This window comes from Aeromonas sp. ASNIH4 (assembly GCF_002934425.1).
Lineage (GTDB): Bacteria > Pseudomonadota > Gammaproteobacteria > Enterobacterales > Aeromonadaceae > Aeromonas > Aeromonas hydrophila.
Window position 1 is genome coordinate 3,067,614 of record NZ_CP026217.1, and the last position, 56,827, is coordinate 3,124,440.

The window sequence follows — 56,827 nt, forward strand, 5'->3', positions numbered from 1 at the left end:
CCCCGCTCTGATCCCATCCACAAAACCGGCCTCGCGCCGGTTTTGTTTTAGCGCAGCCAGCCACGGACGACCCGCTGGCAGAGAGTCCCGCCTCAGCGGATTGCGGGCGTCAATTTCATCACACAGGGAGAGCAGCATGAGCCGGATCCTGATCGCCGGAGCCAGCGGCCTCATCGGCCGCGAGCTGGTACGACAACTGCCAGCAGAGCACGAGCTAACCCTGCTCTGTCGCAAGCCCGGGCAGCCGCAACCCGCCCACCACTGGCTGCCGGTCAATTTCGATATGCTGGCCGAGGTGAATCTGCCCGAACCGGTGGATCTCGCCTTCTGCTGCCTTGGCACCACCCGCAAGGAAGCTGGCTCGGCCGAGGCCTTTCGCCGGGTCGATCTAGACTATGTGCTGGCCTTTGCCGAACTGGCCCGCCACCACGGCTGCCAGCGGCTGGTGGTGGTCTCGAGCCTGGGAGCCAACCCGCACTCCCCTGCCCTTTATCCGCGCACCAAGGGGGAGATGGAGCAGGCATTGCTGACCCAATCCTGGCCGCGACTCGCCATCGTGCGCCCCGCCATGTTGCTGGGAGATCGCCAGCCGCCACGCCGCTCGGAGCAGTTTTTCCAAGCCATCTACCCGTTGCTGAAGCCGCTCCTGGTTGGCAGGTTGCGCCGCTGGCGCGCCATCGAGGCCGGCCAGGTGGCCCGCGCCATGATCTCCCTCTCCCGTCAGCCCGCCGGCTGCGAAGTGGTCGAGAACGAGCGACTGCTCCAGCTGTAGCCAAGCGCCTCGACTTGGCAGGTGGATGACGGGATCAAAAAAGGCGCCAAGGCGCCTTTTTTATATGCGGTGTCGTGCCAGTGCTGACACTTTTTATACGAAGTATCCTGCCTGCCAATGCAGGTATTTAGTCAGACTGTTTGCGATTGGCATTGGGACGGCCACCCGTGACCACGTCGGCACGTCCCTCTTCCTTGGCCTTTTCCGCGCGCTTCTTGCGCATCTCCTTGGGATCGGCGATGAGCGGACGGTAGATCTCGATGCGATCGCCATCTTGCAGCAACTCGGAGCCCTTGACCGGTCGGCTGTAGATGCCGAACTTGTTGACCGCCAGATCGATCTCGGGGTGTTTTTGCACTATGCCGGATTGCTCGAGGGCGGCCAGCACCGAGGTTTGTGCAGGCACCCGCAGGCGCAGCACCGTCTGCCGTTCGGGCAGGGCGTAGACCACTTCGATGTTGAGTTGATCAGGCACCGTACACCACCTTGGCGCGGTTGGAGAAAGCGAGCACCATGGAGCTCACCAGATCGCGGAAGATCTGGCCGAAGGCCAGCTCGATGAGTTTGGAGGTGAACTCGAAGTCGAGATCAAACTCCACCTTGCAGGCATCCACGTCCAGCGGCGTGAAGGTCCACCAGCCCGCCAGCTTGCTGAAGGGCCCCTCCACCAGCTCCATCTTGATCTGCCGGTTGGCATCGAGCAGATTGCGGGTGGTAAAGGTCTTGGCAATCCCGGCCTTGGCCACATCGACCGAGGCAGTCATATAGTCATCGCCGGTTTCGTGGACACGGCTGCCGACACAACCGGGCAGGAACTCCGGATAAGCGTGAACATCATTGACCAGCCTGAACATCTGTTCGGCGCTGAACATCACCAGGGCACTGCGAGTAATACGGGGCATGGCTTTTCCTCATCCAATCGCCGCGATTTTATCATCATGTTTCATCTTGTGGAGGTAAAACCTCGGTCAAACTGCTCATAAAGCCATCAGTTGACCCGCTGCGCGTTTTACAGCCGCCCTTGCCCACGTATAATGCCCTCCTCCCAGTCATTGCCGGAAATCGCCCGTCATGAGCAAAAAAAACAGTAAAAACAAAGCCGGGTCCAACACCATTGCACTCAACAGAAGCGCGCGCCACGAATACTTCATCGAAGAGAAGATCGAGGCGGGTCTGTCCCTGCAAGGGTGGGAAGTCAAATCTCTGCGGGCGGGCAAGGCCAACATCAGCGAAGCCTATGTCATCTTCCGCGATGGTGAGGCTTACCTGTTCGGCTCCAGCTTCCTGCCACTGCAAGCAGCCTCCAGCCATGTGGTGTGCGACCCGACCCGGACCCGCAAACTGCTGCTGAGCCGTCGTGAACTCGACAAGCTCGAGAGCCTGATCGCCCGCCAGGGCTACACCGTCGTTCCCCTCGCCCTCTACTGGAAACAGTGCTGGGTCAAGGTCGAGATCGGCCTGGTGAAAGGCAAGAAAGAGCACGACAAGCGTGAAGACACCAAGGCCCGCGAATGGGATCGGGAAAAAGCGCGCATCATGAAGAACAAGCACCGCGGTTAATCCGCTTGATGCTGCAAGGTCCGGGCTCCTGCCCGGACTTTTTCTTTTCCGGCCCGCCGCTTACCCGCCCCCGCCAGGCGAGCGCACAATAAATCGGCAAACGAAGCGGCTCCCTGCGGGAATGACCATCAACGCCTTGCCATGACAGGATTTTTGCGTACAATCGCTCTTAACAACTTGGGGCTGATTCTGGATTCGACAAGATTCACGAAACCCAAGGTGCATGCCGAGGTGCGGTAGGCCTCGTTAATAAACCGCAAAAAAATAGTCGCAAACGACGAAAACTACGCACTCGCAGCTTAATAACCTGCGCTGAGCCCTTCTACCCTAGCTTGCCTGTGTCCTAGGGAATCGGAAGGTCATCCTTCACAGGATCGTGTGGAAGTCCTGCTCGGGGCGGAAGCATTAAAACCAATCGAGCTAGTCAATTCGTGGCGTGTCTCTCCGCAGCGGGTTGGCGAATGTAAAGAGTGACTAAGCATGTAGTGCCAAGGATGTAGTAATTTTGGACGGGGGTTCAAATCCCCCCAGCTCCACCAAATACCGGTCCAACAGTGACCAACGAAGTCCAAGAAACCCGCAGAGCGTAAGGCTTTGCGGGTTTTTTGTTGTCTTACGCTGTCCAATGGGATGCGTTGCCATCCAGCCCTTTTAGGCATATCGTTAGGTATATGGTTCTGTATACCTTCAGGAGCGTATGCCTATGCCTCGTATCACCCGCCCCTTGTCCCCAACCGAGATCAAAGCAGCCAAGCCCAAGGAGAAGGAATACACCCTCTGCGACGGCGCGGGCCTGGAGCTCGTCATCAAGCCCAATGGTTCCAAGTTGTGGCGCCTTCGTTACTACCGCCCTCTCACTAAACAGAGAAACATGATCAGCTTCGGCTCATACCCTACGATGTCATTGGCTGACGCGAGAGAGAAGCGCTCCGAAGCCAAAACGTTGCTGCAACAAAACATCGATCCCCAACACCATCGTGACGAGCAGGTATCCGCTGCGTTATCGCTGAGCGAGCACACCTTTGAAGCCGTCGCCAAGCGCTGGCTTGATGTTAAGCGTCCTTCCGTCACCCCAGCATATGCTGAGGATCTCTGGCGTTCGCTCGAAATGTACCTCTTCCCCGAAATTGGCACTGTGCCCGTGATGGAGATAAAAGCGCAGAGAGCCATCAAGATCATCGAACCCATCGCCGCTGCTGGAAAACTCGAAACTGTGCGTCGTCTCACCCAGCGGGTGAACGAGATCATGACCTTTGCCGTCAACTCTGGTCTGATCGATGCCAACCCTTGCTCGGGGATCAGCAAGGTATTTCAACGTCCAGCCAAACAGCACATGCCCAGCATTAATCCAAACCAGCTGCCGGAACTGATGAATCGGCTATCGAAAGCCAGTATCAATTTGCAGACCCGCTGCCTTATCGAATGGAGCCTGCATACCTTGGCTCGCCCCAGCGAAGCAGCCGGAGCCCGGTGGGCAGAGATCGATATGGAAAAGAAACTCTGGCGGATCCCACCAGAGAGAATGAAGAAGCGCAGAGGTCATGATGTGCCATTAACACCACAGACCCTTGCCTATCTGGAACTCATGCGACCGATCAGCGGCCATCGTGAATTTATCTTCCCTGGTATCCGTAACCCTAAAACGCACACCAACGAGCAAACAGCCAATGCGGCCTTAAAACGAATGGGATATGAAGGGACCTTGGTCGCTCATGGCCTGCGAGCCTTGGGCAGCACAACCCTTAACGAGAGAGGATTTGATCGAGACGTTATCGAGTCCGCCTTGTCACATTCTGACAAGGACGAGGTCCGTAGCGCCTATAACCGCACGGATTATCTGGAACGTCGCAGAGAAATGATGGTCTGGTGGTCAGAGCATATAGATGCCGCATCCAAGATCGGCTCAGCGCTGACATGGATACCACCAACAATGGCTGGTTAAGTTATTTACTGGCCCCAAACTGATTATCAATAAAGCAGAAGACACCAAGACTCCTTTGGGCCCCACAAAAACAAGTATCAGATGATCCTGTTGGATGTGATCACTACTCGTTGAGGTTTGCCTGATACAACATTAGATACAGGGGAGAGCCTTGGCTCTCTCCTGCGACAAGAACCTATAAAGATCCCGCCTCCTGCCTTTTAATGTGACGACCGCAGAAATACTCCGCCTGTGTAGCGTTATCACCGTAAAGCCGGTGCCCACTCATTAGCCATTCGAACACGGTTAGCGCAGTCTCCTCTTGGTCTATACAGTGGTATGCCACACGCCCCAAGCCTGGTTCCATTGGAAGTCGTTCTACTTCTTTGCAGAAACGAAAGCGCCGCAAGATGCACTCACGCCAGTATTCTGCCACTCGATAGGCAAACCACTCAGGCCTTGTCGCTTGTTTACAGTCACTGAATAAGAAGACCATGCGCACCAACGTCATGTCGTGAGAGCGACTCACACGGCAGACCACACATTCCAACTCTTTAAATAAAGCTCGAGTCTCAGTACTCGATGCCAGAGAGGTGGCTAACCACTCTGACGCAATGCAAACATCATTAAAATGCCGGGCACCGAAATAGATTTCCAAACTAACCGCATAACGCGTCGATACAGGGTCAGTCGCCCCCCACCACAATTGCCTTAGAAGCTCCTTCGTCAGGACAGGCTTTAGATCATAATGCGCCGAATAACCACAAACTGTAGGTGTATGCACATACTGTTCACACTCTGGCTGCACGTTTTCGCCTACTACTTCACTCTTGTTAATTTCCGTCATCTTGCTCTCCCTACTTTACAAAGAGTTGACTACAACCAAAATTACGCTGACCTGACACCTTGGTTCGGGTCTTCGCTAAATACGCAACTCGCAATAAGAACTCGCGATACGCTGGGGAATGTACCATCGCAGCACGGCGGTCAAATACGTATGCTGGGTTCGTTGGAAAATGCACTAAAGACGCATAGTCCGGGTAGGTAAGCCCAAGGGCACGACACCAAGCACGCTGTATCCTAAGGGCCATGTTGTCGGCCTCGGCGTTACGGTAATCTCCCAAGTACGCATAAATGTCTTTATTAAAAAGCAGCACCAAGTGGTAATGCGGGTTGGCACTAGAGTCCTGCTCGCGCACCCAGATATATGCAGGGAAGGCTGGTTGTCCTCGCCTTCCCTTACGGGCATGGTCCGCCAGTAATTGGCTTTTCAGTGATGCAAAGAAACGTGTAATTACCGCTGGGTCTTGCCGAGGAAAGCACAGTGGTATGTCAGGCTCCTCCGGCCAATTAGTTTGTGGTAAACGCAAGTCCACACGCACGGCAAACACACGGGGATATATATCCAAGCAGTTTGTAATGACCTGTGTTAACTTGGTTAAGTAATAGGGTGAAACACCCCCATAACGCAGCTCAGCTTCAGCAAGCAGCTTATAAAGCTCCTCTGGGCTAAGCTGGTAGCCCAATGATGAATTCATCTCGCCTCCTTTTGATCAGGCATAGTTGACCCAAATGCATGTGCAATTTATAGATGATTCAGAAGTGGCCGTTGCATTTCACTCATCCAATTAATGGATGGTGTGATATTTAAATTCGTTATGTACCTCTTTGCTTTTTACATAAAAGATGGCAGCTATCTACAATGACAAATTTTAATTATTGGCATGTGTCAATGTGTATAATACATATACCGGACATCAACCACTTCATTACTCTTAGTAAATCATGGGAAATAGTTTCACTGCGACTCGAAAATTACTATACATGCCTCTTAAGACTAAAAACAATTTACTCTAAAGTTATCTAATGTCACTTTTCATGCATTATAGCGAGGCACCATTACCCGCAATATTATGTGGGTCATTAGTATAATTTCGCAGGTAAGTTGTACGCCCATGAATAACAACAAGGCGTCCTTGTCTCGCTAGAGTTTCAACAGCTTGGTCTAATCGAACTTTGCTTCTAGCACAATTAGGACCATATTGACGCACATGGTTTTTTCTTACGCCTGGCATACGAAAAAAATCAAGTCGCTGCTCTAACCATGTATATATGGCGTTTGCATCCTCTTCTTCTTTCGTCACTGCACCACTTGTATTGGTTAGGTTGATAAACTGATACAAATACCATCTGCCAAGCTGTATCGCTGCACTCAACACCTGCTCATTAACCTCCAGAGAATCATGATTAAAAAAAGTGATAACAGCTGATATCCTTAGCATCTGTTCCATCAATTTAGATACAACATCACGATAAGGGTACAGATCCTGCCCTTGGTTTATTCTTTGTTCTAAATTGTTGTATTCTCGAAACCATAACACTTTTGCCTCTGGAGATAATTGAACTACTTGACGTGCTGTATTAGTTCGCCTGCGTGCTAGCGTTGTCTCTAGCAATGTCTGCAATCGATTATCAAAAAATTCCTGTAATGGGCTTCCGCAGTAAGCCTTATAAGGAATACTATTCGCCAAACGCTGTCCCTGAGTAGATTTAGGTTTTGAAAACAAACATCTGGCTAAAAATCCAGAACCTCTGGTTTTTTCACCATGCTTTTCTAAAAAAGCATCAAATAGTTTTGGTTGAACCATCAATGCCAATGTAACTCTCGTATCACTGATCCGTTGGGGTTCAGTCGTCTTTCGTTCTACTAATATATCACTTGCACTCCATAATGAGTTCAAAAATGAGGTGTCTGATAACAGGCTGCTTTTCAGCATACTACCTCCCTCATCTGAAAAAAGCCCTAATGTACCTTGTTCAACTAATCGCGACTTCACTGCAGCAGGAGTTGCATCATTAACAAGCCATTCAATACGAATCGGTTTTACAGGGCGCATTTGCAACAACAATGCAACCTCTGTCTTTCGTTGGGCCGCTTCTGCACCTCCATTTTTCAGGGAAGTCTTCCATAACCCATTTGTAGCCGCATATTCAGTTTCCCAGAGTTGACTCGCTATTTGATAATCAGCCATCTCTTGGTTGTAACTGGCAGATAGCTTTACCTGATAGCGATGTATTGAGGCCATAATAATGCTATCGACTGTACTCTTCCGCTCACCAGAATCAGCAAGTGTCAGCAGATATAAATTGATGGGATGTCGTTTCCCATCAGGTCGAGTGATATCGACGAGATCTTGGCATCCTAAGCTCATTGCACTCAAGACCGAAGCAAAGATCAAACTTACTGGTGCTTGCGTATCTTCGTGTACGGACAGAACCACTTCACGTAGTTGCGCAGGCAATACACCTATTGGAAAGCCATCAGTAAGCGAATATGTCTTTGGAGGCCGCCTCATCATTCCCCCTTAACCTGTTGTTGGCACCAGGAGTAAATCTGGTGTTCAAACCAACCAATACTGTTCTCGCCTAACTGAAGTGGCTTCGGGAAATGCTTGTCATAGCGCCTCGACTTAGGGTTAAGACGATCGTAAATCGTCGAGCGGCTAAGACCGATCAACGCTACCAACTCTTTCATTCGGATTACCCGCCCTGACCAGTTGGCAGGAGGGGTAGGTATGACGCCTTGGATTTTATCCTGCATCTTGTGACCTCTGTCATGTGTGTTGAAGACACAACTAAGGTATAAAAACCACAGCCTGAATTGGTCGGCAAATTTGCGGAGGCAAGACAGCAATGTCAATAAAACAAGCTGAAACTATCGGTCATCACCATGTCCTAAGCCATCTGCTTTGGGCACTAGACCTTTACGATACGAAAGATCGCAGCTCAAGATTGAATGAAATGCGTAGTTACGACCAGAAGCAGAGCATCTACATTGAGACACTCCAAGACAGACTGATCCAAGCCTTATGTGATCAAACACCGGCTGTTTCAGTCTTGGTAAATGGATTACTTGATTTCAGTGAAGCAGCTACCACTGTGGTTCTATCTAAAACTGTTATTTCGCCGATAGCTAAAGAAAAAATATATCATCAATATACCAAGCATATTCTTTGCCCTATTCTTGTTAGCTGCATCGAGCTAATGATGGAGTTCAGAGAACACTCGCCTTTTGTGAGACACCTAGATGACCTATTAAAAAGAACAAATGAACATGGGTTAGCACATGCAGCACGTAGAATGCTGCTTGACATTATCGACATCCCCGAATGCAAAGTATATCTGGGTGAATTGACAAACTTAATAGGAAATATAAAGCCGGGCCGAAACCAACGTAGAGCAACAATCAGGGGATATATACAGAGCGCTACAATAGAGTGCAATTCAATTCGCGATGTGAAAATACGAAACAAATGTTTGAACCAATTGATTATTTTGCAAGATGCATACTCGGCCTGTATCGCAGCAATATACTTCGATAATAAAACTGGGCTAGGTCAGTATCTCGCTCGCCACTATCAAGAAGCATCAGATAAATTCATTCATCTTCTTGATGTCCGGATAAAATCACTCAGCGGTATGATAACGACCTACATTTATGCTAAAAATACATTAGGCTTAGCGCTGTCCCATGAGGCTAAAGAACATATTGAGAAACTGTGGTGTTTCGCAGTTAAGGAATTACCCGCTGTCAAAAACAAATATCATAACCAGAGTATCCAATCATTATTTTACCTACTCAATGAACCTGATTTTAATTCTCTACCGATAAAAACTCAGGAAAAGGCTGAAAAATTTATCAACCAAGCTATGACAGATGCTAAGCTTGGCTATTTGAAACCATACGCGGCAATATTCCATACACTACATTTAATTAAGAACAATGAACTTGAAAAAGCTAGCCAACTATTGGCGGATAATATTACAACCATATATAATGACACCGTAGGTTCATTACCATTTCATGCATCCATGTTACAAATTGCATTAGCAATCAAACTTACACCAAGTGAAATTAAAAATGGGCGGTTCACATCGTTAGTACAAAACATAATCAACTCGCAGTCACTTTATGCTGATGCTCGTATTGATGATAGTTTCCTACTACAGTTGCACTATGAGTCTTTCATCACACATCATTACTCGCATTCAATTCTTCGCAGCATTAGATATTACAATGATTTGGTATGTAAACGCTTATGTATATCAGAAGAACGCCCCCAACAGGCGATCTTAGACACATGGTGCCAGGTAGAATATGCCCTTTCTAAAATCGACAAAAAACTTGATTGTTTGACAGGAGAAAATATAGAACCATCGATTCACAACATCCTAACCAAAGCTGAAAAGGAAAAACCACTTATCACTTACCTGCCTAGCTCTACTTTGTACAATTGCGTAAGGGAGTGCTTGGGGTTGCGAGCTTATTTACATATTTCAGATACCGACCACCCATGCACCTCAAAAATGCTTAGTGATACGCAGTATAGATTAACCTTGCTTAAAACATTAAATCCCACACTGTTCGAAGAGGAGTCTCGTTGTAGAGCATTAAACTAGTGCCTATACGCCAACGCTGCTATTCCTGCTACTAGTAGCAGGAATAGCTATTTTCACAATGCCATTTCGTCATTCTTTCAAATCTATATTACTTCCTGACACACTGGGATATATGTCCATCCAACTCAGGAGATATTAATGGCGCACCTAATTGACACCATGGCCTACACCGGCCAAACCCCTTGGCATGGCCTTGGTAATGTCTTGCCCCCACAACAATCCCTCGATATCTGGCTGCAGGCAGCCGGGATGGATTGGACCATCAAGCAGAGCGACGTGATGTTTAACGTCGCCTCCGATGCGTTGCATATTCGCCCCTACAGCGACAGCAAGGTGCTTTATCGCTCCGATACCCTTGCCCCCCTGTCGGTGGTCTCAAGCCGCTACAACGTAGTACAACCTCACGAGGTGCTGCACTTCTATCAAGACTTGGTGGAAGCCGGTGGCTTTGAGCTGGAAACGGCAGGCTCGCTCAAAGGCGGCCGCAAGCTGTGGGCACTGGCTAAGACAGGCCAGGACCTAAAACTCAAAGGCAATGACTTGGTAAAGTCCTATCTGCTGCTGGCGACCAGTTGCGACGGCACGCTCTGCACCACGGCGCAGTTCACCTCGCTGCGAGTGGTCTGCAACAACACCCTGCAGATGGCACTGCGCGGTGCTTCCGGCGCCATCAAGGTGCCCCACTCCACTCAGTTCGATGCAGCAACAGTCAAAGAGTCGCTTGGGCTCGGGCTCTCTCATTGGGATGAGTTCAAGGCACAGACCAAGGCACTGGCACAGCGGCCAGTCGCCCCTGAAGAGGCGCTGCGCTTTTTCAGCGACTTGCTGGCGCAACCGCTGGATGAGGAGAGCATCATTCTCACCAAGCCGGTACAACGGCTGCATGAGCTCTATCAGGGCGCGGGTATGGGCTCAGAGCTTGCCAGCTCCCGCCATACCGCCTGGGGGCTGGTCAATGCAGTCACCGAATACGTGGATCACCATCGCCGTGCTCGCAGCCAGGACCATCGCCTCGATTCCGCCTGGTTTGGTCAGGGCGCCCAACTCAAAACCCAAGCCCTGAACCAAGCACTCACCCTGCTGCAGTAGTTCCTCTTCCCTCTTCCAACTGCATAACGACCTCACCCGGACTGGCGTAAGCCAATCCGGGCGTAGCCATTTATGCCGTCAACAAGGAATAGTCATGAAAGCAAAAGCCAAATACGGCCAAGCCCTGCGGCTGGCCTCCACTACCCAATTAACCCGCGAGCAGTGGCTCGCTATCCGCAAACTCGGCATTGGCTCCTCCGATGCCGCCGTGGCAGTGGGGCTATCCCCCTACAAATGTCCGCTCAGCCTGTGGCTGGAAAAGACCGGTCGCAAGGAGCCGGAGGATATCTCCCACAAGGAAGCTGTACTGTGGGGCATTGAGCTGGAGCCGGTCTTGGCGCAGGTCTACGCCAAACGCACTGGCTACAAGGTGCGCCGGGTCAATGCGGTGCTGCAACACCCCGTGCATCCCTTCATGCTCGCCAACCTCGATCGAGAGGTAGTCGGCCATCCCGATGGGCCGGGCATTCTGGAGATCAAAACCGCCAGCTATCACAGCGCCCCCCAGTGGGAGGAAGGTGTGCCTGTCGCCTACCAGTGCCAGGTGCTGCATCAACTGGCCGTCACCGGCCATGCCTGGGCCGAAGTGGCAGTGCTGATCGGCGGCCAGGATTTTCGGATTTACCGCATCGAGCGCGATGAGGAGAAGATCCAGGATCTCACCGAGCGGGAAGCGCAGTTCTGGCAGATGGTGCAACAAGATCAGCAGCCTGAACCTGACGGCTCCAGTGATGCTGCCAATGCTCTGAGCTGGCTCTTCCCCCGTGACGATGGCCAGACGGTGGATCTCTCCGATTCTTCCGAGTTCAACCAGCTGTTTGGGGAGCTACTGCGCTTGCGTCAGCAAAAGGAAGCTGTCGAGCAACAAGAGTCTCAACTCAAACAGCGGCTGCAAGCGACCTTGGGTGAAGCGACAGCCGGGCTGTTTGCCGATGGCAAGATCACCTGGAAGCGCAGCAAAGACCGGCTGGCACCGGATCTCGAAAAGCTCGGGCAGGATCATCCCGACTTGCTCACCCGTTACGTCAAACCGGTGCCCGGCGTGCGCCGTTTCACCATTCAACCCTTGAGGCAAACACCATGATCAAAGGACTGGCGATTACTCCGCCCGTGATCGGACGGATCTGTATCGGCAAGCTGGTGCAAAAACAGGATAAGTGGGTGCCGGAGAAGGACGACAGCTTCACCCTCACCACCCAGGTACAACAAAAGGGGGGATGGTTGCTCCATCCCCTGCACCAACACTACTCATCGCAAAAGAGTGGCCAAGGACAGGAGCAGACCAAGATCCGCGCCATTCCGGTGCGGGTGCTGTTCAACGATAGCGACCTGAATCTGCGGGCGGAATACAGCGCGTTTGACCGACAAACCGGCAGGCCGCTCTGTGTCGGGAATGGGGAGGTGGCAAGACGTGTGGGGGGACAAGGCATGGAGGAGGTCAGCTGCTCTGGACCAGAGCGCTGCGCCTTTGCCGGGCAACAGGGCTGCAAGCTGTACGGGCGACTGAACCTGTTTGTGGAGGGGCAAGGGGATGAGCTGGGCAGCTTTATCTTCCGAACCACCGGCTACAACTCGGTGCGCACTCTGTCGGCTCGACTGAAATACCTGGAGGCCGTGAGCGGTGGTCACACCCGTTATTTGCCGCTCACCCTGCGGTTGCGAGCCAAAAGCACCACCCAGTCCTACCGCACACCGGTCTACTACGTGGATTTGACCTTGCGGGAAGAGACCAACCTGACCGAGGCAATCAGACAGGCACACGAGGCCGCCCAGCGTGACCAAGAGGCGGGACTCGCCATCGACCAGATGGAGCAGGCCGCGCGCGAGTTGCTGCGTAACGGCCAGTTTGAGGATATCGATGAAGAGGTGCCGATGCTGCTGGAGGAGTTCTATCCCGAAGCTAACAGCGACGAGACAGCGAATGGTAACGCTGATGCAGTGGCGACTACCTCGCTTAACGCACCGCAAAGCCAAGCAACCAAAACGTCACAGAGGCCGCAACCAAGAAGGAGTCCGCTCACCAACAAATTGGGAAAAGGGACCCCATCCCCTCCTCCAGTAACTGGCGGGTGATCAGCGGGGACGAGCCAACCGATCTACCAACCGCTCCACTGTTTCCAGCAACAGGGTTCGGTCGGCATCATCAAGCCGGGCCAATTGCTGGCTCAGCACAATGCCCTGCTCGGTCGGGCGGTTACTGGTCTCACGCAGAAAGTCGGCTAGCTCACAACCAAACAGTTGAGCGAGCTCCGCCAGCCGCACCACGGTCGGCACCACAATTCCCCGCTCCATTCGAGAGACGGCCTCCATCCCGATATTGAGGTGTTCAGCCACCTGCTCCTGGGTAAACCCGGCCTGGTTACGCTGACGCCCAATAGCCTTGCCCACGTTCTTGGCTAACTGCTCAAAGTTGATATCTGTCATAAGTCCTCCAACCAACCTCTATGGTTGGATATAGACCCATTGACATGAAGAACCCTGAAGGGTGAGGATCAACCGATCAGGTTGACATTGGTGCTTTGGCAGGGAATTTCAGAACGAAAGGAAATCCATCACCCAATACTCCACAACCCTCATTTCCCGCTGTGCAACCACCGCATGACAACGGGAAATGAAAAGTCATTTTTATCCATAAGGAGACATCATGAAACGTTACTTTGCTATCGCGGGCCTGCTTTTTCTGGCCCTGACCATCAACATCGCCTGGACCGGCAAAGCTCCCTGGCTTGGATTTTGGGGGCTGACCGCCACCTTCGTGTTCGGCACGCTTTTTACCGGTGTTGGCATGTGTATCGGGGAGTGGTTTCGCCGCTTTACCCACCCGGACTGGATCTCGACCAGCGGCGCAGTCGAGACCTTCAAGGCCAAAGTGTTTTGGCTTATGGGGCCGCAGGCCATCGGGGCACTGATTGGCTTTTTCGCCTTTCAGGGCTTTATGAACAATATCCTCGGCTATGCCGTGTAAGGAGTGTGGGATGCATCAATGGATAATAGCTCTACTGGGCTTGCTGCTAACGCCCGCCGTGCTGGCGTTTGGAGACCATGGCCGCTGGAACGATGGCTGGGGTCAGGGGGTAACGGAGTACTCAGCAACGGTCGATGACGCGACCTATCTCTATCTATCGTGCCGGATGGGCCAGCTTAGCCGCATCGAACTCAACCAAGCAGGCCAAGCACCGACTGAAACCGTTTGGCTACGCATCGATGGCCATACCTATCCCCCGCTATCCGGCATGGTGGCAGGGAATGACAGTAAGGCGTTCTATGACATGTGGGCCGCGCTGCGCTCAGCCAAGTCGCTGCAAGCCATCACCCAGGATGGCCGCACCGTTGAGCTGCCGGTCGCGGGTGTACAAGAGACGCTAACTGCCGCTACGGACGCGGCCTTTGGTTGTGCCTTTCCGGCTCCAGAGCCTGAGCCAGCCGCCGCCCCCTTGAACTTTGAACTGCGCGCACAACAGGGCGTACTGCAGATTGTGTCTCGTAATGACCCTGTCACGATTAAAGACATCACCATCAACCGTGGCCAGTGTCAGCTGGTTCGGGAAGTGCCGAGTGATGATTGTGTCAGCGGTCGTGTGAAATGGAGCACCTGTCTCGCCAGTAAAGACCGGTTAAAACCAGAGTACATCAAGCAAGTGTTCCCTGTTGCGATGAACTTTGGACAGCAAGCTCGGTTCACCCTCAAGTCAACACCGCTGTGCCGAGTATTGGAGGTGGTTATTCATACCGACCGGGGAGATGCCGGTTACACCTTCGAGTGAGCCCACTCCACTTCGCTATGCCCGGTCTCGTACCGCAATGCTGTTCAGATAAGCACTTTATTGACTGATTATTCATAAATTAGATTTGAGTTGGGGGGACAAGGCTGTGTCCAGTCGCTCTTCCTCCAGCCTTTATCCAGCGAGGCTTGCAATAGAAAGAGGGAGGCATCATGCCTCCCTCGCTTTTTGTCCTGATACTACGTGGACTGGAACTCAAATTCTCTTAAGTGAACAGCATTGGGTCTCGTACCGGGCTTTTTGTTTTCTAAAAGGAGTAGACATGCAACCTGGTGACCATCTGGTCGTAAGCCGATGGGGCTACGACCATCACGGCCTCTACGCGGGCAATAACCAAGTCATCCACTATACCGGTCCTTTCTCGAGTGAAGGCCCAGTGACAGGGCGGATTATTGTCTCATCGTTGGAGATATTTACAGGCAATGGCGACTGTTACCTGCGTGAATACAGCCACCGTTACTACAGCCCCAGCGAAAGTCTGGCGCGAGCGCATCAACGGCTGGGAGAGCGGGCCTACAACCTGCAGTTCAACAACTGCGAGCACTTCGTGACCTGGTGTATCCAGGGTGTGCACCACAGTGAGCAGGTAGACCAGGCGTGGAGTACCGTCTTGCTAGCCATCACGCTTGCACAAACGCCCCTGCCGCCGATCCGCACCACCGTGCCTACGTTCCCCGCACTACTCACACCGCTGACGAACAAGCTGACAACCTGGCTAATACCCTGGCGACTGCGCTAGTCCCAACCCTTTATTCGGAGAACTCCATGACCATTCCCTTTTTCCGGGACGGCTTTGCCCTGCCCGTTGACCAAGCATTGCTGATTCTGCTCAACCAGGAAGTCGCTAAAACCGAGCTCAATATCGAACGCTTAACCCAACTGACCTTCAACTTTCGCAACCCCGGCTACAGTGCCGAGCAAGGCGGCGTGCACCCGGTCGAGATCCGCCTGATCCGTGGGCTCGATGGCTGGCTGTTCGATTACGTCACCGACTTCAGCTACCAGGGGCAGGGCCAAGATGCTGAGCTCTGCAAGGAGCTCGATTTCAACTTCCTCGATGGGGAACACATCATGTTGGGCTGGGGGCCACTGCGACTGGCCGAAGCGCGGGAGTTGTTCGATATCTGGCAAAGCAACTTCATTGCCTACTGTCGGTTGGAATGTTTCAGCATCACGGTCGCAGGGGATTAGGAGGACACGATGAGCCAAGAATTAGCGCTCTCCCACTACTCACGCCAATGGCTGGGACGAGTCGCCACAAGCGCCAAGCTAACCCCCACTCGCAGTGGTCAGCTTTGGCTGCTACACCTGACCCCGGATAGTCCACACATCCGCACAGTCACCCTGCAGGTCCGTTGGTCTGGCGTGCAGTGGCAACTGCTCTCCCTCACCAATGCTGAGGACTGGCACACCATGAGCCAGCCGAGGGATGAGATCTGCATTGACCCCAAGCGCAGTTGTTTCTGGCGTTGCCAAGCAGGGCCAGTCTCACTCACCGATCAGCCTCGCGTGCTTGCAAGCTTCCTGACTGACCTGCAGCGCATCTGCATCCACCGCGGCTATCGGGTAGAGAGTGACCCCATTGAGCAACAGGAGAATAAGGATGATTAATACCATGATCGCTATCGAGCTGGAGGCTTATCTTGAACACGATGGTCAGATTGAAGTGGTGCATGACCAAGGCCAGGCGGTGGACGGTTATGCCCTCTATCTGCGCTATGAAAACGAACGGGGCGATGCACTGGCGCAATGGCTGTGCGATCACCCGGATCGCCGCTGGCTAGCCCACTTAGGCAACCTGATCGCGACCAGTTACCACATTCCACTGCACGACTACACCCCGCACACCTTGGCGGCCTGAACGCCGCCAGCCAATCCTGTTGTTACATCCCATTGAGTAACCTATTAACCAAACACCTCGCCGACCCTGCCGCCTCCAACGCGGTGGGGCGATGGCGTATGGAGCCTAATCATGTTGCATCAAAAACTCACCGCCGGGGAGATCCCCGGCACCTACCGGGTGACTGACCTTGTCACCGACGATGACCTGCTCACCATCGCCCAAGCTGTTGCCCGGCAGAAACTGGCCAAGGGAGAAGCTATTACCGATAAACACTTGGCCCATCAAGCCCTGCAAGGACTGCTGCAAACACGAGATCGCGAAGTGTTTGCTGCACTGTTCCTTGATAACCAGCATCGGATCTTGGCCTATGAAGAGCTGTTCCTTGGCACCCTGTCCGCTGCAACCGTCTACCCCCGCGATGTGGTCAAGCGAGCTTTGCATCACAATGCCGCCGCGCTGATGCTGGTCCACAACCACCCGTCGGGATACCCGGAACCCAGCCGGGCAGATATCGACATCACCCACAGATTGCAGCGCGCGTTGGCGTTAGTCGATATCCGCACCCTGGATCATCTGGTGGTCGGGGCGGAAGGCGTCGTATCACTGGCCGAGCGAGGTCTGCTATGAGCCTTACTCCAGACAAAACACACCTCACCGCCCTCGACATCCTCCTCGAGCTGCGCTGCTGGCTTGAAGATAACGTTCAGATGCAGGCTGAGCCCGCCATCGTGGCTCACCTCCCCAACGGTTATTTGCTCACCCAAGCCGACTGCATCGAGGCCATTGACACACTGCTCCACCAGCTACGCCATTAGTCACGCCAAGAAGGAATAAACGCCATGCGATTACCCAATCCCTATTCCCTTGAGGAAACCCTCGAGAAGCTGCGCCATGGCCTGACAGCCGTCAGCAACGAAGATGCGCTGACGTTGCTGGAGAAGGCCATCGCCAAGGCTAGTGATGACCGGAGTTATGCCAAGCAGTTTGAAGAGACCTTGCAAGGCTCCACCATCGAGATACGCGACTGTCTCAGCTGCTTTGGCGACTACTTCGAACGATCCCGAGACGCACCGCCCTATTACCCGCACCACGATGCCGTTAACGGCATTGATTGTGCGCTCTACGCCATCCTGTTCGATGCCGCTCACCCAGACGCAGCGCAGGCACAGCAATAACATGTATACCGATCGCCGAATAACATGCATGCCGATCACGTTTCCACCCAATAACGCCAGCATCCCCAAACCCGGATCATCAGCGCCAACACCATGATCCGGATATCCCGACTGTCACCGGGGCAACCTGGACTGGCTGGATCATCCGGCATTCAACTGGGTAAACACGATGATAGGAAATGTGAAAAACTCGCTGCGGGGCAGTTGCCATACGCTCGGAGCGAAGCATTTACCAAGGCATCTTGCTGAATACTGCTTCCGGTTTAATCATCGTTTTGACCTCAAGAGTATGTTTGTTGAATTGGGGCATGCAGTCGTGGCAAGCCCGCCGATGCCATATCGGCTCTTGAAGCTGGCTGAGGGTCATGGGTAATCAGGTAGGGTTTTTAGACAGCATGTACTTCGTAACCCAATCCTGAAAATCCTTTGGAGTTGATTTCTCTGTAGATATTGAAGCCCAAGCAAAATGATCAATTGTGATGTGCATGAGAATAATTGCAGGGATGTGATGCCCGTCTTTCCGCAGACAATTAATCGCGTTAGTCATTTTTTCAGCGTATTTCATTATTTCCATCTGGCTCATACATTCCTCTAACGCCTGAATTAAGCCGCGCCGCGAAGCGGCGTCGGCTTGAATGATTGGTTAGGCGCTGATTGTGACACCTACTTCCTGTTGGATCGCTCTTCGATGTTACCGAACGACTCAAACGCGACTGCCCTTGCCCTCGTTCCGTTATTTGATAAACCCAACTCATCGCACAATCTGGCGTATATCTTTGGCGGGAATCCGCCCTTGAAGTTCCAAGTTGTTCCATCAAGCTCCATTTGCAGGATTCCAGAGATGTTTTTATATTTGTAGCCAAGGCGATTGGAGACAATATAATTTGAAACTTGGCTGCTGTGCGTAAATCCAAATTTCATCATTTCAGCTACCAAATTCTGAAATTCGTCCTCTTCGAGCTGCTCTTGTGCTCTCTCTGCATCATGCTGTCGCTGTCTCCTCTCTCGCTCGATTTCTGTTTTCGCCTCAAGTTCTTTGCGTTCTAGTTCACGTTTCTTTTGTTCCTCAGATTCAAGGTGCCTACGCTCTAGGTTAAGCTCATTGGTACGATCTTGACCAAGAAGGTCAGAGGTTACGTCGTCAAGCCATGAAGGCTTTTGGCGTCCCAAATTTCGCCAATAAGATTCAATCCTATCGATAAGATGGCTGGTATCGGAAGCTGCCCCTTGCCTGATTTGTCTAGGCGAAAAAACGGTGCAAATCTGTATTCCCTTTGAGGTTGTTTCCGTATCAAACCAAAAATGGAGTTTTTCGCCAAATAGGTCGCGGGAAAGCGACTCTGCCAATTGCGGATCTGTTTTTTTTATGGTTTTGATGTGGAAGAAGATTTCCGAATTGTTTCCGAGCAGTAAGCCGCGAACAAATCCAAAACCTTTATCCGGAAAATACCTATTAACTACACCATAGTCGACATTAGTCGCTTTCGGTGACGGAGGGCGGTTGTCTACCGTTATATTTTTTTTGACGATTCCCTCTTGGATCGTAATATGAATTTCTTGTTCATAAACGGTGGAAAATCCACCATGCACATATTTAAGAATATCCCCTGCAGGGATTTTAATTGTTCCGGTAAACCAGTTGGCAAAAATCGATGGGCCGTCGCTGAGCTGGTACTTTCCGCTGATTCCCGTAAGGAAAAACTTTCCACCCTTTATTTCCCATGACCCCCGATAGCCGCGCCAACACGCAGTGCTTAATCCTTGATTTCCATTGAGTTCGATTAGTCTTGGGTTGTCTTTAGGCAACGGTGGACAGAACGCCATTGACGTTTTAACCCCATCCAGTATCAACCCCTCATGAACTTGTGCCGTCATGCCATTCACCTGTGCAGCCTAACGCCTGAATTAAGCCGCGCCACGAAGTGGCGTCGGCTTGAATGAATTGTTAGGCCCCCGGCAATTGATGCCAGCGGCCTGCCCAGCCTCGCGCATTCATTTTCCGTATCAAGCTGTGGCGCGCAGTCGGTGGCGAGCCTCCTCGACCCGTCTCACTGTCTCGGTAGGCGAGCTAAAAACAACGTTTGCTGGAATGCGCAAGACCGTGTAGCCCTCAGCGCGAATTACCTCGTCGCGTGCGGCGTCCCTGGCCTTGGCTTCGGGGCTGCCGTGCCAGGTTTCCCCATCGATTTCGACCACGAGTTTCTCGTCGACTAGAAAGTCTCCCCGGAATTGACTCCATGCAGAGCCCCGTCCGATGTGCAGTCTGCCAAGCCCGATCTGGGTACGCAACTTGACACCTTTACCAGCGATGCAACCTGGTCCCGTCGTCATCTTGTACGCTGAGACCATGGTATCGAAGAATGCTTCTTCCGCAGGAGACTCGCAAGTGAAGCGCATGTCTTCAACGGTAACCGGTTCGTTGAGGCGGGCGGCGATTTCCGCCTCCTGCCTCTTTCGTTCCGGCTCATCTCGAATGTCGCTGTAGACCGACCAGGCAATTAGACCGCCCACCACGAGCAGTGGCCAGAAGAAAAAACCAATGACTATCAATACAGCGGCCAAAAGGCCGCGCTGGGAATAAGTCATAAAATCACTCTTGAATCTTTAGAAAAGTCTCACCTATAACTTCAGCGCCGGTAAGCAGGTAAAATAAACCGGAACTCCAATGGTCGCAATGGGTCGAAACAGGACCATATCCACAGGCCGTCTTCGACTTTCGGTCAGTGGAAGATTGCCTCGAAAAGAATTCTGCTATGGCCTAACGTGGAAGTGAGCGGCCTGCGCGGTTTTTGCGCAGGTCCGCTCGACTGAAGGGTTATGCATCATTTTCGTAGCGACTTCACTTCGTTAAGCATTTGGGTTGGTGAAATAGCACCCAACGCCACGAGCATAAGTAGCAAGCCACCAATGACTACAATGCCCGTTGCCCATGCGTGCTTAAAACGTAGCTGAACCACCGTTGCCAACCATACAATGGCCGTGCAGCCGATGAGAAATATGAATGTCTGATGGCCTTGCTTCAGAGACTCCAGCAATGTCAGAGCACCAAGGGACGCGACAACACAAAAAGCTGGAACGACGAGCCATAACGTTCCAATCGGAGCCTCTGGTATTTGGAAATAGTCGCTGGCCTTCAAGCCGTTGTCCTGGAAGAACCCGGTAATTTCTTCCTTTGTACCTTCAATTGGCCCGAGCTTCATTTTTGCCCCCTTCTATGGGGAGCAAGCACTGATGCCACGTCTTTCTCGGCTGCCGTATCGGACCACTCTTGGCTAGAACCTTCCTTGATAAAGATGATGCGATCTTGCTCAAGGATTACGTTCGTACCTCCGAAAGTGAAGCCGTCGAGATTTCCACCAAACGCACGCTGTTCAATCTGAGATAGCGCGCGCCCGAGAGACGGGTATGCCGGATGATACTTGTCGTCGTTTTCGACGTTTGGCCCGATTCGAAAGACCAAGACCGCGCCACCATCAACTGCGGGATAGACGTTGCAATCTAGGCCAATTCCTGGACGAAGAAATGGTGCCAGCCGTCTCCGGAAATTGTTTATGTAAGCCTGAACCTTTGATTGCTCAGTCATTCAGTCCTCGCGTAATTGAGCCAATGATGCATAACGTTTGACATGAGCGGCGCGACCCGGCTTGCCGGGGCACGTCCGCTCGATGGAAGGGTTAGCCGCCACCTGCGGAGAGACGAATGGATGCTGGAGAGAGGACTTGCACAGAGATTGTGTCCATTGCGCTTGCACTCTCTTGAAACCAGTCGCGCAGCGCTGTGCCACCCATAATTCTCGGCGTTCCGTTGCTATTAGCTCTACGGTTTATGGTGCCCAGAACCGGCTGTGCCGCATCTCCCAAGAACAACTCGATCGTTTCTCCATCCGAGGCAATGTGCTTCTGTGAAGATACACCCACATTGAAGAAGCCCGAACGAAAGTATGTCGGCTGCAGCGTGAAGTGAAATCTCTCGGTTGCGGTTGGTGTCAGCTCTGGGAGCGACTCCGCGGACTCAGTCTCGGGCTCAAGAGGCTTTTCAGGCTTTCCGCCGTTCCACGGAGGATTAAGCTTCCGAATGATGTCGTCCTCCAGCGCTGCGGCGAGATTGAGATGGAACATTCCATAGTGAAGGAGGCCGTTGTCGGGCAACGCTAATATCTCGATAGCTGCTCCGCGCGCAAGCAAATCGAGTATGCGGCGGTTGTTATTCACGTTGGTCGTTTGTGTTCTAGTCGGCGTCCTGTAGCCCGACATGCGGACTGCGAGGGTTCGAACCGTTTTCCCCACGTACATGACCTCCGCATCGCAGACGAAAGCATAAAGGATGTTCGTTTGTGTGGCATGCCGCGTGAGGTCGAACTTGAGCTTCCCGTTGACGAGTAGCCAGTGACCGGCGGGTTGGAATCCAATTTGAAGTAGGCGGTTCATGGCTGTCCGTGGAGGCTAACGCCCCAATAAGCCGCCGAAAGGAGCGCAGCGTATTGAGGTCGGTTTAATTGGCTTGTTAGAGTGCTTCTTCAACTTTTATGCCTGCTGCAGAATACAAGGTTTGTATTGTACTTTTCGCCAGTGCTATTAACTCTTGTAGCACTTGAAGTGCTGGTTTTGTTGGGTCTATGTTACCAATTACAATTTCCACGGGCACATCTAATTCCTGCTCAATTATGTTTGACGGCGGCACTTTGGCTTTTCTTCTCTGCGTCCAAGTCATTGGCTGTACTTGCCAAGCAACATCGCGATAATTATTACCAAAGCCACAATTCATTAAACCAGATGGAAAATCAGGAACCAGTTTTTGAATCATTGAGCTACTAATTTTCGTGAAGTTACCTGTTGGGACTAATAACTTGTGTTTATCCATAACATCCAAGTCGTGAATGGCACAAAGAAGCGCATTCCCACCATCTCTATATGGCTTTAAACTCGCTAGTGCGTGAGCAAAATCTGTCGAAACTCTCGAAGGTATACCGGTCAAAACAGAGTCTTTCAGGGCAGTCTCTGTAGAGGTGATTGGAAATTGAATGCTTTTTCTTTCTCCATCAGATTTTGCATGCCTCTCAGTACAATTCCAATATGCATGATCAATAGCAGCTCTAAGATTATGGAGAATATCGCCAATTATTACGGTAGCTTCATTAGCAACATCTTCGTTTCGCTTTGCAAATGTTGCTCTTTCACCAGTTTTGCAATTAGTTTCTAAGAAATAACCGAACGGCTTTTTCTTTTTAAACATTTGTGCAAGTTCCGCATAATGCTTTTCTGCACGTTTCACTTTCAAGTAGGCACTATCCATATTTGCACTCTAACAATTTATTGTACGGAATCTATCCGTGATTTTGGGGTGGATCGGGTCGTCATAGTCTGGTGTGAGACTATGTACCGGAAGCTTGAAAATCCCGGATAAAGCCCGCTTTGGCAATGTTTTTGTACCGCATAGATTATGCAAAAATGCGGAAAGTTTCTTCATAGTCAGCAATGGGACTTGCTCGTGTATATACTGTTTATATATACATGTGGAGGTGACTCATGCGCAAGCCTCATTCGCCGTTTTTGGCAAGCATCTATGAGCAGATGTTGATGCTGCGTTACGCGATGGCAACCGTTGAAGCCTATCTGCACTGGATCAAGGCATTTATCCGTTTTTCCCGGATGAAGCATCCGGTCGAGCTGGGTGAGGCGGAGGTTCAGCAATTTTTGTCCTATCTGGTCACCGAGCGCCATGTGGCTGTCAAGACTCAGGCCCAGGCGTTGAATGCGCTGGTCTTCTTGTATCGCACTGTCTTGTTACGGCCTCTGCAGCTCGAGATGAAATTTACGCGCAGCCAGCGCCCTCCCAAACTGCCAACTGTTTTGACGCAAAGTGAAGTCCGAGCCTTGTTGCTGGCTATGCCAGTTCATCTTCGTCTCTTGGCGCAACTGATGTATGGCAGCGGACTCAGGCTGATGGAGGTGATGCGCCTGCGGGTGCAGGATATCGACTTCAACTACCTCTGCCTGATGGTCTGGAATGGCAAAGGGGGCAAGCACAGGCGTGTGACTCTGGCCTCGGAACTCATTCCGGCCCTGCGGGAGCAAATTGCCTACGTCCAGCGCTTTTATATGACGGACTGCTTAAACGACGCGTATGCCGGGGTGGCCTTGCCGACGGCATTGGCGCGCAAGTATCCGGCCGCCAGCAAAGAGCTGGGTTGGCACTACCTGTTTCCGGCATCCCATCTGAGTCGCGATCCTGTCGATGGGGCCTTGCGTCGACATCATCTGGATCCAACCACCCTGCAAAAAGCGGTTCGTGCCACGGCGCGTCAGTTGCAGCTGGGAAAACCGGTCACCTGTCATACCTTGCGCCATTCCTTTGCCACCCATTTGCTGGCGCGGGGGGCGGATATTCGAACCGTGCAGGAGCAACTGGGCCATTCTGATGTTCGAACCACACAAATTTATACCCATGTGCTGCAAAACGGCGCCAATGGGGTACGTAGCCCTTTGTCTGATCTGTAATGGTTGGGGGGCGGGACGCTCGGTTTTTCAGAACGAGTGGCCTGACGCAGGCACGCTACCGCCCTTAGGTTACAGCTCCTAGAGGCTGACATCCGTTTCAGGTGGTGGCTTGTTACCCGGGCCATTTTCATCCTGATGGCCTGTTCTTTTCGTCAAACTATGCTACGGATTTCAGTTTCATATGGAAATAAATAATCGACGGGATTTGCAAAAATGTGCGATAGACAGGGAAGGTGCGAACAAGTTCCTGATATGAGATCATCATGTTCATCCGGAGCGCATCCCAGAGGGACATCATGAGCCATCAACTCACCTTCGCCGATAGTGAATTCAGCACTAAGCGCCGTCAGACCCGAAAAGAGATTTTCCTCTCCCGCATGGAGCAGATTCTGCCATGGCAGAATATGACCGCTGTCATCGAGCCGTTTTATCCCAAGGCGGGCAATGGCCGACGGCCCTATCCGCTGGAAACCATGCTACGCATTCACTGCATGCAGCATTGGTACAACCTGAGCGATGGCGCGATGGAAGATGCTCTGTACGAAATCGCCTCCATGCGTCTGTTTGCCCAGTTATCCCTGGATAGCGCCTTGCCGGACCGCACCACCATCATGAATTTCCGCCACCTGCTGGAGCAGCATCAACTGGCCCGCCAATTGTTCAAGACCATCAATCGCTGGCTGGCCGAAGCAGGCGTCATGATGACTCAAGGCACCTTGGTCGATGCCACCATCATTGAGGCTCCCAGCTCGACCAAGAACAAAGAGCAGCAACGCGATCCGCAGATGCATCAGACCAAGAAAGGCAATCAGTGGCACTTTGGCATGAAGGCCCACATTGGTGTCGATGCCAAGAGTGGCCTGACCCACAGCCTAGTCACCACCGCGGCCAACGAGCATGACCTCAATCAGCTGGGTAATCTGCTGCATGGAGAGGAGCAATTTGTCTCAGCCGATGCCGGCTACCAAGGGGCGCCACAGCGCGAGGAGCTGGCCGAGGTGGATGTGGACTGGCTGATCGCCGAGCGCCCCAGCAAGGTAAGAACCTTGAAACAGCATCCACGCAAGAACAAAACGGCCATCAACATCGAATACATGAAAGCCAGCATCCGGGCCAAGGTGGAGCACCCGTTTCGCATCATCAAGCGACAGTTCGGCTTCGTGAAAGCCAGATACAAGGGGTTGCTGAAAAACGATAACCAACTGGCGATGTTATTCACCCTGGCCAACCTGTTTCGGGTGAACCAGATGATACGTCAGTGGGAGAGATCTCACTAAAAACTGGGAATAACGCCTTAAATGGCGAAGAAACGGTCTAAATAGGCTGATTCAAGGCATTTACGGGAGAAAAAATCGGCTCAAACATGAAGAAATGAAATGACTGAGTCAGCCGAGAAGAATTTCCCCGCTTATTCGCACCTTCCCTAAAATGAAAGAAGCCAATGCGGTCTTGTTGATGGATAAATTTATCTACTACCTGAAGCAACACCGCTTATATACCCGCACACTTGGAATTATTTGAGTCTCTAAAAATGAGGGGATCTCTGAGCCCGCGATGTGGTCAAGCGGGCACTGCACTACAATGCTGCCGCCCTGATATTGGTGCATAACCACCCGTCGGGATACCCGGAACCCAGCCGGGCAGATATCGAGATCACCCTGCGCCTACAGAATGCCCTGGCACTGGTGGATATCCGGATTTTGGATCATCTGGTCGTCGGTACTGAGGGTGTGGTGTCGCTGGCAGAACGAGGGAATTTGTAACTACCACGCCGGTCAGGGAGCACATGGAGGAAGGCATGGTCAGCAGTGAGCTCTACTACGACTTACCATCATTAGGAGTACACAGAAAATGGGAACCATAGGGAGTTGGGGATTACACACCCAAGTTCAACCACGTTTTGGCGCACGTGCAATTGTCGAACGAAACAGGGTCTCCCTATTTTTGGATCGCTGCGGCGTCTATGGCGATGGCCCACTCCATTACTACAGACCCATGGCACTTGTCATTTCTCTTTCGCTGACGGCTTCGGGGGTGACCACTGCATCTTTCAGCATCAGCTTGCCGCGCAACAGGCGATCCAGATGGACATCGAACGCATCAAATCGCGGGTGAGTCAGGGTCGGCAAGTGGATAAACACTGGTTTTTGCTGGCCGATGCGGTAGACCCGGTCTGAGGCCTGGGCCTCTTTGGCTGGGTTCCAGTGACGCTCCAAGTGGATCACATGGTTGGCACTGACCACGGTCAGACCGACCCCTGCAGCCACAGGGGACATGATTATCACATTGAAACCGGCTTGAGCCTCGAACTGGCTGATCAGCTTCTTGCGCGTCAGATCCTCGACTTTACTGGCCACCGCCTTGGTGTCGCCATTGATGATGGCGATATCCAGGCCGTAGATCTGATCCAGCCAGAGCTTGAGTACTCGCTGCAACCGCTTGGTCATCATAAACAGAATGACTTTTTCGTTCTGGCTACGGATCTGCTCCAGTAGCTGCAGAACAATGGTGAGCTTGCCGGATTCCTGCATGTACTGACGGGCCTGCTTGGCATCCTGACTGTAGAGCGCAGCTTCGTCATCCAGCCTTGGATGCAATGAGATGCTTCTGAGCCGGGAGAGTGCAGCCAGGGCCGCTCCTTGCATGTTTTCGTCACTAGCCCGGCGACTGCGATACTCATCGAGTACGGCATCATAGGCCTGCAACTGTAAGCCGCTCATGACGCGGCTCAATTCGGGGTGATAGCGTTGCAGCTGGCTATCTGCTTGCTGTACGCCACTACATATGGTCTTGCTGGGTAGTCCCTTGAGCTGCTCCTCTTTGACTCGGCGTAACATGAAGGTACCTACGGTGCGGCGTAATTGCTCGCCGATTTGGATACGGATCAGGTCGCGTTCTTGCTCTTCGGCATTCAGAATGGGTTTTATCCAGCTGTCCCGGTAGTGTTGCCAGCTACCGAGCAGCCCGGGTTGGGCGGTATCCAGCAAACACCAAAAATCTCCCAGGCTGTTCTCCACTGGGGTTCCGGTTGCCAGCAGCTTGAAGTCAGCCTTGAGGCCTTTGGCTGCACGGGTCTGTAAGGCATTGGGGTTCTTGATGTTTTGCGCTTCATCGAAGATCACCATACCCCAGTCGATGCGGCAGAGTGAAAACTGGTAGTCCCGCAAGGTTTGATAAGTGGTGAGTACTAGCCGTCTGTCCATGTCCAGCCGATGGATCCCGGCCTCTGGGCCTATGGCCAGGGCATAGCGGATGCTTTGTTCATCTAGCATGCCGCTTTCATCTGCCAGCGAGGCCAACTGTACCGACTCTCTTTCTGCACCTCGGATCCGAAACCTCCCTAGATCACGACCTGCTTGCAACACCACCTGGTCGCGAAACGGCACGCTGTTATAGGTCTTGGCGACCTCATCTTCCCAGTTCTCCAGCAGACTCAGTGGCGCCACCACCAGAATGGGCTTTTCTGCCTGGCCCAGGCTGCGTTGACGATGCAGGTATTCACCGATGGTCACCAAGGTCATATAGGTTTTGCCCAACCCCATGTCATCGGCCAGCAGGCCGCCTTGCAGTCGGTAGAGATCCTCGGGATCTTCATGCAAGGCCACATTCAGCAGTTTTAGCATCCATTCGATGCCTTCTTGCTGGTGAGAGAAGGGCGTGCGCGCATAGCGTGACCAGTCAGGTGAGGCTGGCAGGGTGGCGAAATTGGTCTTGTTCAACAAGGTGGTATGGATGGCATCCGCCTCCTTGAGAATGACGGCAACGCGCTCTTTGACTTTTTCTTCGTCTACTGGTGTCTCAAGTGTGACTGATTCATCTGCTGGTTCATCGTCGAGGCCAGAATGGCCGGCAAGACGTTGCTTGATGGCGGTAACTTGTTTTTCCACTACATCGACGTTGGTGATGTCGATCGTCTGTTCACCAAAAGTCAGAGTGCTGGCGCCTTGGGCTCGTGCCGCTTGCAATAGATCTTCAAAACGTTGCAATTCCTCAGGCGACTGAATAAGTCCGCTGAGTACCTCCGGGGGTGATGGACGGGAGTCAAGAGCAAACCAATTGTTTTGGTTGGTATCCAGCCCGCCAAAGTCCATGTACTGTAGTCGGCCTACACCTGCGACCCTAATGGAGAAACCAACCTCGAGATTAACCAAGGCGGCATCCAAAAAAGCGGTAGGGGTGGCAATAAACTCATTGACCTTGTCGGCAGGAATGCGTGTATTGGCCAGTACGTTGCGGATCCCGGCCAACCGGGGTTCGTCCAGCAGTACTACGCGATTATCTATTCGCAACACGCCGCCATTAGCGCTCATATCTATCTGCGCCCATCGCTTCTGCAATTGATCTGGCGTGGATCCCTCTCCCAGACAGGGGCAAAGCTGCAGGCTACCATCCGGCATGCGGGTGGCTATGATACCTATGTTGTCCGGCACCACTACGTCAAGGCGCTCAAAATGACTAAGGTCGATGCGCATACCACTTCGTGCCGCCGTTTGCAGCTCGGCCATCAGTCGCAGGTTAGCGGTTTCGCCTCGCAGCTCGGCTGTCAGGGTCTCGTGTTGCTCCCAAGCCATCAGTCCCATTAATTCTGCTGGCGTCAGCCAATAGCATTCTTGGCTACCCAAGTACAGAAAGGGCCCTTTGCGGGTAAAGGGGGTTTCCCCTTCAGGCATACTGGCGGTAATGGCTACCCGAAAGCCGCTGTTACCGGTTCGGCCGTGAATCGTGGAGACAAATTGCCCGGGGAAGCGGGGCGGCAGGTCCAGGATCTCGGCTTGTTCGCCATCCATACCAGTGATGTCTTCTGCCTCAATATGAAAACCATTAGCAGTGGTCTCGGCCACACCCTGCTCGGCCAACATGTTGAGGCAGATGAGTTGCACCTTTTGCCGGGTGTTCCCCTGTCCTACTTGCAGTGATTTGAGCTCACTTGCTGGCAGGAAAAAATTCAACCCGCTGGAGTCAGGTTGGCTGTGAAAACCTAACTGGTTGTTGATGGCGCTGTCCGTGTCGCCAATAAAAGATCGCAAGAATTCGACTAAGCGCATTTAGTGGCCTTTATGATGCTCTTCATAAGCGGTTAATTCCGCGGCTGCTACGGATGTGAGGTGCCAGCCATATTGGCTGTTTTGCCAGCAGAGCGTACCAAGGGGCCCATAAAGCTGTTGATTGATCTCTTGAACTGTCATGCCCAAGACGTTGGCGCCATGACGAGCTCTGTCACCGGCATTGCTGGCAAAATATTGCAGTACCTTAAGCTCTAGCGGTTTGAGCTGGCTAACCCGGGGGCAGAGTTCGGAGAGCGAAGGCTCCGCAACAGTGTTAGCGCTGGTTATTTCATCCGAATGGGGTGTTGCTGGAGTGGGTTTGTTCTTGTATTTGAACCTGCCATTCAGCTTTGAAAGCTGCTCAGCTGATAACTTGTTCACTGCACGTGACGCATTCGCTGGGAGCTGCTGGGGTTCTTCATAAAGCTTGGCCTGATGGGATGCCTCCCTGACTTGATCTACTGGTGATGGACTGAGACTAGTTAGAGCTGACTGGTGAGTTATCGTGTCGACAAATGACTTGGCTGTCGGCTGGCTGGGAGTTGGCACCGGTGTCCGTTTGGGATTGACTGCAGGGATGCCAAAGCGGCGAAGCTGGTATTGGTAGTCCTGGCGGCTCAGTAGTTGCTCCATATCCAGACCGATGCCGTTGTCTGCCAAGAAGGTGAAGACCTTGTGCTGCCAAGTGTGTGGTGTGTGGACGATGCTGGCGAGAGGAAGATTGCCATATCGTTTTTGGTAGCCAGCAGGAATGGTGGATGTCAGTGCGGCGTGGCTGAATATCCGTTTCTCATAAGTGGTCAGTATGTCACTTGGGGGCGCCAAATAGACCCAAATTTTGAAACTGTGGGAACCTTCAATCAGGTAGAAATCGCCACAGTCCAGATAGATCACCGCTTTATCGCTCATAGCCCCATCCATGGGAGCGAAGCTGGTTTTTACTTCCTTACCCAAAATCCCTTTAACGATTTGCTGGGCCCGGTTACCGAGTAGCAGACGGGTATTACGGATCAGTTTGAGTTTGAACAAGCCCTCCAGAAACAGCTTTCTGGCGGGAAACATCCGCTGTAATTCGTCGTTATGACTCTGGATCCCATATTGCTCAACGGCCTGCAAAAAGAGGCGAAGATCCTCTTTGGATAGCCAGCCTCTGACCTTTTGAATCCGTGCCTCGCCCAGTGGTTGCCACCATTGACGGTAATTTGTGGCGGCGCTGGATATGCGGGGATCGCCTGCCAGGTTGAGGATGAAGGTTTGCCAGGCATCGCTGGGCTCCTGGCCTGTACGGTCGATCAGGATCTCCAGCGCGGCATGGCCGATACAGCGGTCCCCCTCAAAGGGAGCCTTGCTGACCGAGGGTTTAAGTAGCTCATCCATCACAGGTGACCATTCGTCCAGTGACAAAGTGCGCAAGGTCTCGAGATAGAAGTGAGCCCGACAGATATCGCCATAGCGGCCATCATCTAGGCCTTGCAGGCCTAGTTCGCTAAATGTCGCACCAAGCTCGCGTCCTGCTTGTAGCGTCTGTTCGGCGAGCTGACGTGGGCCGTTCAGTCCAAGGAGTTTGTGCCCTTCTTGTTTTAGGCTAATGAGCGGGTTCGGCCGCAGGGTGGCAATACGAGGTTCTGGCAGTTGCTCCAGTTGTGACAGCAGTGCCTGTTCCAGCAGAGCACGAAAGCCATCATGTTGGTCTAGCAAGTCGAATTGGCGAAAGTAGAGCTGTACCAGTTGCTGAAGTGTTATTCGAGTCAGCCTGGGTTGTTGGGCATGCAACAGCGCGGAGAGGAGTTGGGGGCTGAGCAGCCGTTCGGCATACTGGTCGCCACTAAGCCAAAACCAACTGAGTGCACGAGCAGTGAGTCGGCGCTTCAGCAATCCAGGTAATGCCTCAAACCGGCCTGATATGGCCATGTTGCGCAGCAAGGTCAGCATCTGGCTGAAGGCGTCGTTGTGCCCTGCTGTCCCTTCCATCCTGGAAGCCTTCGTCTGGAGTTCGGTCCAGGCGTTTACCGTGGGTAGGCCCCAAGAGGTTGCCATGGATTTGGCCTCGGGCAACTTCATTGCTGAAGTTCCTCCTGCAGCCGTTCCTTCACTTGTTCGTACTGTGCGCTGTCTGGTCTGCGGATGGTAAAACGAATGTCGATGCGACGATTACGCTTAAAATCTGTCTCCGTCACTTGATTAGACACCGCTGGCCGTGTTTCTCCATAGCCACTGACCGAAAAGAGGGGATGGCCATCTCTATTTTTCAGCCGGGATAGTTGTTCATCACCGATGAGTGATTTTTCCCAAAACTGCCAGAGGGAAATGGCGCGGAAGGTTGACAGCCCCCAGTTACCCTTGCCCATAAAGCCCTGCAGGGGACGGTTGTCGGTATGTCCTTCGATGAAGATGGTATCTAGGAACTCCACTCGATTGTCACGAGAGATTACCATGTTAAGCACTTCGCCTATTTCCCTGGCCCGAGATTGATAGGTCGGACTTATATCAAAGGCGCCAGTTTCAAAGCCGAGCAGTTCGTTGGGAATGCTCAAGACGGTGTGATTCTGGCTGACCTCTACCTTGATGCCGCGCTTGCGCAGGGTCTCTACTGCTTCGTCAAGAATTGTGCGGCGTACTTGCTCGGCTTGTTTTAGCGCGACAATCTCTTCTTCAAACTTGGCTTGTTTATGCTCCAGCTCTTTTTGGATCTCCATCAGCTGCAGGATCAGGATCACCGAGGCCATAATAAAGATGACGAGCAGGGCGGACATGATGTCGGAAAAGGACATCCAGTAGGGATTTTCTTCGTCAACGTTGGTGGTTTGAGCTTTACGAAATTGCATCAGCGTTGCTCCAGCTCATCCAGCACACTGCTCATGGCTTCGGCCGTGTGATACATCTTGGTGGCATATTCCAGAGAAACCTTGTTCCACTGATCCATACGCTCATGAACCTGGGTGCTGACTTCGCTGGCGTATTTTTGCAGCCACTGTTCAGCCTGTTTTTCGATGGCTTCAACTTGGGAACGCAACGTCTCGCCTAAGGCATTGAATTCGGTTCTCACCCCTGTCAGGAATTGTTGCTGCGTTTGCTTCATCTCAACAAAGCCATGGCGAGCCTCACTGGCAGCCTGTTCGAAACGTTCTGCTCCCATCAGCAAGCCATCTTGCAATCTGGCCAGCATTTCGGCTTGTTGCTTGAGTTGATCAGTAAGTGCAGCATTTTGGCTACCGGCTTGCTCAATTTGTTGTGTCACTTGTTCCAAGCGCTGCCCCAGTAGATCGGCGGCAGAACGGACATTGGTGGAGAGCAGGCCTAGCTGATTGGCACTGCTGTCCATATGCTTGCTGCTCTGGGCTGCGGAATCGGTCACTTGCTGCAAGCGAGTCAGCAATTGCTGGTGCTGTTCCGCCATTTGGCGGCTTTGTTGTTGACCGGCTTGCACTGAGTCGGCTAAGGCGGTCAACAACGCTTGCTGCTGTTGTGTTACGTCAGTCAGCTGCTGTTGGAATTTATCCTGACGAATCTGTTCGCGAACATCCGCCTGAGCACCTTGTTGACTTAAGTTATCCAGCAGTTTGCCAACGGCATCCTGCAATGTGTTCTGTTGTTGCTGTACGGCCGAGGTCATAGCCTCGATTTGCTGTTGGCTCGCGGTGCCCAGACTGCCCAGCATTTTTTGTTGCTGCTCCAGTAACGTGGTTTGCTGTTGCTCATGTTGCTGGGCCAAGTCACCCATCATCTTACCAAATCGACTCTCCAACTGGCCTTGTCGTTCGTCTGCCGAATTGGCCAGTTGTTGCAACTGCTCCTGGAAACGTTTGGACTGCTCATCCTGAGCATCCAGGCTGCTAGTCTGTTGAGAGCTTAATTTACTAAACAGCTGTTCAAGACGTTCGCCCATGCTGCTGACGGCGATATTGACATCCGCGGCCACTTTTTCGAGCTGTTCACCCTGTACTCTGCCTGCCGAGCTCATACCCTCCATAAAGCTGCTTACCAGGTTTTCCATCACCTGGCTTGATTGTTGATTAGTGGAATGAACTAGGGTTTGGATGGCCGGCCCCATGATATTATTAAGTGTGTCAGTGAGGGCATTTTGCATAGCTTCGCTCATGCCATTGATGCTTTCTTGCAGTCGGTCTCCGATCCGCTCGTGCAGCTCCTGCAGTGCTTCTTTACTTTCTTTGCTGTACTCGGCGATATGCACCAGAGATTGTTCCGCAGGGAGTCTTGGATAGAGGAAATCAATCCTGTTTTGCAGGTCTTGGATATCGTTCAGCGCTTTGCGTTCAAACAGCTTTTCACACAGATTGAGCAGGAGACTGAAAGCAACCCCCCAGACCGAGGTCATAAATGCAACTGCTGCGCCAGAGATGAGCTTATTGATACCACTCTTGAGGGTCTCGATTTCTGCCGTATTGCCCACTAGCCCCTCTAGACCAATGGTTAATCCAACAAAGGTTCCGAGCACCCCGATCGCCACTAAAAAGCTGGGGGTCGCTGCTAGTAAACGGCTGGCGGTTAGGCCCGTTGCCAAGGTTTTTGCATTGAAAAAATGCTCCGCGTCAATGCTGTTGAAAAGTTGTTTCTTGTCAGAAGATAAGACAAGGCTTTCATCAAATTCCTGCCAGAGATGACCAATATTGTTGGCATTCAGCTTTTGAGCCCTCTGAAGTATTTCACGGCGAGAGTAAGCCAATGTTTCTCTACTTTGCCCATCCAACAAAGATCTCAATGCTTTGTTTCTTTCAATGAAATTGAGGTAGTGCTTAATCAAAAAAAACAGGGATAGTAAAAAGATGAAGCATGTGAATGACCAGAACCACGCACTGATCCCATTGGTAGTGCCATTCAGCATCTGGCTAAAGTCAGGCCATAGGTGTTTAAGTAAATCCCACATGTCTAATCCCAAATGTTCAACTGATTCTTGAAAAAAACCGGCAGTCTTTAACCTAGTGTTTTGACCAGGTCGAGATAACGAATGAACAAAAACAAAGTAATCCGCTCAACAGATGAGCCGCGTCAATCTGGTTTTGCCGGCACCATACCACAAACTTACCTAACTACTTTTCCCTAATACCCCCACCGGTTAAACGCCAGCGGCATCTTGTTGAGCTTCTCGCGATGCTCGCGCCAGTTGGGCAGATGGGTATCCATCAGTGTGATAAATCGCTGGTTATGTTTGCGTTCTAACAGATGCACCAGTTCATGAACCACAATAAATTCCAGGCATTCAGGGGGCTTCTTGACTAGTTCGAGGTTAATCCAGATGCGGGCCGTATCCGTTTTGCAGCTCCCCCACATGGTCTTCATCCGTTTGATACCGACAAACGAAGGGGTGACGTTGAGCAAGGCCTGCCACTTGGCAATCAATATCGGCAACCGCTGGCGCAGCAATTGGCGATACCAGCCCAGTAGCAAGGCTTCTCGCTTCGCGGCGTCATAATGAGCGGGAACCCGCATCCGGATCCACCCCCCTTGTAGCTTGACGCTGTGCGCACCCTCAACCAGGATCACCTCCAATCGATAGCCCCGTCCCCAAAGGTAGTGCGTCTCGCCACTGCACATCTGGCGCTCGCTCTGACGTGGCTGCGCCTGAAAGTGGGCCTGTTGTTGGCGGATCCAGGGCAAGCGTCTGACCACTGCCATTCTGATGGCCGTCTCCGACAGCGACGCCGGGGCCGAGACGCGCACGCGACCATCAGGGGGCAGCACATTGATGTGCAGGTTCTTGATCCCCTTATGCTGCAACTCCAGCGTGAGCTCACCAATGGTGATCAGGGGCATCAGTGGTACTCCTGCTGCGCTTTCACCAGCTCCATCACCTCGGCAACGGTCACATCGTATCCCTTGGTTTCTTCGGCAATGGCAAACGCGATCTCCCGCTCCTTGAAGCGATCGCCATACCAATCGGCCTTCTTGGTATAACGCACGGCGGTATCAATTCTGGCCACCAGCAGCTCATCCTTGCCCAGATTGTCATAGAGTGCCCGTTTGGCTGCCGTGTCTATGCTCTCTGGGTAGGCGCTCTGGCTATGGCTCTGTGGATATTTCACCTGCTTGGCCAGCTCGCGGACCTTTTCCAGATACTCCTGATAGGAGATGGCCTGCTGGCGGCGCAGATCGATCAGCTCATCGAGCAGCACCGACATCCTCTCGTAGTATTTGGGGTTGACCGGGTTCTCATCGACGATGGTCCGGCGCACGTTGTTTTCAATCGCCTCGGCCATCGACTCCTGATTGTCGCGCATCTCCTTGGGCAACCCATCCAGCGCCTCGGGGCCGCGCTGGATAATGAGCTCCAGCAGCCCCAGCTCCTCAAAGTCCATCAGCGTCTCGCTGGGGTCGGCATCCACCCACAGATCCAGCATCTGGCGCATGCCCGGCTCGAACTGCTTCATATCCACCAGATCACCACTGGCCAGCTTGATCTCATCCCGGACCTTGGCGAAGTGTTCGACCTCCTGCTTGATCGAGGCGGCCTGCGAGGCGCTGTAACCCGCCTCCTCCAGCTCACCCGCCAGATTGGTAAAGGCGCGGATCAACTTGGCCACCAACTGATAGAGGGTCAGCCGCAATGCCTCTTTCTCGCTCAACGTCTCTTCATCGGCTCCCGGCTCACAACAGAAATAATGCTGATAATCGAGTTGCGACTTGGGCGCCTTCACCGGCTCACACAAGGCACGGACGGCTTCCAGAGCGTTATCCAGATCCTCTTTGGCCTGGGCCAGTCGATCCTTGAGCAGCCCGGCCACATCCTCCTTGTCATAACCCGCGAAGGCCTCGGCCGTATAGTCGTTGACCGTCTTCTCCAGCGACTTGAACAGGTCTTTGTAATCGATGATGTAGCCGTACTCCTTGTCGTCACCATCCAGCCGATTCACCCGACAGATGGCTTGGAACAGGTTGTGATCAGCCATCTTCTTGTCGATATAGAGGTAGGTGGCAGAGGGGGCATCAAAACCGGTCAGCAGCTTATCCACGACAATGAGCAGCCGCATCTGGCCCGGCTCTTTGATAAAACGCTGCTTGACCAGTTTTTCAAACTCTTCGACCCGCTTAGCCGCCTCATCCTCCGGCTGCTCGAAATAGTCGGCCAGCATCTTGCGATAGATGTTGTACTTGGCCAGCTTCTCCGTCAGCCCCTCGCCCGTCTCCTCGCCCTTGATCTCGCTGGCATTGGGTTGGTAACTGGTGACGATGGCGCACTTGCCAGCAAAACCGGCCTGGCTGAACATCTCGTAACTTTTGCAGGCTTGATAGACGCTGGCGCAGACCAGCATGGCATTGCCACGACCATCGGCCAGCCGGGGCTTGCGCTCGAAGTCGAGCAGAATATCGGCCACTATCTGCTCCAGCCGCGAACGACTGGAGAGCAGCTTCTGCATTGAGGCCCACTTCTGTTTAAGCTGCTGCTTGCCCAGCCGCGAGAGATCCTTGGTCTTGGTATCGAACCACTCATCCACTTTTTTCTGGGATTTGACCCGCTGATCGATGTCCCGCGCCTCGTAGCGCAGATCCAGCACCACGCCGTCACTCACCGCCTCGTTGAACTTGTAGGTGTGAATGTAGGGGCCAAAGACCTCGATGGACTTTTTTTTGTCCTGCTTCATCAGCGGCGTGCCGGTAAAACCGATAAACAGAGCCTCCGGCAACAGGCTCTTCATAGCCCCATGCAACTTGCCAGACTGGGTGCGGTGACACTCATCGACAAACACAAACAGCTGGCCCTTGGGGCTGAAGTCCGAGGGCAAGCTGCGGCGCATATCGGCAATAAAGTCATCCGAGCTGCCATCATCTTCGTCATCCGACTCGCCTTCTGGCGTGCGACCGAACTTATGCACTAGGGAGCAGATCAGCCAGGGATTATGGGCATGCAAACGGGTCACCAGATCGGCACCGCTTTTGGTGCGCAGGATCTCCTCCTCCACCCCGCTGAATACCTTCTCAATCTGCTCATCGAGTTCAGTGCGGTCGGTGATGATGAGCACCCGGCTGTCGGTCACATTTTCGCGGATCCACTTGGCCAGCCAGACCATGGTCAGGCTCTTGCCGCTGCCTTGGGTGTGCCAGATGATGCCGCCATCCCGGCGGCGGATATATGCCTTGGCGGCACGGATGCCGAAATACTGGTTATGGCGGCAGGTTTTCTTGGTGCCCGCATCAAACACGATAAAGTCGTGGATCAGCTCCAGAAAGCGCGCCTTACTGCACAACTGTGCCAGATGCTGGTCCAGCAGATTGGCACTCGGCAGATCGACATGGTCGGAATGGATTGGATCGGCTGGCTCTTTCCACTCCAGATAGTATTTCTCGTGGGTTTCGATAGTGCCGTAGCGCACCCCTTGGGTGTCGTTGCCCGCCATCACCAGCTGCATGGTGGTGAAGAAGTTACGGATAAAATCCTTCTTCTGGTTATCCAGGTTCTGGTGGATACCTTCGGAGACAGAGACGGTAGATCGCTTGAGTTCAATGACGCCAAGGGCAATGCCGTTGACATAGAGCACCAGATCCGGCCGTTTCTTATGCTCGCCCTTGACCGTGACCTCTTCGGCAATGGCAAAGTCGTTGGCCTGCGGATTAGTCCAGTCAACAAGCCAGACGGTCTGGTTTTGCTCGCCTGCCCCTACTTTTTCCTTCACGCCATAACGCAGCAGGCGATAGACCTCCTTGTTGGCGTCATAGAGGATGCGCCCTTCGCCCAGGCTTGCCGCCCGATCCAGTTGCCTTAGCACCTTGGGGATAAGCGCCGCGTCCACACCACGCCCCGCCAGCCAGGCGGTCAGCAGTTCCGGCTCGACATTGCGGTTGTTCTCCCGTGTATGCCAATCCCCCAGATAGCGATAGCCCAGCTCCGCTTGAAATAACTTGATGACGCGGTTCTGGGTTGCCCGCTCCCGTTGGCCGACTGAAATCATGCTCTCTATCCCTGTTATTCTCTCAAGCCGCCGCGACAACCGCGCAGCCGCTCTTATTTGTTACACCCACTTCGTTACACCAATCCCTGCTGCAAACGGGTCAAGGCGATCTGCAGACTACGATCATCAAACAGCCGCGCCTTGCGCTCACCCCACGGGGTTCCCGCTGGCCAGCGATGCAACCCCTCTCGCAGCGCGCTCAGCGTCGGCGCACAGCCCTCTTCGGCTATCAACCAATCGACCGTGGCCAATAACTCCATGCCATAGGGCGACTCAAAACCGTCGATTAACGCGGTCGTCTGCTCCAGTATCGGTAAAAATGCTTTGGCCTCGGTATGGAGATAAACGGCAAGCTCTTGTTTTTTGGCCTCATTAAACCAGATGACATCAAACGGCTTGCTATCCGGGATGCGCTTGTCGGACTGCAGATAACTGCCGTCCATCGCATTGAGCAGATGGGTCAGATTGTTGGCATAAGGGCCATAACGATGGGCCTTAAACTGCAACTGCAACGGATCCCCCAGCGGGTTGCGGCCAATGACCCGCGCCAGAAACCAGGCTAGTTTCTGGATCTCCAGCAAGCTGCACTCCATCCCTAAAAACCAGTAGCGACGTACCAGTTCAGCAATCAGGGCCCGAGCCGGAGTCAGCTCCGCCACCCCGCCCCGCTTGGCCACATTTTGGTATTGGCTACTGGGCTCATAGAGCAGGATATCGATATCCAGATCGCCCAGTGCCGTTTCAATCGCCTGTTTGACCTCTGGCCAAGGCAGACCACCGTTGCCAGCCCCCAGCGGCGGAATGGCAATCGAAGAGACCTGCTGCGCCTGTAACCAGGCCCGCAGATCCTGCAAACCATCCTGGATCCACGCCATCTGTGCCGGATTGCGCCAGTGCTGTTTGGTCGGAAAATTCACGATCCAGCGCGGCCCCAGCAGCTCACCCGTCTGGGTAATAAACATCTTGCCGGTGACGACATCACCCTGTTTGCACGCCTCGGCATAGGCGCGCATATTGGCCGGGAACCGCTCCTTGAACATCAAGGCGATCCCCTTGCCCATGACACCGACGGTGTTGACGGTATTCACCAGCGCTTCAACCGGAGCATCCAGCAGATTGCCTGTTGTATATCGAATCATCTGAAATACCACCCATCACGGACATAGACGGGGCGCGCGACCCCGACCCGATTCATGCACTGTTCCACGCTGTTCTTTATCTCTTCGTTGTAACACACCACGCCCAGCAACGCCTCGATGGGGCAATGTTGATGGATCAAGGCCTCGGCCTGATAGCGTTCCAGCTTGCTCAAATCTTCCGCATCACGCTTGAAATCACGGCGCTGCAACAGTGGCCAGTCAATCCGCCCCAGATCGCCAAGGTCGGCATAGAAATTGGCCCACTGGTAATAGGCATGGCTATCGGTAAACACAAACGGCAACCCCAGTTCAGCCATGCGATGCAGGCTGGAAACCAGGATCAAGATTTCATCATTGTCACGCTGGGGAACACCTCGCCCTGAGTGAATATTGCTGAGCATGGGAGAAAACGGCGTGAAGTAGAAGGGTACATAGTCATTCAACACGCCGTAAGGCACCAGCGGCACCGGATGACGCGCGCGCTTGGCAATCAGCTCCGGCAACCCGATATGCACCCAGTGCGGGCTTTGCTGCAGACCATTCCCCGCCCACAGGCCATGGGTCAGGATCCATTCCAGGTTATCCCGATGCACGATCCGGAATATCAGCGCCTTCTCCGGATTCAGGCTCTGGCTATAGTCATAGGCCATGGGTGGCTAGCTCCTGCGATACCCAACGCTTGATAAACACGCCAACGATGACCCCACTCGCTTTTCGTATGCGGGTGGCCGCTGTGCACGCCATCAAGCAACTCACAATAAAAGTATCTCTTTCTTTTCAGATAGATAAACATCTATCGCGCCAATTAACAACCGCCCCAGTCACGCAACGGTCAAGCAAATCTGCTGCGGGGTGGGCTCGGTGGCCAGGCTCGCGGCAGAGGCTAACTCTTATACACAACTCCCATCCCTTTAATGAGATATCCAGGGAAGCTGAGGCTCCCTCCCCTTTTTTCAAGGGGAGGGTTGGGGTGGGGTTTGCTTTTTAGCTTGTGAAACATCAAAAGCCACCCCCTCCCAACCTCCCCCTTTGCAGGGGGAGGAGCTGTTCGAAGCTTTTCGGCATTTATCTCACCAATCGACCAGAGAGGTGTATAAGAGACAGCGGCAGAGGCGGTCATCTGGCTGGGCTGCACTTATGCCCCCGTCTATGCCCCCGCCGCCAGCGGCAGGCGGGTTTTGCCGGTCAGCAGTTGCTGCATCATGCCTTGCTTCAAGGCGCGGGCCTTCTCCAGCTTCTGGGTCAATGCCTGCAGCTCGTTATCCATATCGGATAAAATAGTGGCAATGGCAGTTTGTTCTTCTATTGATGGCAATACGATTTCCATATTTCGCAATGTCCCCAATGAAACAAACTTTTGAATTCCACCATCCATACAATCCTCTAGATAGTCTTGAAAGTGCTTAGAGTGAATAAGTTGAACGAGAAATTCTCCAATCGCGCGTTTGGGCTTGAATAACGCTACATTCTTTATGCAGAAATCAGGCTCATCATTCAATAAAACCGCACTTCCTACTGTTCCAATCATTGACATTATGATGTCCCCTTTATCCACCTTTGAGCGTTTGTTTATTTCAAACGCATCCTCCGGTGAAATTAGGGAAACATTTGTTAAATCCAAAACATCACCAACGATATTTTTAGATGTTACTAAAGGAATCCCATTGTCCTTATATCTTGGAGAGTCATGAGTGCCATCCCTAACATCACATATTGCAGATAAAGCAGATACCTCCCAATCCTCCGGGATTTCTCCCAGTTCGCTGGGTTTATAGCCTTTTGGGGTACCATCGGGGTGCAGGGCGAAGGTGGGCAGACGGGTGCGGCCAGTCAGCAGTTGCTGCATGGTGGCGCTCTTGATGGCCTGCTTTTTGGCGATCAGCTGCTCCAGCGCACCAATCAGCGCATCACTATCCGACAGCACATTGGCAATGGCGGTTTGTTCGACCTTGGATGGCAATACCATTTTCATATCGGCAATCATTTCTCGACGGACTGAGTCAACAGACGACTTTGCCGTCATAGACATGATTCTTTCGAAAAAGTTATTGCTAAAATATAAATAAAAAAAGTAACCAGAAACCCTTTCACCAAAGTTATACATAAGGTAAACACGCTGATGAAAGTCGAATTTACCATTGACGTAATGGAATATTTTCCCTGTGCCAACACCATCACCGGCAGTTAATACCGCCTCACCATCGAACGAATATGTATTGATCCGTTCAACAGTCTGAGAACGGACAAAAAACGGGTAGCGACCATCATCAACTTTATCTTGTGTATTTCGCGCACCAGTAGTAATTGAAAGCACGCTACCAATTGGAGCAACCTCCCAATCCTCCGGAATAACCCCCACCTCGGTCTGCTTGTAGCCCGCCGGAATAGTCTTGCCTGCTGCCTCTTGCTTCATCTGCTCTGCCATTATGCCCACTCCAGCCCCATGCTCTTCAAATGGGCGGCCACCTTGGCCTCCAGGGTGCTTACCTGTTGGGTCAGTTGCAGCAGGGTGGCGCGGTAGCGCTCCTCCAACTCTTTGACACGATTGGCCAGCTGCTGGGTGATACGCTCAATCTCCGCCTCGATGGCGGCTTGCAAGCTGGCGCGCCACTTATCCTCCACCAGCAGTTGCTTGATCTCACTCTCCGTAAGCTTGGGGTAACGGGCAACCACCGTCCGATCCAGCGCCTCTTGCGCTTCTTTTACCGCCTTTTTAGCCTGACTTTCGGCTTCGAACAGCTTGATGGCGGTTTTTAGTGCCGACTTTTCATCGGCATCGCTGGCCAGCTTTAGCCGCGCCTTCAGGCTGGCGGCGTTGATCTTGCCCGCGTCGTTGGCCGCGTCACTCAGCAGCCCCTCCTCGCCCCCTTGCTCTTCCAGATAGCTTTCCAAGGATTGGCTTGCCTCATCCGCAGCGGCCTGCAGGGCGTCGATGGCGGCCTGCTCATCGCTAAAGAAACGGGCCACCAGCAGCGCCGGTGGCAGCAGCTCGGCCTTGTACTTGCTCTTGCCCAGCACCAGATCCGGCGTTTCTTTAAGCTTTTCGCCCCGCTCGACTTTAAGCTCGCGCAGCACCTTGCCCGCCGCCCAGCCATCCTGGGAGAGCACATAGACATCGTCCTGCATCACGGCGTGCCAGTAGTCCAGCAGCAGCTGGTAGATATCGTAGTTATCCAGCAGTGGCAGCGGCGCATAAGCGGCGAGCAGCGATTCGCTGATCTCGTCGATCAAGGCTTTTGGGGATTCGCCCGGTGTTATCTCGGCCAGATGGCACTCGGTAAACCAGCGCGAGAAGGGTTCAAGCGACGCCGTGGCAAAACGGACAAATTCGGGGTGCGCCAGTATGGTGCCCTTGACCTTGGCGGCCTCCACCAAGCCATGGCTATAACCGGCATGGGCCGGAGCAAACAGATCGGCCCGCAGGGTCGGAAACACCTGCCAGTAAGCGCCCAGGGCGTCGATATCGCGATGGGGAATGCCGCCTTTGAGGTGGGCGGCCAGATCGTGCAGATCTTCGGCCTCGCTGGCATCGATATAGCGCGGAATATTCAGGTTGTAGTCGTTGGCGGCGATCTCGGAGAGCGGCACGGCGCGGCTGTAACGGGGGATAAGCTGCTCGCGGGTAAAGGTATCGACGATCTTGTGGATGTCCTGCTCACGCAGCCGGTTCTTGTTGCCATCTTTGATAAAGCCTTTGCTGGCATCGATCATAAACAGGCTCTGGCTGCTGTAGCCGCTGGTCTGGATGGCGCGCTGGTGTGCCGTCTCTTTGTCGATGACGATGATGCAGGCCGGAATGCCGGTGCCGTAGAAGAGGTTGGCAGGCAGGCCGATAATGCCCTTGATAAAGCCTTGTTTGAGCAGATTCTCGCGAATGCGCGCCTCGGCATTGCCACGAAACAGCACGCCGTGGGGCAGGATCACCGCCCCCTTGCCGCGACTGTTGAGGCTCTTGATGATGTGCAGCAAGAAGGCGTAATCGCCATTTTTCTCCGGCGGTACGCCCCAGACAAAGCGGCCAAACTCATCGTGCTCAGCATCCAGGCCGCTGGTCCAGTTCTTGTTGGAAAAGGGCGGGTTGGCCACGGCAAAGTCGAAGCACTTGAGCTGGTTGTTGCCCTCCTTCCACTGGGGCGCGGCCAGGGTATTGCCCTTCCAGATCTTGGCGGTCGGATTGTCGTGCAGGATCATGTTCATGCGCGCCAAGGCGCTGGTGGCGTTATCCATCTCCTGACCGTAGATGGTGAGCCCCTTGGGTCCCGCCTCGTCACTGGCCTTGAGCAGCAAGGAGCCGGAGCCGCAGGTAGGGTCGTAGACGGTGGCATCTTGCGGCGTCTGGCGGCTGATGCCGATCACCTTGGCCAGAATGCGCGACACCTCGGCCGGGGTATAGAACTGGCCCTTGGACTTGCCCGATTCGGTGGCGAAGTGGCGCATCAGGTATTCGTAGGCATCGCCTAACAGATCATCGCCCTCGGTGCGGTTGGCGGAGAGATCCAGCCCCTCGAAGATGCCGATCAGCTTGGTCAGGCGGTCGATCATCTCCTTGCCCTTGCCTAGCTTGTCTTCATCGTTGAAGTCGGCGATGTCGATCACGCCTTTGAGATCATTGGCTTCGGCCAGCGCCGAGATGGTGAGGTTGATCGCCTCGCCGATATTCTTGTCGCCCTTGAGCGCCACCATGTCGTCAAAGCTGGCCCCTTGCGGCACCTCAATCATGGCGTAGGGGTTGCCCTTGGCCTTGTCGGAAACGTACTTCACAAACAGCAGGGTCAGCACATAGTCCTTGTACTGGGAGGCGTCCATGCCGCCGCGCAGTTCATCGCAACTGGCCCACAGGGAGGAGTAGAGTTCGTTTTTCTTGATAGCCATGGAAAGGGTTCCAATAAGAGTCAGTTTGCGCCAAGGGCGCATGGAAAACGAAAAGAGGCGATTGTTTGCACCCATACGGGTGAGCACGCCAGAGATTGCCAACGAGTTTACCCACTTGACCCCGTGGCAACCATGGTGGATATCACATCAGTGACGGATAGGCAGATCGTTTGCTGCAAAAGCCATCATTTGCCTTCCAGCAAGGCCGGCGGTGTGCTCTCGCCACGGCATTTGAGTTGCCCCAGCGCGTTGGTTCGACAAACGGTGCCATCAGATGCACGCAACTGACCAAGCGCATCTTCACGCCATGTCACCCGTTCACCGGTTTTGGCATTGCTGCCGCGAATATTGCCCAGCGCGTCTTGCCGATAGGTAGTACCATCGCTCCCCTTAAGATTGCCGGGCGCATCCTTACGCCAGGTCGTTCCGGTTCCCGAGTCTTTGATGTTGCCAAGCGCATCCTCACGTAAGGTGCCCTGCTTGCCATCGTCACATTGATAGCGGGTATGGCCCAATGCATCTTTTCGATAGGTGCAGTCGGCTGCAAACACGACTTGCGGCGTTAGGCTCAGCAGCAGTGCGGCCAGCGACCACTGGCGTGTCGCTAGCCAAAAGCCGGGTTGGTGACTCATTGCATCTCTCCTCTGACGTGAACTCGATTGACTATACCGGGCCAGCCGCTCAGCTTCGATACTGAGGTTTTTAACATGTCGTGTTTTCAGGCGGATGCGTGATGGCAAGACGTCCACTGAGGCGCGTTCAGTCCAGCTTGAGATAATTAACCTCGTTTGTATTTACCCACTTGCTCAAGAAAGTAGCTGCCCAGCTCACCCTTATGCTGGCTTGCTTCGCTTTCTGCGCTGGCCAAGTGACCGTTGCGCTCTTTCCATACGGCATATGCGGCAGCCTTCTCGACCTCGACCCGTTCTTGCTGCTCTTTCGGTAGGGCACACAGATTGTGACTCATACTGATCTCTTTGTTATTTGTTGGCGCCATGGTACGCCATCAGTGGCATGCGGGACTTGCGCTGGTTCAAAGGTGGCGCGCTATAATGGCTGTATATAAATACAGGTGTTTTGCCATGAAGCTGTTAACCCCAGACCCATCACCCGCCGAGGTGACCATCCCGCTGTTCTTACACCGCGCCTCTTGCGGCTTTCCCAGCCCAGCCAGCGACTATCTGGAAGGGAAGTTGGACCTTAACACCCACTGCGTGTCGCACCCTGCAGCAACCTTCTATCTGCGTGCCGAGGGGGAGAGCATGACCGGGGTCGGCATCTTTCCCGGTGACTTGCTGGTGGTCGATAAGAGCCTGACCCCGCGCCATGGTGATGTGGTAATTGCACTGCTTGACGGCGGCTTCACGGTAAAGACCTTGCAGCTCAAGCCGAGGTTGCGGCTGCTGCCAGCCAATCCGGCGTTCGCGCCTATCGACCCTTGCATGAGCCTCTCCCTGGAGCTGTTCGGAGTGGTCACCCATGTGATCGGCAATCTGAGGCAGCGTGATGGCTATAGCGCTCGTTGATGTAAACAACTTCTACGCCAGCTGTGAGCGGCTGTTTCGCCCTGAGCTGCGTGGCCGCCCGATCGTTGTGCTCTCCAACAACGATGGATGCGTGGTGTCGCGCAGCCCCGAAGCCAAGGCGATGGGTATCAAGATGGCCGGGCCCTACTTCAAGATCCGCGAGCAGTTCGAGGCGCATGGCGGTGTGGCATTCAGCTCCAACTACGCGCTGTATGGCGATATGTCTGGCAGGGTGATGAGCACGTTGGAGACCATGGCCCCCGAGCTGGAGGTCTACTCCATCGATGAAGCATTCCTGTCACTGTCGGAGTCGTTTGCCGGGGACCTGACAGCCTATGGACAACAGATCCGGCAGCGAGTGTGGCAATGGACCGGCCTAACGGTAGGGGTTGGGATCGGCCCCACCAAAACCCTCGCCAAGCTGGCCAATTATGCAGCCAAGAAGTGGCCTGCCACGGGCGGCGTTGTGGACTTGCGTGACGAGCTGCGCCGTGCCCGGCTGATGGCTATCACCCCGGTGGATGAGGTGTGGGGCATAGGACGGCGCTTGGGGGCCAAGTTGGTGGCACAAGGTATCAATACCGTTGCTGACCTGGTGGCTAGCGACGCCAAAGGGTTACGCGCCCAATACGGCGTGGTAGTCGAGCGGATCGTACAGGAGCTGCGTGGCCTGCCTTGCGCAGAGCTGACCGTTGAACCGGCGGCGAAGCAGCAGATCCTCTCGAGCCGTTCCTTTGGTGAGCGCGTGACTGACCGTGGAGAAATGGCCCAAGCGTTGTCAGGCTTTATGGCTCGCGCAGCCGAGAAGCTGCGGGCCGAGGGGATGTGTTGCCAGCGGGTGCACCTGTTCGTGCGAACCAGCCCCTTTGATGAACGAGCCCCTTACTACAGTGAGCAGGCTGGCGTCCGGCTGGTCTGCCCTAGCGATGATACCCGGTTGCTGCTGCAGCAAGTGAACGTGCTGCTACCGCAGATTTGGCGCGACGGTTACCGTTATCAGAAGGGGGGCGTCATGCTGAGTGAGTTCACCCCCAAGGGGCAACAACAGGCCGATCTGTTTGCCCCGTCATCCGCTCAATCGGATGCGCTGATGGCAGTGATGGACCAGATCAAAGCCAAGGGATTGGGGCGCGTAGGCTTTGCCAGCCAAGGCTCGGGGTCGCCTGAGTGGATGATGCGACAAGAGCACCTGAGCCCCTGTTACACCACCCGCTGGGAGGACCTGCCGCTGGCGAGGTAAAAGCCACAGAAGGTTGAAACAGTCTATTCAAAGCTCGCTGGACAGGTAAATTTTGGACGGGAAATTTTTTTCCAAACGAGGAACTGATACAACAGAGAGCGCCAACTTTCGCAAGAGTCAGTTACCTTTTGAGAAAGGTGAGAGTTAAAATTTCCTCCACGGCCAATTAACCACATATGACCATTCCAGCCCAGATGACACTATGTTATTGCAGAAGTTCTGATGTTAGGCATACGGTTAGGCATACATTAATTTTCTGAATTGGCGATTTTAATTTAAGATCAATTAGTTAGTCATTAGGTTCAACATCCCCCAGCCCAAACGTTTGGAAAGGGCCACCTCGCAAGAGGTGGCCCTTTTTTATTCCTCTATTTTCAACAAACACCCAATCCGCACAATCTCGCCGCCAATCCCGTTACGCCTGGCAACCATCTATCAACGCTGGCATCAGGGTGATGGTCATGGCGATGCTCATGGTGTCACCGCGCTGCAGCAGCCGCAGGCCGGGGTGGCCGGCCATATGGTGAGCATTGGCGGCGTGGCTCTGGGGCTCAAGACAAACAAAACCGCTCGCTTCATCCGGCTGATAGAGCATCAGGAAAGAAGCGTCGCTGACCACCTTCAACCGCTGCCGGCGGGTGGGGTGCACCAGCTCGGCCGTGCCATGCCAGCCACCGTAACAGTGGTTGAGCCACCCTTGCGGGCGCTGCCACTGGCGAAAGTCGAGGTGGGGCGCCAGCCTGCTCGACCAGTCGGTCGGCAGATGATCCGGCCCCTCCTGCCAGACGCCGCTCGCTAGAAAGCGAATCTTTGTCTGCTCGTCGCGCCAGAAGAAGGGATGAAAACCGGCGCCGTAGAGACAGGGCACCTCCCCCAGATGGGTCAGACTGATGCGTGCCAGCAGGCTCACCCCCTGTAGCCGATAGTCAATCTCGGCCAGATAGTGAAAAGGGCCGCATTGGCTGTTGAGCTGCAGCGTCACCGAACTGGCAGAGCCTGCCACCCGCTGCCATGGCAGCAACCAACCATCGCCATGCAGGAAGAAGTCGGGATCAACCAGACTTTCTGGCAAGCGATGCTCCTCCTCCCACAACTCAAAACAATTGCCTGCCACCCGGTTGGCCAGCGGCACCATAGGAAAGAGGGCGCTTTCGCCGGGATAACAAGATGTACTGGGGTCACTATCGCGCAGCAACGGGCGCCCTTTGTCATCCTCAAGACCCTGCAGACAGGCCCCTTGTGTTGAAACCCGCATCCTAAGATGCGGGTTGCTCAATGTGTATACCGTCATGCCGAGGCGCTCGCCTTGGTCGGCGTCAACTCCACCTTGCCCTGGGCCAGCTGGGCTTCCAGCGCCTCCAGCGTCACCCCCTTGGTCTCGGGCACCTTGCGATAGATAAAGATGAGCCCGGCGAAACAGATGATGCCGTAGAGCAGGAAGCTGCCTGCGGCCCCCAGCCCGGCGTTGAGCAGCGGGAAGGTGTAGGTCAGCACGAAGCAGGCGATCCAGAGCGCCAGGGTTCCGGCCGACATCGCCAGCCCACGCACCCGGTTGGGAAAGATTTCGGAGAGCAGCACCCAGGTGACCGGCGCCAGGGTCAGGGCATAGATGGCGATGGCCGCCAGCACCAGCAACAGCACCGGCAAGCCCAGCACGCCGCTGGCATAGGCCGCCGCCATCATGCCGTAGATGATGGTGAGACCGGCCGAGCCAATCAGCATCAGCTTGCGGCGGCCGAGCTTGTCCACCATGGGCAGTGCAATCAGGGTAAACAGCAGGTTGATAAGGCCGGTGGCGACAATGGATTTGAGGGTGCTGTTGATGTCAAACCCGGCGGAGGCAAAGATCTCCTGCGCGTAGTTGAAGATGACGTTGATGCCGCACCACTGCTGGAATACCGCCAACACCATGCCGATGATGAGGATGGGGCGCACCGAGGGCTTGCCCAGCTCCGCCAGCGATACCTTGTGCGCCGACTCCCCCACCAGCGTCTGGCGGATCTCGGCCAGCGTCTGCTTGGCATAGCCATCGCCACCAATCTTGCCGAGCATGCGGGCTGCCTGCTCATACTGGCCATCTTTGGCCAGCCAGCGCGGTGACTCCGGCACGAAGAACATCAGCACCAGAAACGCCAGCGCCGGCACCAGTTCGGCCCCGAACATCCAGCGCCAGCCGGACTGGCCGTTCCAGGTGGCCAGAATATCGGCCTGGGTGGCGTTGCTCGCGACCGGATCGGCGATCATCAGGTTGACCAGCTGGGCCGCCAGCACACCGATGACAATGGTGAGCTGGTTGATGGCAACAAACTTGCCCCGCTTGTCGGCCGGACTGATCTCGGCGATGTACATGGGAGAGAGGGCGGAGGCCAGACCGATGCCGATCCCCCCCACGATGCGATAGATAACGAACAGATCGAAGTTGCTGGCCGCAGCCGTACCCCATGCCGAAATGGTAAACAGAATGGCGGCCAGGATCAGCGGCTTCTTGCGGCCGAAGCGATCCGCCGACCAGCCGGAGATGGCGGCCCCCAGCACACAGCCCACCAGCGCCGAGCTCATTGCCCAGCCGGACTGGGCCGGATCGGTGATGGAAAAATAGGCCTCATAAAAGGGCTTGGCCCCGCCGATGACCACCCAGTCGTAACCAAACAGCAGGCCACCGCAGGCGGCTACCAGGCAGATCATCCAGACGTAGCCCATGTTGAGCCGGTGCGTATCCGAGCGATGTTGAGTGTGTTCCATGACTCATCCTTATTATCTTGTCGATTGTAGGGTGCAGTGGCGCCCCGTACCGTGGCGGGGCGCCCGTTGTTGTTATGGCTGTGATGGATTGAGTGACAGCTCGCGGCAGATCAGGGCGAACAGCTGCCCCTTGTCGTGAGCCGGGTTCAAGATGAGCAGCTCGCGCAGGGTCTGGGCACACGCGTCGCGCTGATCCAGCCCCAGCTGACCGAGGGCCCTCACCAGCAGACAGTGCTGGCGGTGTTTATGCTGCGGGTCGTCATCCAGCACGATGAGATCCGGCAGCGAAACGGCGAAGAAGTCCGCCTCGACCGACTCGCCCATTGCCTGCTCGGCCCAGCCGACCATCCCTTCAAACAGACGCTGCGCCTCGGCAACCCGACCAAGACGCGTCAGCGCCATACCCTGATAGAAGAGGTAATCCACCGGCTGATCGTTGTAGTAGCGGCTGGCCCCCAGCGACCCCTGACCAAGACAAGCCGATTGCAGGCACTGGGCCGCCAGACTCTGGTTGTCACAGGCCAGATGGCAGAGCGCCAGCAGGTAGTGAATGTCGTTGTCGGTTTGTCCTACAAGGCGCCCCTCTCCCAGATTGAGGGGGTAGTGCAGCGCCTGTTGCAGCAACGGAATAGCCTGCTCGTGGCGTCCCTGAGTCATCAACACCAAGGCACGGCGCTGCTGGTTGATGAGGTACTGGCCGGTCACCTTGCCCTCGCCCCCCTCCCAGGGGTGGAATTCGCGCAGCCGCAAGATCTCGGCCGCAGCCTCCAACTGACCGGTGATGTGATAGAGGCTGAGCAGCTCGGCGGTCAGATCGTCACGCTTGAGGGCGACCGCCCGGTGCGACTCCAGCAGGGCCAGCCGCTCTGCGGGGGCCATGGCACAACGCTTGTGCAATTGATCCAGCTCGAACAGCAGCCGCGCATCGTTCGGCTTGAGAGCAAAGGCCCGACGGAGGCACTGCTCGGCCGCCGCCATATCACCCGCCTTGTTGAAGTGGTGGATACCGAGGTTACGCCAGACCGGGGCAAAGTCCGGTGCCTGCTCGCACACCCGCTGCCACAGGGCAATCGCCTGCTCGTAGTTGCGCTTGCTGTAGTGAAAGCAGGCCAGCAGATAGCTGGCAAACCAGCTGTGGGAAAGCTGCGCCAGCATGGCCACCTCGCCCAAGGTGTTGGGGAAACGTACCTTGCGGCCAAACGCCTGCTCGGCCCGCATCAGCAGCGCCTCCTGCTCCGGCCCCGCTGCCAGCAAGCTCGCCTCGAACAGCAGCGGCAGGGTCTCCTCCATCGGCAGGGCTGCCAGCAGCTTGCTGGCCAGTTCGGGGCGCCGCCAGCTCAGCAGTTCGCTGGTGAGGAAGCAGAGGTTGGTGCCACGCCCGTTGCAAAGACGGACCAGCGCGTCGCGATCGGCGGTCTGCTCGCTCGCCAGCCAGCGCAGGAAGGCCAGCTGATAGTGAAGCGGATAGCGGACTCGCTGCTCGTCGATATAGGTAATAGCTGCCTCCGGCTCACCAGACTCCAGCAGGGCCAACCCCTTGAGAGCGATGGCACCGTAGTGAGTGCCGTTGACGGCGAGGCTGCGCTCGACAAATTGCAGCGCCTGCGAGGCGTCGCGGCGCACCATGGCGATACGGGCCAGCCCGAGGAAGCCGCCATCGCGACAGTTGCCACTCCAGGTCGCCTTGTAGAAGTCATCGAAGGCGGCATCGAACTGGCCGAGTCGCTCCTCGATATGGCAGCGCAGCAAGCTGGCCTTGCCGCACTGGGGGTTCTTGTTGAGGCGATGGGCCCGGGTCAGCGCCTGATTGACGTAGACCAGCGCCTGCTCATAGTTGGCACGGTTGTACTCCAGGGTCGCCAGTGCCAGGTTGCAGCGATAGTCGCCGCTATCCAGCTCCAGCCCCCGCAGGTAGTAATCAAAGGGTGAGCGGCTAGCGTGCAGATACTGCTCCAGATGCTGGCCGATGAAGTAGAGCTCGTCGACCGAGTCGAGGTTGACGGCGGGCTCTGGTGCGGTGGCCGGATCCGGCAGAGCCTCGCCTGCGGGCTGATGCTCCAGATAGCTCAGCACGCACTGACCCTGCTCATCCAGCAGACGGGCCTGCAAACGCCCCTCGCTGGTAATGGCGAGCGACTCCAGCCAGGCCTGACCCGGCTGCAGATCCAGAGGTTGCGTAAACAGCACGCCCCCCTCGTCGCTTACCTCGAAGCTGGCCCCGCGAAGTGGCGCCACCGCATAGACCCCGCAGACGAGGCCGTCATCGCTGCGCTCCAGCTTGATAGCGGCGCGGGTGTTGGCGTTTTGCAGAGTGCCCAGGGTGTTGTAGGGCAGGAAGTTCTGCACAAACACCTTCTCCTCCCCCGCATCCAGCCAGGTGAAATCGGGCTGGTTGTCGGTATAGACCCCGGTCATCAGCTCGATGTAGGGGCCGTTGTCGTCGGTCAGGTTGCGATCCCAGGCCTGACCAAAGTCACAGTTGCCCCAGCTCCACTGCTTCTTGCCCGGCGAGACGTGGTGATCCGCCACGTGCAACAGGCCGCCCTGCTCGTCATGACAGTAGGCACCAACGAAGTCGTAGTCAGACTTGTCCGCCATGTAAGAGGTAGGTACCGGAATGTTGCGGTAGCGGGAGATATCGACCCCGGCGGAGTAGTCCACCTTGTAGTAGGTGCCACGGGCGATGGGGAAGGCGCTGACGTCGCGCTTGCCGTGGTCGTAGACGGCGGTGACATCGGGCGGGAATACGCTCTGGTGGGCATCGCCCCCTTTCACTGCCGGGTTGGACCACCAGAGGAAATGGCGCGGCGTATCGTTGCCGTTGAACACCTTGCCGGTGATCTCGATGAGCGCCTTGTCGGGATAGAGGGTGAAGCCCGCCATCACCTGCAAACCACGCATCGGCTCCACCTCGCCCAGCCAGACTGTCTTGGCGCCACCCTCCTGCTCCGCGATGGTGAAGTCCACCGGCATGAAGGTGGTGGGTCTGTGGTGCTGCGGCCAGTTGAACTCGATGCCGCCGGAGATCCAGGGCCCCACCAGCCCCACCAGCGCGGGCTTGATCACTTCGTTGTAATAGACGAAATCCCGCTGCATCACCTTGTCGTAAGCACGGTGGATGCGACCGCCCAGCTCCGGTAACAACATCACCTTGATGAAGTCGTTCTCCAGCCAGACAGCCCGATAGGGCTTCATCTGCTTCTGGCCGGTAAGAGTATCGATCACGCCATAGGGATAGACGGCCCCCGAGGAGCCCTGATAGACCCGCTTCTCGAGAAACATGGGGTTGGGATCTTCGGCGCCCACCTCGTAGGTCGGCAGGGTGATGGTTTCGACCCAGACCTTGACATCAGCTCTCATCAATCTCGCCTCACTTAATACTTGTTAGTAAAAATTTCAGTGAGACCAGATTAGAATGGTTAAACCACCATTAATTGCCTAAAGATCACGCAATACAGTAAGCGGAGTTTAGTGAAGTGATGAGCACAGGGTTGAACAACCAGAAGGTACGCCACCACAACAAGCAGGTGCTGCTGGCCTTGCTCTACCAGCTCAAGGAGGCGAGCAAGTCCACCCTGGCACGCCATTGCGAGCTCTCCATTCCGGCGGTCAGCAAGATCCTCGACGAGCTGGTGGCCGAGGGCGCCATCAACCACAGCGAGCAGAACCTCTCCCAGCGCGGCATCAATGGCGGCAGCTACCGCATCGCCAGCGGTCAAGGGGCAATCCTCTGTCTCAATATCAGCCCCACCAGTCTGGAGAGCATTCTGGTGGACAACCTGATCACCCCGCTCGATGACTACGCCGGCCAGAAAATTGCGCCACAAACCCCGGACGAACTGCTGCGCCTGATCGAGGCCTGCTACTACCAGCACAAGCGCCGCCACAAGGGGCTGGCGATCCGGCTGGCCATCGCGGTACACGGTCAGGTCAACCCGGCCAGCGGGGTGTCGCAGACCATGCCACAGGCCCCCTGGCACGCGCCGGTAGAGCTCAAGTATCTGCTGGAGGAGCGCCTCGGCTGCGAGGTGATGGTGGACAACGACTGCATCATGCTGGCGCTGGCCCAGAAGTGGCAGGGGGCAGAAAACGTCGGCGACTTTTGCGTCATCAACGTCGATTACGGCATCGGTTCGGCCTTCATCATCAACGGCCAGATCTACCGGGGTGCCCTGTTTGGCAGCGGCCAGATCGGCCACACCATCATCAACCCGGATGGCAGCGCCTGTGCCTGCGGCCGTTACGGCTGCTTGGAAACGGTCGCCTCCCTCTCGGCCATCAAGAAGCGGGCCCGGGTCTTTCTCAAACAGCAGGGAGCGGATCCCGCAGCACTGGCGGAGGGGCGCGTTGGCACAGCCCAGCTGCTGGCACGCTACCAGCAGGAGGATCCCATGATCCGGGCCATGGTGGATGAGGGTGCCCACGCCATTGGCCTGAGCCTCTACAACTTCCTCAACATCCTCAATATCAACCGTATCTGGCTCTATGGCCGCAGCTGTGGTTTTGGCGACGAGTGGCTGCAAACTATCATTCACCAGACCGGTGCCAACCCGTTTGACTGCAGCGATGCCGTCAACGCCACCCACATCCGTTTTGGCCAGCTCAACCGCGCCCAGCAGGTGATGGGGATTGGCTATCTCTATGTGGAAAGTGCCCTGGTACAGCCTCGCTAGCCTGTTTGCGCAAGGGCTGGCTCAGACCCGCGCCTGCTGGCAGGCCCAGTCGATGAAGGCTTGTGCCTTGGGGTTCTGGCAATTGGGCAGGGTGGCAATGTAGTAGCGCTGGGCGCAGCGCACCGCCATGTCCGGGAAAGGGGCCACCAGCTCGCGCCGTGCCAGCCGCTTGCTCACCAGGTTCTGCCGCCCCATGGCGATCCCGGCGTGGTTCATGGCGGCGATGATGGCGAGATCGGAGCGATCAAACCCCATGCTGGCCCTGCATGCCGAAAGCGACACGCCGGACTGCTCGGCCCAGCTGGACCACTCGTCGCCGTCGGAGTCATGGCCCCAGGCTTGCCGATCATGGAGCAGGCGGCAGTGCGCCAGGTTGGCCGGGTTGCCGAGCAGCCCGTGCTGTTCGGCATACTCCGGGCTGCACACCGGCACCATGTACTCGTCCATCAGCGGATGGATGGCGAGCCGCTCCGGGGTCTTGTCGTCGAAATAGAGGGTGAGATCGATGCCGTAACCGTGCAGGTTGATGTTCTCGTTGCCGGTCATGATGTTGAGCTCGATCTGGGGATGCAGGCGGGAAAAATCCGCTAGCCGAGGCACCAGCCAGCACTGGGCGATGGAGGGGCGCGAGTAGACGGTCAGGGTGCCCGACAGCTCCTGATGGCGGATCTCCAGGATCTCCTGGTTGATGAACTCCAGCGATGACTTGAGCGCCCAGAACACCCGCTGCCCGTCTGCCGTCAGCGCAACCTTGCGGTGAAAGCGCTGGAACAGCTTGAAGCCGAGATCCTCCTCCAGGGCGCTTATCCGGTGGCTCACCGCACTCGGGCTGAGCGCCAGCTCGTCGGCCGCCAGCGCAAAGGAGCCGAGCCTGGCCGCCGCCTCGAAGGTGTGCAGCCTGGCCAGCTGATAGCCGTTGAGCAGCTTGTTTCCTGCGATGCGGCTTCTCGCCACCTGATGATCCTGCTGGTACATGACGCTCCCATTGCCCCCTTCAACACATGCGCCGATGATACCGAAAAAGTGCTCTCTTGCATCAACCCAGCTCACCCAAGACGTCCATTTCATCATTTGTCACGACCACCTCATTGGCATTGAATAACGCCAAGCTTATTCCCATGCCGGGGCGCGCCGCGGCTATCCCAGCCTTGAGGCGGCATCGGTCATGACTGGCCGGCACGCCCGTATTCCATGACCAAACCGAGAACACCATGAAAAACCTCGACGTATCACAACTCACCCAGCAGTTTCCGCTACTGCAATCCCTGATCGCGCTGGAACCGGTCAGCTGGTTCAACCCCAAGGCCACGACCCTGGTGGAAGGTCTGCCCTATGTGGGGCTCGATGGCAGCGATGTGGCGGATGCCTCCGCCCGCCTGGCCCGCTTCGCCCCCTACCTGTGTGAAGCCTTCCCCGAGACCCGCGCCAGCAAGGGCATTCTCGAATCCGACATCGCCGCCATCCCGACCATGCAGCGCGCGCTGAATGCCCGTTACGGGGTCGAGGTGAGCGGCCGGCTGCTGCTCAAAAAAGACAGCCATCTGCCCATCTCCGGCTCCATCAAGGCGCGCGGCGGCATCTACGAGGTGCTGGCCCACGCCGAGCAGCTGGCGATCAAGGCCGGTCTGCTCTGCGAAGAGGACGACTATCGCAAGCTGTTCACGGACGAGTTCCGCCACTTCTTCAGCCAGTACAGCATCGCGGTGGGTTCCACTGGCAACCTTGGCATGTCCATCGGCATCATGAGCGCCCGCCTCGGCTTTCATGTCACCGTCCACATGTCGGCCGATGCGCGGGAGTGGAAGAAGCGCAAGTTGCGCGAACATGGCGCCATCGTGGTGGAATACGCCGAGGATTACGGGGTGGCGGTGGAGCAGGGACGCAAGGAGGCCGAACGTGACCCCAACTGTTTCTTCATCGATGACGAGAACTCCCGCACCCTGTTCCTCGGCTACGCGGTGGCCGGTGGACGGGTGAAAAAGCAGTTTGATGAAATGGGGATTGTGGTGGACGCCGACCATCCGCTGTTTGTCTACCTGCCTTGCGGGGTCGGTGGCGGCCCAGGCGGGGTGTCCTTTGGCCTCAAGCTCGCGTTCGGTGACCACGTTCACTGCCTGTTTGCCGAGCCGACCCACTCCCCCTGCATGCTGCTTGGGGTGCACACCGGCTTGCACGATGCCATTGCGGTGCAAGACCTTGGCATCGACAACCTCACTGCGGCCGACGGCCTCGCCGTGGGGCGCCCTTCCGGCTTTGTCGGCCGCGCCATGGAGCGGCTGCTGGCCGGTTTCTACACCCTTAGCGATCAGGAGATGTACGACCTGCTCGGACTCTTGGCCCGCGCTGAGCAGATCAAGCTCGAACCTTCTGCCCTGGCCGGCATGGCAGGTCCGTGGCGCGTCGCGGCCAACCTTGAGTGGCAGGCTGGCCAAGGGCTGGATGCAGCCAAGATGGCCCGGGCCACCCACCTGGTGTGGGCCACCGGCGGCGGCATGGTGCCCGCCGAAGAGATGGAAAAGTACCTGGCCAGCGCCCGCCGCTGATCTTTTTTTCAGCCATAAAACCCGCCAGACTGGCGGGTTTTTCTC

At 54.9% G+C, this 56,827-nt stretch carries 53 protein-coding genes, 1 other RNA gene and 3 pseudogenes (1 of these 57 running past the window's edge); 27 read left to right on the top strand and 30 right to left on the bottom strand.

Annotated elements, in window-relative coordinates:
- Nucleotides 1-11, top strand: the end of a protein-coding gene (locus C2U40_RS14050; RefSeq protein ID WP_011705347.1) for an outer membrane protein assembly factor BamE. It extends 328 nt beyond the left edge of the window; 11 of the gene's 339 nt are visible here — the last part of the coding sequence; its start codon lies off the left edge, out of view; its stop codon occupies nt 9-11.
- A gap of 125 nt (nt 12-136) precedes the next feature.
- Nucleotides 137-772, top strand: a complete 636-nt coding sequence (locus C2U40_RS14055) for an NAD(P)H-binding protein (protein WP_103828916.1) — start codon at nt 137-139, stop codon at nt 770-772.
- Nucleotides 773-899: 127 nt separating this feature from the next.
- On the opposite strand, the gene C2U40_RS14060 is transcribed toward C2U40_RS14055, so the two are convergent.
- Together C2U40_RS14060 and C2U40_RS14065 are read right to left on the bottom strand one after the other, a co-directional pair.
- A complete protein-coding gene (locus C2U40_RS14060; RefSeq protein ID WP_024943861.1) occupies nt 900-1,247 on the bottom strand; it encodes an RnfH family protein in 348 nt (115 codons plus the stop codon).
- Nucleotides 1,240-1,674 (bottom strand): SRPBCC family protein, encoded by a 435-nt coding sequence (locus C2U40_RS14065; protein ID WP_011705344.1) that lies wholly within the window; start codon nt 1,672-1,674, stop codon nt 1,240-1,242. Before C2U40_RS14065 ends, C2U40_RS14060 begins: the two co-directional genes overlap by 8 nt.
- Before the next feature lie 169 nt (nt 1,675-1,843).
- Here C2U40_RS14065 and smpB point away from each other — a divergent pair, with 169 nt between their 5' ends.
- From smpB to C2U40_RS14080, 3 genes are all read left to right on the top strand, one after another.
- Nucleotides 1,844-2,332: an SsrA-binding protein SmpB gene (gene smpB / locus C2U40_RS14070; protein WP_011705343.1), complete on the top strand. Its 489-nt coding sequence runs from the start codon at nt 1,844-1,846 to the stop codon at nt 2,330-2,332.
- A gap of 179 nt (nt 2,333-2,511) precedes the next feature.
- Nucleotides 2,512-2,871: a transfer-messenger RNA gene (ssrA, locus tag C2U40_RS14075) on the top strand.
- A gap of 164 nt (nt 2,872-3,035) precedes the next feature.
- On the top strand, nt 3,036-4,274 hold the full coding sequence (locus tag C2U40_RS14080) for an integrase domain-containing protein (RefSeq protein WP_103828917.1): 1,239 nt from the start codon (nt 3,036-3,038) through the stop codon (nt 4,272-4,274).
- A gap of 175 nt (nt 4,275-4,449) precedes the next feature.
- Here the strand turns inward: C2U40_RS14080 and C2U40_RS26105 are convergent, their stop codons facing one another.
- From C2U40_RS26105 to C2U40_RS14095, 4 genes are all read right to left on the bottom strand, one after another.
- Nucleotides 4,450-5,100 (bottom strand): hypothetical protein, encoded by a 651-nt coding sequence (locus tag C2U40_RS26105; RefSeq protein ID WP_146054381.1) that lies wholly within the window; start codon nt 5,098-5,100, stop codon nt 4,450-4,452.
- A 10-nt stretch (nt 5,101-5,110) separates the two neighbouring features.
- Nucleotides 5,111-5,791: an inovirus Gp2 family protein gene (locus tag C2U40_RS14085; RefSeq protein WP_103828918.1), complete on the bottom strand. Its 681-nt coding sequence runs from the start codon at nt 5,789-5,791 to the stop codon at nt 5,111-5,113.
- Nucleotides 5,792-6,136: 345 nt separating this feature from the next.
- Entirely contained in the window at nt 6,137-7,612 is a 1,476-nt protein-coding gene (locus C2U40_RS14090; RefSeq protein WP_103828919.1) for a YfjI family protein, read from the bottom strand.
- The gene (locus C2U40_RS14095; RefSeq protein WP_103828920.1) at nt 7,609-7,854 is read right to left on the bottom strand and encodes a helix-turn-helix transcriptional regulator; all 246 of its coding nucleotides are present in this window, start codon (nt 7,852-7,854) and stop codon (nt 7,609-7,611) included. Before C2U40_RS14095 ends, C2U40_RS14090 begins: the two co-directional genes overlap by 4 nt.
- A gap of 92 nt (nt 7,855-7,946) precedes the next feature.
- On the opposite strand from C2U40_RS14095, the gene C2U40_RS26110 reads away from it, so the two are divergent.
- From C2U40_RS26110 to C2U40_RS14110, 4 genes are all read left to right on the top strand, one after another.
- Nucleotides 7,947-9,713, top strand: a complete 1,767-nt coding sequence (locus C2U40_RS26110; RefSeq protein ID WP_146054380.1) for a hypothetical protein — start codon at nt 7,947-7,949, stop codon at nt 9,711-9,713.
- Nucleotides 9,714-9,851: 138 nt separating this feature from the next.
- Nucleotides 9,852-10,802 (top strand): DUF932 domain-containing protein, encoded by a 951-nt coding sequence (locus C2U40_RS14100; protein ID WP_103828960.1) that lies wholly within the window; start codon nt 9,852-9,854, stop codon nt 10,800-10,802.
- 94 nt (nt 10,803-10,896) lie between these two features.
- Nucleotides 10,897-11,886 carry a YqaJ viral recombinase family nuclease gene (locus C2U40_RS14105; RefSeq protein ID WP_103828959.1) on the top strand — a complete coding sequence of 330 codons (990 nt, stop codon included), beginning with the start codon at nt 10,897-10,899 and terminating at the stop codon, nt 11,884-11,886.
- Nucleotides 11,883-12,875 carry a recombination directionality factor gene (locus tag C2U40_RS14110; RefSeq protein WP_043133799.1) on the top strand — a complete coding sequence of 331 codons (993 nt, stop codon included), beginning with the start codon at nt 11,883-11,885 and terminating at the stop codon, nt 12,873-12,875. The genes C2U40_RS14105 and C2U40_RS14110 overlap by 4 nt, the downstream gene beginning before the upstream one ends.
- Here C2U40_RS14110 and C2U40_RS14115 read toward each other — a convergent pair whose 3' ends face one another.
- Complete coding sequence (locus C2U40_RS14115) at nt 12,876-13,226, bottom strand: helix-turn-helix domain-containing protein (protein WP_043133797.1); 351 nt, start codon at nt 13,224-13,226, stop codon at nt 12,876-12,878. It abuts the gene before it with no gap.
- Nucleotides 13,227-13,446: 220 nt separating this feature from the next.
- On the opposite strand from C2U40_RS14115, the gene C2U40_RS14120 reads away from it, so the two are divergent.
- The 10 genes and pseudogenes from C2U40_RS14120 to C2U40_RS14165 form a co-directional block, all read left to right on the top strand.
- On the top strand, nt 13,447-13,767 hold the full coding sequence (locus C2U40_RS14120; protein WP_043133795.1) for a hypothetical protein: 321 nt from the start codon (nt 13,447-13,449) through the stop codon (nt 13,765-13,767).
- A gap of 10 nt (nt 13,768-13,777) precedes the next feature.
- Nucleotides 13,778-14,566: a hypothetical protein gene (locus C2U40_RS14125; RefSeq protein WP_053288702.1), complete on the top strand. Its 789-nt coding sequence runs from the start codon at nt 13,778-13,780 to the stop codon at nt 14,564-14,566.
- A gap of 280 nt (nt 14,567-14,846) precedes the next feature.
- Complete coding sequence (locus tag C2U40_RS14130; protein WP_050504458.1) at nt 14,847-15,323, top strand: lecithin retinol acyltransferase family protein; 477 nt, start codon at nt 14,847-14,849, stop codon at nt 15,321-15,323.
- A gap of 26 nt (nt 15,324-15,349) precedes the next feature.
- On the top strand, nt 15,350-15,775 hold the full coding sequence (locus tag C2U40_RS14135; protein WP_043133637.1) for a DUF2787 domain-containing protein: 426 nt from the start codon (nt 15,350-15,352) through the stop codon (nt 15,773-15,775).
- Nucleotides 15,776-15,784: 9 nt separating this feature from the next.
- Nucleotides 15,785-16,195: a hypothetical protein gene (locus tag C2U40_RS14140; protein ID WP_043133624.1), complete on the top strand. Its 411-nt coding sequence runs from the start codon at nt 15,785-15,787 to the stop codon at nt 16,193-16,195.
- On the top strand, nt 16,188-16,445 hold the full coding sequence (locus tag C2U40_RS14145; protein WP_103828958.1) for a hypothetical protein: 258 nt from the start codon (nt 16,188-16,190) through the stop codon (nt 16,443-16,445). Before C2U40_RS14140 ends, C2U40_RS14145 begins: the two co-directional genes overlap by 8 nt.
- Nucleotides 16,446-16,556: 111 nt before the next feature.
- On the top strand, nt 16,557-17,054 hold the full coding sequence (gene radC, locus C2U40_RS14150; protein ID WP_043133628.1) for a RadC family protein: 498 nt from the start codon (nt 16,557-16,559) through the stop codon (nt 17,052-17,054).
- Complete coding sequence (locus tag C2U40_RS14155) at nt 17,051-17,242, top strand: hypothetical protein (RefSeq protein WP_043133630.1); 192 nt, start codon at nt 17,051-17,053, stop codon at nt 17,240-17,242. Before radC ends, C2U40_RS14155 begins: the two co-directional genes overlap by 4 nt.
- A gap of 24 nt (nt 17,243-17,266) precedes the next feature.
- Nucleotides 17,267-17,602 (top strand): hypothetical protein, encoded by a 336-nt coding sequence (locus tag C2U40_RS14160; RefSeq protein WP_171269275.1) that lies wholly within the window; start codon nt 17,267-17,269, stop codon nt 17,600-17,602.
- Between the two features lie 121 nt (nt 17,603-17,723).
- Nucleotides 17,724-17,975: pseudogene (locus C2U40_RS14165) on the top strand (transposase); the annotation flags it as partial.
- On the opposite strand, the gene C2U40_RS14170 reads toward C2U40_RS14165, so the two are convergent.
- The 7 genes from C2U40_RS14170 to C2U40_RS26115 form a co-directional block, all read right to left on the bottom strand.
- The gene (locus C2U40_RS14170; RefSeq protein WP_043133631.1) at nt 17,976-18,185 is read right to left on the bottom strand and encodes a hypothetical protein; all 210 of its coding nucleotides are present in this window, start codon (nt 18,183-18,185) and stop codon (nt 17,976-17,978) included.
- A gap of 80 nt (nt 18,186-18,265) precedes the next feature.
- Complete coding sequence (locus tag C2U40_RS14175; RefSeq protein WP_050504459.1) at nt 18,266-19,477, bottom strand: hypothetical protein; 1,212 nt, start codon at nt 19,475-19,477, stop codon at nt 18,266-18,268.
- A gap of 129 nt (nt 19,478-19,606) precedes the next feature.
- Nucleotides 19,607-20,188, bottom strand: a complete 582-nt coding sequence (locus C2U40_RS14180; RefSeq protein WP_043133634.1) for an endonuclease domain-containing protein — start codon at nt 20,186-20,188, stop codon at nt 19,607-19,609.
- A 236-nt stretch (nt 20,189-20,424) separates the two neighbouring features.
- Entirely contained in the window at nt 20,425-20,802 is a 378-nt protein-coding gene (locus tag C2U40_RS14185; RefSeq protein ID WP_053288704.1) for a hypothetical protein, read from the bottom strand.
- Nucleotides 20,799-21,185: a hypothetical protein gene (locus C2U40_RS14190; RefSeq protein WP_103828957.1), complete on the bottom strand. Its 387-nt coding sequence runs from the start codon at nt 21,183-21,185 to the stop codon at nt 20,799-20,801. The genes C2U40_RS14185 and C2U40_RS14190 overlap by 4 nt, the downstream gene beginning before the upstream one ends.
- A 91-nt stretch (nt 21,186-21,276) precedes the next feature.
- Nucleotides 21,277-22,029, bottom strand: a complete 753-nt coding sequence (locus C2U40_RS26545; protein WP_043133635.1) for a GIY-YIG nuclease family protein — start codon at nt 22,027-22,029, stop codon at nt 21,277-21,279.
- A 76-nt stretch (nt 22,030-22,105) separates the two neighbouring features.
- Nucleotides 22,106-22,879 carry a hypothetical protein gene (locus C2U40_RS26115; protein WP_146054379.1) on the bottom strand — a complete coding sequence of 258 codons (774 nt, stop codon included), beginning with the start codon at nt 22,877-22,879 and terminating at the stop codon, nt 22,106-22,108.
- Nucleotides 22,880-23,127: 248 nt separating this feature from the next.
- On the opposite strand from C2U40_RS26115, the gene C2U40_RS14200 reads away from it, so the two are divergent.
- The 4 genes and pseudogenes from C2U40_RS14200 to C2U40_RS27005 form a co-directional block, all read left to right on the top strand.
- Complete coding sequence (locus C2U40_RS14200; protein WP_024941042.1) at nt 23,128-24,099, top strand: integron integrase; 972 nt, start codon at nt 23,128-23,130, stop codon at nt 24,097-24,099.
- A gap of 296 nt (nt 24,100-24,395) precedes the next feature.
- Nucleotides 24,396-25,376, top strand: a complete 981-nt coding sequence (locus tag C2U40_RS14205; protein ID WP_103828956.1) for an IS5-like element ISKpn26 family transposase — start codon at nt 24,396-24,398, stop codon at nt 25,374-25,376.
- A 273-nt stretch (nt 25,377-25,649) separates the two neighbouring features.
- Nucleotides 25,650-25,862: pseudogene (locus C2U40_RS14215) on the top strand (JAB domain-containing protein); the annotation flags it as partial.
- An 88-nt stretch (nt 25,863-25,950) separates the two neighbouring features.
- Nucleotides 25,951-26,022 (top strand): annotated as a pseudogene (locus tag C2U40_RS27005) (hypothetical protein); the annotation flags it as partial.
- A 62-nt stretch (nt 26,023-26,084) separates the two neighbouring features.
- On the opposite strand, the gene C2U40_RS14220 reads toward C2U40_RS27005, so the two are convergent.
- From C2U40_RS14220 to C2U40_RS14275, 12 genes are all read right to left on the bottom strand, one after another.
- Entirely contained in the window at nt 26,085-29,144 is a 3,060-nt protein-coding gene (locus tag C2U40_RS14220; protein WP_043129796.1) for a DEAD/DEAH box helicase, read from the bottom strand.
- Nucleotides 29,145-31,205 carry an EH signature domain-containing protein gene (locus tag C2U40_RS14225; RefSeq protein ID WP_043129793.1) on the bottom strand — a complete coding sequence of 687 codons (2,061 nt, stop codon included), beginning with the start codon at nt 31,203-31,205 and terminating at the stop codon, nt 29,145-29,147. It lies immediately after the preceding gene.
- The gene (locus C2U40_RS14230) at nt 31,202-31,969 is read right to left on the bottom strand and encodes an OmpA/MotB family protein (RefSeq protein ID WP_024941047.1); all 768 of its coding nucleotides are present in this window, start codon (nt 31,967-31,969) and stop codon (nt 31,202-31,204) included. Before C2U40_RS14230 ends, C2U40_RS14225 begins: the two co-directional genes overlap by 4 nt.
- Nucleotides 31,969-34,029 carry an anti-phage ZorAB system protein ZorA gene (gene zorA / locus C2U40_RS14235; RefSeq protein WP_043129789.1) on the bottom strand — a complete coding sequence of 687 codons (2,061 nt, stop codon included), beginning with the start codon at nt 34,027-34,029 and terminating at the stop codon, nt 31,969-31,971. Before zorA ends, C2U40_RS14230 begins: the two co-directional genes overlap by 1 nt.
- 173 nt (nt 34,030-34,202) lie before the next feature.
- Nucleotides 34,203-34,916 (bottom strand): M48 family metallopeptidase, encoded by a 714-nt coding sequence (locus C2U40_RS14240; RefSeq protein ID WP_103828955.1) that lies wholly within the window; start codon nt 34,914-34,916, stop codon nt 34,203-34,205.
- Complete coding sequence (locus tag C2U40_RS14245; protein ID WP_103828954.1) at nt 34,916-38,047, bottom strand: type I restriction endonuclease subunit R; 3,132 nt, start codon at nt 38,045-38,047, stop codon at nt 34,916-34,918. The genes C2U40_RS14240 and C2U40_RS14245 overlap by 1 nt, the downstream gene beginning before the upstream one ends.
- 74 nt (nt 38,048-38,121) lie before the next feature.
- Nucleotides 38,122-39,198, bottom strand: coding sequence for a type II toxin-antitoxin system antitoxin DNA ADP-ribosyl glycohydrolase DarG (gene darG / locus C2U40_RS14250; RefSeq protein ID WP_233768777.1), 1,077 nt, complete (start codon nt 39,196-39,198; stop codon nt 38,122-38,124).
- Nucleotides 39,183-39,836, bottom strand: a complete 654-nt coding sequence (darT, locus tag C2U40_RS14255) for a type II toxin-antitoxin system toxin DNA ADP-ribosyl transferase DarT (RefSeq protein ID WP_103828952.1) — start codon at nt 39,834-39,836, stop codon at nt 39,183-39,185. Before darT ends, darG begins: the two co-directional genes overlap by 16 nt.
- Before the next feature lie 497 nt (nt 39,837-40,333).
- Complete coding sequence (locus C2U40_RS14260; protein WP_103829203.1) at nt 40,334-41,611, bottom strand: restriction endonuclease subunit S; 1,278 nt, start codon at nt 41,609-41,611, stop codon at nt 40,334-40,336.
- Complete coding sequence (locus C2U40_RS14265; RefSeq protein WP_103829202.1) at nt 41,611-44,058, bottom strand: type I restriction-modification system subunit M; 2,448 nt, start codon at nt 44,056-44,058, stop codon at nt 41,611-41,613. Before C2U40_RS14265 ends, C2U40_RS14260 begins: the two co-directional genes overlap by 1 nt.
- Before the next feature lie 185 nt (nt 44,059-44,243).
- Nucleotides 44,244-44,690, bottom strand: a complete 447-nt coding sequence (locus tag C2U40_RS14270) for a hypothetical protein (RefSeq protein WP_103829201.1) — start codon at nt 44,688-44,690, stop codon at nt 44,244-44,246.
- Nucleotides 44,691-44,836: 146 nt separating this feature from the next.
- Nucleotides 44,837-45,025: a DUF3283 family protein gene (locus C2U40_RS14275; RefSeq protein ID WP_021138010.1), complete on the bottom strand. Its 189-nt coding sequence runs from the start codon at nt 45,023-45,025 to the stop codon at nt 44,837-44,839.
- 115 nt (nt 45,026-45,140) lie between these two features.
- On the opposite strand from C2U40_RS14275, the gene umuD reads away from it, so the two are divergent.
- Together umuD and umuC are read left to right on the top strand one after the other, a co-directional pair.
- Nucleotides 45,141-45,584 carry a translesion error-prone DNA polymerase V autoproteolytic subunit gene (gene umuD, locus C2U40_RS14280; RefSeq protein WP_024941056.1) on the top strand — a complete coding sequence of 148 codons (444 nt, stop codon included), beginning with the start codon at nt 45,141-45,143 and terminating at the stop codon, nt 45,582-45,584.
- Nucleotides 45,565-46,824 (top strand): translesion error-prone DNA polymerase V subunit UmuC, encoded by a 1,260-nt coding sequence (gene umuC / locus C2U40_RS14285; RefSeq protein WP_103829200.1) that lies wholly within the window; start codon nt 45,565-45,567, stop codon nt 46,822-46,824. The genes umuD and umuC overlap by 20 nt, the downstream gene beginning before the upstream one ends.
- A 415-nt stretch (nt 46,825-47,239) precedes the next feature.
- Here umuC and C2U40_RS14290 read toward each other — a convergent pair whose 3' ends face one another.
- From C2U40_RS14290 to C2U40_RS14300, 3 genes are all read right to left on the bottom strand, one after another.
- Nucleotides 47,240-48,115 carry an aldose 1-epimerase gene (locus C2U40_RS14290; protein WP_103829199.1) on the bottom strand — a complete coding sequence of 292 codons (876 nt, stop codon included), beginning with the start codon at nt 48,113-48,115 and terminating at the stop codon, nt 47,240-47,242.
- Nucleotides 48,112-49,566 carry a sugar porter family MFS transporter gene (locus tag C2U40_RS14295; RefSeq protein ID WP_103829198.1) on the bottom strand — a complete coding sequence of 485 codons (1,455 nt, stop codon included), beginning with the start codon at nt 49,564-49,566 and terminating at the stop codon, nt 48,112-48,114. The genes C2U40_RS14290 and C2U40_RS14295 overlap by 4 nt, the downstream gene beginning before the upstream one ends.
- Nucleotides 49,567-49,638: 72 nt before the next feature.
- Entirely contained in the window at nt 49,639-52,926 is a 3,288-nt protein-coding gene (locus C2U40_RS14300; protein ID WP_103829197.1) for a DUF5107 domain-containing protein, read from the bottom strand.
- Between the two features lie 119 nt (nt 52,927-53,045).
- Between C2U40_RS14300 and C2U40_RS14305 the strand changes: the two genes are divergently transcribed.
- Nucleotides 53,046-54,239: an ROK family transcriptional regulator gene (locus C2U40_RS14305; RefSeq protein ID WP_181014968.1), complete on the top strand. Its 1,194-nt coding sequence runs from the start codon at nt 53,046-53,048 to the stop codon at nt 54,237-54,239.
- A gap of 21 nt (nt 54,240-54,260) precedes the next feature.
- On the opposite strand, the gene dsdC is transcribed toward C2U40_RS14305, so the two are convergent.
- Nucleotides 54,261-55,214 (bottom strand): DNA-binding transcriptional regulator DsdC, encoded by a 954-nt coding sequence (dsdC, locus tag C2U40_RS14310; RefSeq protein ID WP_103829195.1) that lies wholly within the window; start codon nt 55,212-55,214, stop codon nt 54,261-54,263.
- A 236-nt stretch (nt 55,215-55,450) separates the two neighbouring features.
- Here dsdC and C2U40_RS14315 point away from each other — a divergent pair, with 236 nt between their 5' ends.
- Complete coding sequence (locus C2U40_RS14315; protein WP_103829194.1) at nt 55,451-56,782, top strand: D-serine ammonia-lyase; 1,332 nt, start codon at nt 55,451-55,453, stop codon at nt 56,780-56,782.
- Nucleotides 56,783-56,827: the final 45 nt, after the last annotated feature.

Bases quoted from the DNA above. Each gene is read 5' to 3' on its own strand.
- C2U40_RS14065 (WP_011705344.1), bottom strand. From the start codon at position 1,674: ATGCCCCGTATTACTCGCAGTGCCCTGGTGATGTTCAGCGCCGAACAG.
- C2U40_RS14315 (WP_103829194.1), top strand. From the start codon at position 55,451: ATGAAAAACCTCGACGTATCACAACTCACCCAGCAGTTTCCGCTACTG.
- C2U40_RS14175 (WP_050504459.1), bottom strand. From the start codon at position 19,477: ATGACGGCACAAGTTCATGAGGGGTTGATACTGGATGGGGTTAAAACG.
- C2U40_RS14200 (WP_024941042.1), top strand. From the start codon at position 23,128: ATGCGCAAGCCTCATTCGCCGTTTTTGGCAAGCATCTATGAGCAGATG.
- C2U40_RS14160 (WP_171269275.1), top strand. From the start codon at position 17,267: ATGCGATTACCCAATCCCTATTCCCTTGAGGAAACCCTCGAGAAGCTG.
- C2U40_RS14115 (WP_043133797.1), bottom strand. From the start codon at position 13,226: ATGACAGATATCAACTTTGAGCAGTTAGCCAAGAACGTGGGCAAGGCT.
- C2U40_RS26110 (WP_146054380.1), top strand. From the start codon at position 7,947: ATGTCAATAAAACAAGCTGAAACTATCGGTCATCACCATGTCCTAAGC.
- smpB (WP_011705343.1), top strand. From the start codon at position 1,844: ATGAGCAAAAAAAACAGTAAAAACAAAGCCGGGTCCAACACCATTGCA.
- C2U40_RS14300 (WP_103829197.1), bottom strand. From the start codon at position 52,926: ATGAGAGCTGATGTCAAGGTCTGGGTCGAAACCATCACCCTGCCGACC.
- C2U40_RS14240 (WP_103828955.1), bottom strand. From the start codon at position 34,916: ATGCCCCTGATCACCATTGGTGAGCTCACGCTGGAGTTGCAGCATAAG.
- C2U40_RS14245 (WP_103828954.1), bottom strand. From the start codon at position 38,047: ATGATTTCAGTCGGCCAACGGGAGCGGGCAACCCAGAACCGCGTCATC.
- C2U40_RS14265 (WP_103829202.1), bottom strand. From the start codon at position 44,058: ATGGCTATCAAGAAAAACGAACTCTACTCCTCCCTGTGGGCCAGTTGC.
- C2U40_RS14270 (WP_103829201.1), bottom strand. From the start codon at position 44,690: ATGAGTCACCAACCCGGCTTTTGGCTAGCGACACGCCAGTGGTCGCTG.
- C2U40_RS26105 (WP_146054381.1), bottom strand. From the start codon at position 5,100: ATGACGGAAATTAACAAGAGTGAAGTAGTAGGCGAAAACGTGCAGCCA.
- C2U40_RS14100 (WP_103828960.1), top strand. From the start codon at position 9,852: ATGGCGCACCTAATTGACACCATGGCCTACACCGGCCAAACCCCTTGG.
- C2U40_RS14105 (WP_103828959.1), top strand. From the start codon at position 10,897: ATGAAAGCAAAAGCCAAATACGGCCAAGCCCTGCGGCTGGCCTCCACT.
- C2U40_RS14080 (WP_103828917.1), top strand. From the start codon at position 3,036: ATGCCTCGTATCACCCGCCCCTTGTCCCCAACCGAGATCAAAGCAGCC.
- C2U40_RS14125 (WP_053288702.1), top strand. From the start codon at position 13,778: ATGCATCAATGGATAATAGCTCTACTGGGCTTGCTGCTAACGCCCGCC.
- C2U40_RS14295 (WP_103829198.1), bottom strand. From the start codon at position 49,566: ATGGAACACACTCAACATCGCTCGGATACGCACCGGCTCAACATGGGC.
- radC (WP_043133628.1), top strand. From the start codon at position 16,557: ATGTTGCATCAAAAACTCACCGCCGGGGAGATCCCCGGCACCTACCGG.
- C2U40_RS14230 (WP_024941047.1), bottom strand. From the start codon at position 31,969: ATGCAATTTCGTAAAGCTCAAACCACCAACGTTGACGAAGAAAATCCC.
- zorA (WP_043129789.1), bottom strand. From the start codon at position 34,029: ATGTGGGATTTACTTAAACACCTATGGCCTGACTTTAGCCAGATGCTG.
- C2U40_RS14090 (WP_103828919.1), bottom strand. From the start codon at position 7,612: ATGATGAGGCGGCCTCCAAAGACATATTCGCTTACTGATGGCTTTCCA.
- C2U40_RS14120 (WP_043133795.1), top strand. From the start codon at position 13,447: ATGAAACGTTACTTTGCTATCGCGGGCCTGCTTTTTCTGGCCCTGACC.
- C2U40_RS14225 (WP_043129793.1), bottom strand. From the start codon at position 31,205: ATGAAGTTGCCCGAGGCCAAATCCATGGCAACCTCTTGGGGCCTACCC.
- C2U40_RS14220 (WP_043129796.1), bottom strand. From the start codon at position 29,144: ATGCGCTTAGTCGAATTCTTGCGATCTTTTATTGGCGACACGGACAGC.
- C2U40_RS14145 (WP_103828958.1), top strand. From the start codon at position 16,188: ATGATTAATACCATGATCGCTATCGAGCTGGAGGCTTATCTTGAACAC.
- C2U40_RS14095 (WP_103828920.1), bottom strand. From the start codon at position 7,854: ATGCAGGATAAAATCCAAGGCGTCATACCTACCCCTCCTGCCAACTGG.
- C2U40_RS14085 (WP_103828918.1), bottom strand. From the start codon at position 5,791: ATGAATTCATCATTGGGCTACCAGCTTAGCCCAGAGGAGCTTTATAAG.
- umuD (WP_024941056.1), top strand. From the start codon at position 45,141: ATGAAGCTGTTAACCCCAGACCCATCACCCGCCGAGGTGACCATCCCG.
- C2U40_RS14110 (WP_043133799.1), top strand. From the start codon at position 11,883: ATGATCAAAGGACTGGCGATTACTCCGCCCGTGATCGGACGGATCTGT.
- C2U40_RS14155 (WP_043133630.1), top strand. From the start codon at position 17,051: ATGAGCCTTACTCCAGACAAAACACACCTCACCGCCCTCGACATCCTC.
- C2U40_RS14135 (WP_043133637.1), top strand. From the start codon at position 15,350: ATGACCATTCCCTTTTTCCGGGACGGCTTTGCCCTGCCCGTTGACCAA.
- dsdC (WP_103829195.1), bottom strand. From the start codon at position 55,214: ATGTACCAGCAGGATCATCAGGTGGCGAGAAGCCGCATCGCAGGAAAC.
- C2U40_RS14205 (WP_103828956.1), top strand. From the start codon at position 24,396: ATGAGCCATCAACTCACCTTCGCCGATAGTGAATTCAGCACTAAGCGC.
- C2U40_RS14055 (WP_103828916.1), top strand. From the start codon at position 137: ATGAGCCGGATCCTGATCGCCGGAGCCAGCGGCCTCATCGGCCGCGAG.
- C2U40_RS26545 (WP_043133635.1), bottom strand. From the start codon at position 22,029: ATGAACCGCCTACTTCAAATTGGATTCCAACCCGCCGGTCACTGGCTA.
- C2U40_RS14275 (WP_021138010.1), bottom strand. From the start codon at position 45,025: ATGAGTCACAATCTGTGTGCCCTACCGAAAGAGCAGCAAGAACGGGTC.
- C2U40_RS14260 (WP_103829203.1), bottom strand. From the start codon at position 41,611: ATGGCAGAGCAGATGAAGCAAGAGGCAGCAGGCAAGACTATTCCGGCG.
- C2U40_RS14290 (WP_103829199.1), bottom strand. From the start codon at position 48,115: ATGACGGTATACACATTGAGCAACCCGCATCTTAGGATGCGGGTTTCA.
- darT (WP_103828952.1), bottom strand. From the start codon at position 39,836: ATGGCCTATGACTATAGCCAGAGCCTGAATCCGGAGAAGGCGCTGATA.
- C2U40_RS14130 (WP_050504458.1), top strand. From the start codon at position 14,847: ATGCAACCTGGTGACCATCTGGTCGTAAGCCGATGGGGCTACGACCAT.
- umuC (WP_103829200.1), top strand. From the start codon at position 45,565: ATGGCTATAGCGCTCGTTGATGTAAACAACTTCTACGCCAGCTGTGAG.
- C2U40_RS14190 (WP_103828957.1), bottom strand. From the start codon at position 21,185: ATGACTGAGCAATCAAAGGTTCAGGCTTACATAAACAATTTCCGGAGA.
- C2U40_RS14140 (WP_043133624.1), top strand. From the start codon at position 15,785: ATGAGCCAAGAATTAGCGCTCTCCCACTACTCACGCCAATGGCTGGGA.
- C2U40_RS14170 (WP_043133631.1), bottom strand. From the start codon at position 18,185: ATGAGCCAGATGGAAATAATGAAATACGCTGAAAAAATGACTAACGCG.
- C2U40_RS14185 (WP_053288704.1), bottom strand. From the start codon at position 20,802: ATGAAGCTCGGGCCAATTGAAGGTACAAAGGAAGAAATTACCGGGTTC.
- C2U40_RS14180 (WP_043133634.1), bottom strand. From the start codon at position 20,188: ATGACTTATTCCCAGCGCGGCCTTTTGGCCGCTGTATTGATAGTCATT.
- C2U40_RS14305 (WP_181014968.1), top strand. From the start codon at position 53,046: ATGAGCACAGGGTTGAACAACCAGAAGGTACGCCACCACAACAAGCAG.